The 55,565-nt window shown below is 60.8% G+C and carries 55 protein-coding genes and 2 pseudogenes (2 of these 57 running past the window's edge); 22 read left to right on the top strand and 35 right to left on the bottom strand.

Annotation, left to right across the window (positions count from 1 at the left end; genetic code table 11):
- Positions 1–401: the 5' portion of a tRNA-(ms[2]io[6]A)-hydroxylase gene (gene miaE / locus GIB19_RS19925; RefSeq protein WP_027596580.1), read on the bottom strand. It extends 217 nt beyond the left edge of the window; the window shows 401 of its 618 coding nt (coding positions 1–401); it begins with the start codon at positions 399–401; its stop codon lies off the left edge, out of view.
- A gap of 154 nt (positions 402–555) precedes the next feature.
- Between miaE and GIB19_RS19920 the strand changes: the two genes are divergently transcribed.
- Positions 556–1,419, top strand: coding sequence for a universal stress protein (locus GIB19_RS19920; protein WP_274887769.1), 864 nt, complete (start codon positions 556–558; stop codon positions 1,417–1,419).
- 130 nt (positions 1,420–1,549) lie between these two features.
- Here the strand turns inward: GIB19_RS19920 and GIB19_RS19915 are convergent, their stop codons facing one another.
- The 11 genes from GIB19_RS19915 to fepB form a co-directional block, all read right to left on the bottom strand.
- Positions 1,550–1,753, bottom strand: coding sequence for a formate dehydrogenase subunit delta (locus GIB19_RS19915; protein ID WP_085274167.1), 204 nt, complete (start codon positions 1,751–1,753; stop codon positions 1,550–1,552).
- Positions 1,750–4,629, bottom strand: coding sequence for a formate dehydrogenase subunit alpha (fdhF, locus tag GIB19_RS19910; RefSeq protein ID WP_265969122.1), 2,880 nt, complete (start codon positions 4,627–4,629; stop codon positions 1,750–1,752). The genes GIB19_RS19915 and fdhF overlap by 4 nt, the downstream gene beginning before the upstream one ends.
- A complete protein-coding gene (locus tag GIB19_RS19905; protein WP_274887766.1) occupies positions 4,626–6,185 on the bottom strand; it encodes a formate dehydrogenase beta subunit in 1,560 nt (519 codons plus the stop codon). Before GIB19_RS19905 ends, fdhF begins: the two co-directional genes overlap by 4 nt.
- Positions 6,179–6,661 (bottom strand): formate dehydrogenase subunit gamma, encoded by a 483-nt coding sequence (locus GIB19_RS19900; protein ID WP_027596585.1) that lies wholly within the window; start codon positions 6,659–6,661, stop codon positions 6,179–6,181. Before GIB19_RS19900 ends, GIB19_RS19905 begins: the two co-directional genes overlap by 7 nt.
- 264 nt (positions 6,662–6,925) lie before the next feature.
- Positions 6,926–8,083, bottom strand: a complete 1,158-nt coding sequence (locus GIB19_RS19895) for a glutathionylspermidine synthase family protein (protein WP_274887765.1) — start codon at positions 8,081–8,083, stop codon at positions 6,926–6,928.
- A 2-nt stretch (positions 8,084–8,085) separates the two neighbouring features.
- Complete coding sequence (locus GIB19_RS19890) at positions 8,086–8,814, bottom strand: DUF1190 domain-containing protein (protein ID WP_274887764.1); 729 nt, start codon at positions 8,812–8,814, stop codon at positions 8,086–8,088.
- Positions 8,815–8,830: 16 nt separating this feature from the next.
- Positions 8,831–9,256: a DUF350 domain-containing protein gene (locus GIB19_RS19885; protein WP_027596588.1), complete on the bottom strand. Its 426-nt coding sequence runs from the start codon at positions 9,254–9,256 to the stop codon at positions 8,831–8,833.
- Positions 9,257–9,268: 12 nt separating this feature from the next.
- Positions 9,269–9,868 (bottom strand): DUF2491 family protein, encoded by a 600-nt coding sequence (locus GIB19_RS19880; protein WP_274887763.1) that lies wholly within the window; start codon positions 9,866–9,868, stop codon positions 9,269–9,271.
- A 120-nt stretch (positions 9,869–9,988) separates the two neighbouring features.
- The gene (locus GIB19_RS19875) at positions 9,989–11,035 is read right to left on the bottom strand and encodes a FecCD family ABC transporter permease (protein ID WP_274887762.1); all 1,047 of its coding nucleotides are present in this window, start codon (positions 11,033–11,035) and stop codon (positions 9,989–9,991) included.
- On the bottom strand, positions 11,023–12,015 hold the full coding sequence (locus GIB19_RS19870; RefSeq protein WP_274887778.1) for a FecCD family ABC transporter permease: 993 nt from the start codon (positions 12,013–12,015) through the stop codon (positions 11,023–11,025). The genes GIB19_RS19875 and GIB19_RS19870 overlap by 13 nt, the downstream gene beginning before the upstream one ends.
- A 53-nt stretch (positions 12,016–12,068) precedes the next feature.
- Positions 12,069–12,962: a Fe2+-enterobactin ABC transporter substrate-binding protein gene (gene fepB, locus GIB19_RS19865; protein ID WP_099430947.1), complete on the bottom strand. Its 894-nt coding sequence runs from the start codon at positions 12,960–12,962 to the stop codon at positions 12,069–12,071.
- A 111-nt stretch (positions 12,963–13,073) separates the two neighbouring features.
- Between fepB and GIB19_RS19860 the strand changes: the two genes are divergently transcribed.
- Positions 13,074–13,865, top strand: a complete 792-nt coding sequence (locus GIB19_RS19860; RefSeq protein ID WP_274887761.1) for an ABC transporter ATP-binding protein — start codon at positions 13,074–13,076, stop codon at positions 13,863–13,865.
- Here GIB19_RS19860 and GIB19_RS19855 read toward each other — a convergent pair.
- Positions 13,862–14,680, bottom strand: a complete 819-nt coding sequence (locus GIB19_RS19855; protein WP_099430000.1) for an IclR family transcriptional regulator — start codon at positions 14,678–14,680, stop codon at positions 13,862–13,864. The two genes, GIB19_RS19860 and GIB19_RS19855, sit on opposite strands and share 4 nt — an antisense overlap.
- Positions 14,681–14,900: 220 nt before the next feature.
- On the opposite strand from GIB19_RS19855, the gene GIB19_RS19850 reads away from it, so the two are divergent.
- Together GIB19_RS19850 and GIB19_RS19845 are read left to right on the top strand one after the other, a co-directional pair.
- Positions 14,901–16,985, top strand: coding sequence for a TonB-dependent receptor (locus GIB19_RS19850; RefSeq protein WP_274887760.1), 2,085 nt, complete (start codon positions 14,901–14,903; stop codon positions 16,983–16,985).
- A 66-nt stretch (positions 16,986–17,051) separates the two neighbouring features.
- Positions 17,052–18,359 (top strand): NtaA/DmoA family FMN-dependent monooxygenase, encoded by a 1,308-nt coding sequence (locus GIB19_RS19845; RefSeq protein ID WP_274887759.1) that lies wholly within the window; start codon positions 17,052–17,054, stop codon positions 18,357–18,359.
- Positions 18,360–18,536: 177 nt separating this feature from the next.
- Here the strand turns inward: GIB19_RS19845 and sfnG are convergent, their stop codons facing one another.
- A complete protein-coding gene (sfnG, locus tag GIB19_RS19840; RefSeq protein WP_274887758.1) occupies positions 18,537–19,631 on the bottom strand; it encodes a dimethylsulfone monooxygenase SfnG in 1,095 nt (364 codons plus the stop codon).
- Between the two features lie 457 nt (positions 19,632–20,088).
- Between sfnG and GIB19_RS19835 the strand changes: the two genes are divergently transcribed.
- Positions 20,089–22,014, top strand: a complete 1,926-nt coding sequence (locus tag GIB19_RS19835) for an AMP-binding protein (RefSeq protein WP_274887757.1) — start codon at positions 20,089–20,091, stop codon at positions 22,012–22,014.
- A 78-nt stretch (positions 22,015–22,092) separates the two neighbouring features.
- Here the strand turns inward: GIB19_RS19835 and GIB19_RS19830 are convergent, their stop codons facing one another.
- Genes GIB19_RS19830 through fabG form a run of 3 tightly spaced genes read right to left on the bottom strand, consistent with a single transcriptional unit; the run spans position 22,093 to position 25,779 of the window.
- Positions 22,093–23,403 (bottom strand): aspartate aminotransferase family protein, encoded by a 1,311-nt coding sequence (locus tag GIB19_RS19830; protein ID WP_274887756.1) that lies wholly within the window; start codon positions 23,401–23,403, stop codon positions 22,093–22,095.
- An 11-nt stretch (positions 23,404–23,414) separates the two neighbouring features.
- Positions 23,415–24,965, bottom strand: a complete 1,551-nt coding sequence (locus GIB19_RS19825; protein WP_099430005.1) for an APC family permease — start codon at positions 24,963–24,965, stop codon at positions 23,415–23,417.
- 40 nt (positions 24,966–25,005) lie between these two features.
- The gene (gene fabG, locus GIB19_RS19820; protein ID WP_099430006.1) at positions 25,006–25,779 is read right to left on the bottom strand and encodes a 3-oxoacyl-ACP reductase FabG; all 774 of its coding nucleotides are present in this window, start codon (positions 25,777–25,779) and stop codon (positions 25,006–25,008) included.
- A gap of 229 nt (positions 25,780–26,008) precedes the next feature.
- On the opposite strand from fabG, the gene GIB19_RS19815 reads away from it, so the two are divergent.
- On the top strand, positions 26,009–27,019 hold the full coding sequence (locus GIB19_RS19815) for a phosphotransferase enzyme family protein (protein ID WP_274887755.1): 1,011 nt from the start codon (positions 26,009–26,011) through the stop codon (positions 27,017–27,019).
- 195 nt (positions 27,020–27,214) lie between these two features.
- Positions 27,215–28,297 (top strand): AraC-like transcriptional regulator QhpR, encoded by a 1,083-nt coding sequence (gene qhpR, locus GIB19_RS19810; protein ID WP_099430008.1) that lies wholly within the window; start codon positions 27,215–27,217, stop codon positions 28,295–28,297.
- Positions 28,298–28,569: 272 nt separating this feature from the next.
- Here the strand turns inward: qhpR and GIB19_RS19805 are convergent, their stop codons facing one another.
- Together GIB19_RS19805 and GIB19_RS19800 are read right to left on the bottom strand one after the other, a co-directional pair.
- A complete protein-coding gene (locus GIB19_RS19805; RefSeq protein ID WP_027596591.1) occupies positions 28,570–28,857 on the bottom strand; it encodes a DUF3077 domain-containing protein in 288 nt (95 codons plus the stop codon).
- Between the two features lie 115 nt (positions 28,858–28,972).
- Entirely contained in the window at positions 28,973–29,230 is a 258-nt protein-coding gene (locus tag GIB19_RS19800) for a hypothetical protein (protein WP_265970315.1), read from the bottom strand.
- 417 nt (positions 29,231–29,647) lie between these two features.
- Here GIB19_RS19800 and GIB19_RS19795 point away from each other — a divergent pair, with 417 nt between their 5' ends.
- The 7 genes from GIB19_RS19795 (at position 29,648) to GIB19_RS19765 (ending at position 35,772) form a co-directional block, all read left to right on the top strand.
- Complete coding sequence (locus tag GIB19_RS19795; protein WP_274887753.1) at positions 29,648–29,995, top strand: metalloregulator ArsR/SmtB family transcription factor; 348 nt, start codon at positions 29,648–29,650, stop codon at positions 29,993–29,995.
- 28 nt (positions 29,996–30,023) lie between these two features.
- Positions 30,024–30,494, top strand: coding sequence for an arsenate reductase ArsC (locus tag GIB19_RS19790; RefSeq protein ID WP_274887752.1), 471 nt, complete (start codon positions 30,024–30,026; stop codon positions 30,492–30,494).
- A 9-nt stretch (positions 30,495–30,503) separates the two neighbouring features.
- Positions 30,504–31,205 carry an arsenical resistance protein ArsH gene (gene arsH, locus GIB19_RS19785; RefSeq protein ID WP_027596595.1) on the top strand — a complete coding sequence of 234 codons (702 nt, stop codon included), beginning with the start codon at positions 30,504–30,506 and terminating at the stop codon, positions 31,203–31,205.
- A gap of 213 nt (positions 31,206–31,418) precedes the next feature.
- Positions 31,419–31,895 carry an acetyltransferase gene (locus GIB19_RS19780; protein ID WP_274887750.1) on the top strand — a complete coding sequence of 159 codons (477 nt, stop codon included), beginning with the start codon at positions 31,419–31,421 and terminating at the stop codon, positions 31,893–31,895.
- Between the two features lie 523 nt (positions 31,896–32,418).
- Positions 32,419–32,652 carry a hypothetical protein gene (locus tag GIB19_RS19775; protein ID WP_027596596.1) on the top strand — a complete coding sequence of 78 codons (234 nt, stop codon included), beginning with the start codon at positions 32,419–32,421 and terminating at the stop codon, positions 32,650–32,652.
- A 313-nt stretch (positions 32,653–32,965) separates the two neighbouring features.
- A complete protein-coding gene (locus GIB19_RS19770; RefSeq protein ID WP_274887749.1) occupies positions 32,966–33,481 on the top strand; it encodes a hypothetical protein in 516 nt (171 codons plus the stop codon).
- A 1,235-nt stretch (positions 33,482–34,716) separates the two neighbouring features.
- Positions 34,717–35,772, top strand: a complete 1,056-nt coding sequence (locus GIB19_RS19765) for a restriction endonuclease (RefSeq protein ID WP_274887748.1) — start codon at positions 34,717–34,719, stop codon at positions 35,770–35,772.
- 166 nt (positions 35,773–35,938) lie between these two features.
- Here the strand turns inward: GIB19_RS19765 and GIB19_RS19760 are convergent, their stop codons facing one another.
- The 9 genes from GIB19_RS19760 to GIB19_RS19720 all read right to left on the bottom strand — a co-directional run bounded on the left by GIB19_RS19760 (position 35,939) and on the right by GIB19_RS19720 (position 43,145).
- Positions 35,939–36,499, bottom strand: coding sequence for a Cap15 family cyclic dinucleotide receptor domain-containing protein (locus GIB19_RS19760; RefSeq protein ID WP_446731399.1), 561 nt, complete (start codon positions 36,497–36,499; stop codon positions 35,939–35,941).
- A 101-nt stretch (positions 36,500–36,600) separates the two neighbouring features.
- Positions 36,601–37,476, bottom strand: coding sequence for a nucleotidyltransferase domain-containing protein (locus GIB19_RS19755; protein WP_274887746.1), 876 nt, complete (start codon positions 37,474–37,476; stop codon positions 36,601–36,603).
- A 473-nt stretch (positions 37,477–37,949) separates the two neighbouring features.
- Positions 37,950–38,801 carry a DUF4435 domain-containing protein gene (locus GIB19_RS19750; protein WP_274887745.1) on the bottom strand — a complete coding sequence of 284 codons (852 nt, stop codon included), beginning with the start codon at positions 38,799–38,801 and terminating at the stop codon, positions 37,950–37,952.
- The gene (locus GIB19_RS19745; RefSeq protein WP_274887744.1) at positions 38,788–40,116 is read right to left on the bottom strand and encodes an AAA family ATPase; all 1,329 of its coding nucleotides are present in this window, start codon (positions 40,114–40,116) and stop codon (positions 38,788–38,790) included. Before GIB19_RS19745 ends, GIB19_RS19750 begins: the two co-directional genes overlap by 14 nt.
- A gap of 224 nt (positions 40,117–40,340) precedes the next feature.
- Positions 40,341–40,571 (bottom strand): hypothetical protein, encoded by a 231-nt coding sequence (locus tag GIB19_RS19740; RefSeq protein ID WP_274887742.1) that lies wholly within the window; start codon positions 40,569–40,571, stop codon positions 40,341–40,343.
- Positions 40,540–40,728 carry a hypothetical protein gene (locus GIB19_RS19735; protein ID WP_274887741.1) on the bottom strand — a complete coding sequence of 63 codons (189 nt, stop codon included), beginning with the start codon at positions 40,726–40,728 and terminating at the stop codon, positions 40,540–40,542. Before GIB19_RS19735 ends, GIB19_RS19740 begins: the two co-directional genes overlap by 32 nt.
- Positions 40,729–40,833: 105 nt before the next feature.
- Positions 40,834–41,628, bottom strand: coding sequence for a DNA adenine methylase (locus tag GIB19_RS19730; protein WP_274887739.1), 795 nt, complete (start codon positions 41,626–41,628; stop codon positions 40,834–40,836).
- Positions 41,549–42,064, bottom strand: coding sequence for a hypothetical protein (locus tag GIB19_RS19725; protein WP_274887737.1), 516 nt, complete (start codon positions 42,062–42,064; stop codon positions 41,549–41,551). The genes GIB19_RS19730 and GIB19_RS19725 overlap by 80 nt, the downstream gene beginning before the upstream one ends.
- 37 nt (positions 42,065–42,101) lie before the next feature.
- Positions 42,102–43,145 carry a phage late control D family protein gene (locus tag GIB19_RS19720; RefSeq protein WP_274887736.1) on the bottom strand — a complete coding sequence of 348 codons (1,044 nt, stop codon included), beginning with the start codon at positions 43,143–43,145 and terminating at the stop codon, positions 42,102–42,104.
- A gap of 307 nt (positions 43,146–43,452) precedes the next feature.
- Here GIB19_RS19720 and GIB19_RS19715 point away from each other — a divergent pair.
- Positions 43,453–43,750, top strand: a pseudogene (locus tag GIB19_RS19715) (pyocin activator PrtN family protein).
- A gap of 57 nt (positions 43,751–43,807) precedes the next feature.
- Here GIB19_RS19715 and GIB19_RS19710 read toward each other — a convergent pair.
- Positions 43,808–44,530, bottom strand: coding sequence for a hypothetical protein (locus GIB19_RS19710; protein WP_274887735.1), 723 nt, complete (start codon positions 44,528–44,530; stop codon positions 43,808–43,810).
- Positions 44,531–44,539: 9 nt separating this feature from the next.
- Positions 44,540–45,654 (bottom strand): annotated as a pseudogene (locus GIB19_RS19705) (tyrosine-type recombinase/integrase).
- Positions 45,655–45,755: 101 nt separating this feature from the next.
- On the opposite strand from GIB19_RS19705, the gene dusA reads away from it, so the two are divergent.
- The 4 genes from dusA to GIB19_RS19685 all read left to right on the top strand — a co-directional run bounded on the left by dusA (position 45,756) and on the right by GIB19_RS19685 (position 50,252).
- Entirely contained in the window at positions 45,756–46,766 is a 1,011-nt protein-coding gene (gene dusA / locus GIB19_RS19700; protein WP_274887734.1) for a tRNA dihydrouridine(20/20a) synthase DusA, read from the top strand.
- Between the two features lie 25 nt (positions 46,767–46,791).
- The gene (locus GIB19_RS19695) at positions 46,792–47,052 is read left to right on the top strand and encodes a hypothetical protein (protein WP_085274224.1); all 261 of its coding nucleotides are present in this window, start codon (positions 46,792–46,794) and stop codon (positions 47,050–47,052) included.
- A gap of 228 nt (positions 47,053–47,280) precedes the next feature.
- Positions 47,281–48,207: a transaldolase gene (gene tal / locus GIB19_RS19690; RefSeq protein ID WP_027596599.1), complete on the top strand. Its 927-nt coding sequence runs from the start codon at positions 47,281–47,283 to the stop codon at positions 48,205–48,207.
- Between the two features lie 179 nt (positions 48,208–48,386).
- The gene (locus tag GIB19_RS19685; protein WP_274887733.1) at positions 48,387–50,252 is read left to right on the top strand and encodes an alkaline phosphatase D family protein; all 1,866 of its coding nucleotides are present in this window, start codon (positions 48,387–48,389) and stop codon (positions 50,250–50,252) included.
- 128 nt (positions 50,253–50,380) lie between these two features.
- On the opposite strand, the gene rssC is transcribed toward GIB19_RS19685, so the two are convergent.
- Together rssC and rssB are read right to left on the bottom strand one after the other, a co-directional pair.
- Complete coding sequence (gene rssC, locus GIB19_RS19680; RefSeq protein WP_027596601.1) at positions 50,381–50,863, bottom strand: anti-sigma factor antagonist RssC; 483 nt, start codon at positions 50,861–50,863, stop codon at positions 50,381–50,383.
- On the bottom strand, positions 50,860–52,044 hold the full coding sequence (gene rssB / locus GIB19_RS19675; RefSeq protein ID WP_027596602.1) for a two-component system response regulator RssB: 1,185 nt from the start codon (positions 52,042–52,044) through the stop codon (positions 50,860–50,862). The genes rssC and rssB overlap by 4 nt, the downstream gene beginning before the upstream one ends.
- Before the next feature lie 270 nt (positions 52,045–52,314).
- Between rssB and GIB19_RS19670 the strand changes: the two genes are divergently transcribed.
- Positions 52,315–52,614 carry a PilZ domain-containing protein gene (locus GIB19_RS19670; protein WP_099430026.1) on the top strand — a complete coding sequence of 100 codons (300 nt, stop codon included), beginning with the start codon at positions 52,315–52,317 and terminating at the stop codon, positions 52,612–52,614.
- Positions 52,615–52,657: 43 nt separating this feature from the next.
- Here the strand turns inward: GIB19_RS19670 and GIB19_RS19665 are convergent, their stop codons facing one another.
- Positions 52,658–53,365 carry an MlaA family lipoprotein gene (locus GIB19_RS19665; RefSeq protein ID WP_027596604.1) on the bottom strand — a complete coding sequence of 236 codons (708 nt, stop codon included), beginning with the start codon at positions 53,363–53,365 and terminating at the stop codon, positions 52,658–52,660.
- Between the two features lie 191 nt (positions 53,366–53,556).
- On the opposite strand from GIB19_RS19665, the gene GIB19_RS19660 reads away from it, so the two are divergent.
- Both GIB19_RS19660 and GIB19_RS19655 read left to right on the top strand, forming a co-directional pair.
- Positions 53,557–54,120 (top strand): phosphonoacetaldehyde phosphonohydrolase-related protein, encoded by a 564-nt coding sequence (locus tag GIB19_RS19660; protein ID WP_265970347.1) that lies wholly within the window; start codon positions 53,557–53,559, stop codon positions 54,118–54,120.
- Positions 54,121–54,242: 122 nt separating this feature from the next.
- The gene (locus GIB19_RS19655; protein ID WP_274887731.1) at positions 54,243–54,506 is read left to right on the top strand and encodes a DUF4404 family protein; all 264 of its coding nucleotides are present in this window, start codon (positions 54,243–54,245) and stop codon (positions 54,504–54,506) included.
- Positions 54,507–54,643: 137 nt separating this feature from the next.
- Here the strand turns inward: GIB19_RS19655 and queF are convergent, their stop codons facing one another.
- Together queF and GIB19_RS19645 are read right to left on the bottom strand one after the other, a co-directional pair.
- Positions 54,644–55,474, bottom strand: a complete 831-nt coding sequence (gene queF, locus GIB19_RS19650; RefSeq protein ID WP_274887730.1) for an NADPH-dependent 7-cyano-7-deazaguanine reductase QueF — start codon at positions 55,472–55,474, stop codon at positions 54,644–54,646.
- A 67-nt stretch (positions 55,475–55,541) separates the two neighbouring features.
- On the bottom strand, positions 55,542–55,565 hold the 3' portion of the coding sequence (locus GIB19_RS19645; RefSeq protein ID WP_027596607.1) for a cupredoxin domain-containing protein. The gene runs 483 nt beyond the window's last position; the window shows 24 of its 507 coding nt (coding positions 484–507); the start codon falls outside the window, past its right edge; its stop codon occupies positions 55,542–55,544.

The raw sequence follows: 55,565 nt of genomic DNA, 5'->3' as shown, positions 1-55,565 counted from the left end.
GGCACCAGCGCGGCAAAGCGCTCGCAACTGCGTGCTTCGATAAAGGCCCCCACCACCAAGGTATCCACCAGCTTGACCGGCTCGTGGGCACGTACCAAGCGGCGCAAGCCGGAGGCATAACGCCCGGCCGACACTGGCCGCAAGGGCACGCCCCGGCGCTTCATCAGGCGCAGCACCTGCTCGTGGTGCACCAGCTCTTCACGGGCCAGGCGCGACATCATGTTGATCAGGTCCAGGTGCGTGTTGTACTTGGCGATCAGGCTCAGGGCAGTGCTGGCGGCCTTGAACTCGCAGTTCTTGTGGTCGATCAGCAGGGTTTCCTGGTCGGCAAGCGCCGCTTCGATCCAGGCATCTGGGGTCGGGCAGCCAAGAAAGGCGTCGATTTCGGGGATCAAGGACATAAGCGTGCAACCAGACAGAACAGGCAGGGCCGGCGATTATACCGGCGGCAACCGGCAGCGCCAGTGACTATGCTTGATGTACATCAAGCGGCGACGGGTGAGACGCCGACTATAGTCAGGCACTGGTCGCCATCTTTGAACGGAGCTCACGCCCATGCAAGCCGTCCGCAGCATCCTCGTCGTCCTCGACCCCGCGCATGCCCACAGCCGGGCCTTGACCCGTGCCAAGCTGATCGCAGGCGTGACCGGCGCGCGCCTGCACCTGTTGATGTGCGACAAAAAGCAGGATCACAGTGCGTTGCTCAGCCTGCTGAGCAGCCAGTTGCACGATGACGGTTACGACAACGTCACCCATGAGGCAGCCTGGCGTGACAACCTGCACGACACCATCATCTATGTGCAGCAAGCCGAGGGCTGCGAGCTGGTCATCAAGGAGCATCGGCCGGACAACCCGCTGAAAAAGGCCCTGCTGACCCCCACCGACTGGAAACTGCTGCGCCTGTGCCCCAGCGCGGTGCTGATGGTGAAAAGCGAACGGCCGTGGACCGGGGGGGTGATTCTGGCGGCGGTGGATGTCGGCAACCAGGATGAAGACCACCGCCTGTTGCACGCGAATATCATCGACCATGGCTATGCGATTGCCGGCCTGGCCAAAGGCGATTTGCACGTCATCAGCGCACACCCCTCCCCCATGCTGTCCGCCTCGGACCCCACCTACCAGCTCAGCGAGACCATCGCCGAACGCTACCGGGAAGCCTGCCGCGCGTTTCAGACCGAGTACGACATCAGCGATGAACGCCTGCATGTCGCCGAAGGCCCGGCGGATGTGCTGATTCCCTACACCGAGAAACAATACAATGCCGTGGTGACGGTGATCGGCACGGTGGCCCGCACGGGTATTTCCGGGGCATTGATCGGGAATACCTCCGAGGTGGTGCTCGATTCGCTCGAAGGGGATGTGCTGGTGCTCAAGAGCGAACAAGCAATTGCCCACCTGACAGAGCTGGCCCGCGGTTGAAGCAAGCGTGGCCCTTGTAGGAGCAGCCTTGTGCTGCGAAGAGGCCGGTGAAAGCTCAGAGAATCTATGCTGCTATCACCGGCCTCTTCGCAGCACAAGGCTGCTCCTACAAAGACAAAGGGCGGCGCGTTTACACCAGTGCCTCGCGCACTTTCGGGTCCAACCCCTCCCCTGCATTGGCCTCGCTCCACGCCAGCAACTGCCGGCGCATCGCCGGCGTCCAGAAGCTCTGGATGTGCTGCCTTACCCCTTGCACCGCCAGCTGCCGGTTCGGTTCGCTGTCAAAATAATGGGCAATCTGGTTGGCCATCTTGACCAGGTTGTCACTGCTCATCGGCGCACCTCGGCTTTCTCTTGCTGCTCGGCAGTACGGCGCTCTTTGAGCAGGCGGCGCTGTTCGTCGCTGAAGTCCTGGTAACGCTTCTGCCATTCAGACGGGTGGAACACTTTCACCACCTCCACCGCCGTGACTTTGTATTCAGGGCAGTTGGTGGCCCAGTCGGAGTTGTCGGTGGTAATCACGTTGGCCCCCGACTCAGGGAAGTGGAACGTGGTGTACACCACCCCCGGCGCCACCCGCGCACTGACCTTGGCGCGCAGCACCGTCTGCCCGGCGCGGCTGCCGATACCGACCCAATCGCCATCGCGGATGCCACGGCTTTCGGCGTCGGTGGGGTGCAGTTCAAGGCGGTCGGCGTCATGCCAGGCGACGTTGCCAGTGCGGCGGGTCTGGGCGCCGACGTTGTACTGGCTGAGGATACGCCCGGTGGTCAGCAACAGTGGGTAGCGGCTGTTGACCTTCTCGTCGGTGGGCACGTAGCCGGTGAGCATGAAGCGCCCTTTGCCCCGCACGAACTGGTCGATATGCATGGTCGGCGTGCCATCGGGCGCGGCATCGTTGCACGGCCACTGCAGGCTGCCATGGCGGTCGAGCTCGGCGTAGCTGACGCGGTGGAAGGTCGGCGTCAGGCGCGCGATCTCGTCCATGATCTCGGCCGGGTGGCGGTACTGCATCGGGTAGCCCAAGGCGTTGGCCAGGGCCACGGTCGCTTCCCAGTCAGCTTTGCCGGCCAGGGGCTCCATGACCTTGCGCACCCGCGAGATACGGCGTTCGGCGTTGGTAAAGGTGCCGTCCTTTTCAAGGAACGAACTGCCCGGCAGGAACACGTGGGCGAACTTGGCCGTTTCGTTGAGGAAGATGTCCTGCACCACCACGCATTCCATGGCCAGTAAGGCGGCCGTGACGTGCTGGGTGTTGGGGTCGCTCTGGGCGATGTCCTCACCCTGGCAATACAGCGCCTTGAAGCTGCCATCCAGGGCCGCCTCGAACATGTTGGGGATGCGCAGGCCTGGGTCTGGCTGCAAGGTCACCCCCCAGGCCCGCTCGAACTCGGCACGCACACCTTCATTGGAAATATGCCGGTAGCCAGGCAGTTCATGCGGGAACGAGCCCATGTCGCACGAGCCCTGCACGTTGTTCTGCCCGCGTAGCGGGTTCACCCCTACCCCTTCGCGGCCGATGTTGCCGGTGGCCATGGCCAGGTTGGCGATGCCCATCACGGCGGTGCTGCCCTGGCTGTGCTCGGTCACCCCCAGGCCATAGTAGATGGCCGCGTTGCCACCGGTGGCGTACAGCCGCGCGGCGGCGCGGATCTGCTCGGCAGGCACGCCACAGACCGGGCCGAGTACTTCTGGCGCGTTCTCTGGCAGGCTGACGAAGTCGCGCCAGCGGGCGAAGTCCTCGGTCTCGCAGCGGGCGTCGATAAAGCGCTGGGCCAGCAAGCCTTCGTTGACAATCACATGGGCCAGGGCGTTGAGCATGGCCACGTTGGTGCCCGGGCGCAGTTGCAGGTGCAGCTCGGCGCGGGCGTGGGGCGAGTCGACCAGGTCGATACGCCGTGGGTCGATGACGATCAGCCGCGCGCCCTGGCGCAGGCGGCGTTTGAGCTGGGAGCCAAACACCGGGTGGGCATCGGTGGGGTTGGCGCCGATCACCAGCACCACGTCGGCCTGCATCACCGAATCGAAGCTCTGCGTACCCGCCGATTCACCGAGGGTCTGCTTGAGGCCATAGCCCGTGGGCGAATGGCACACCCGCGCGCAGGTGTCGACGTTGTTGTTGCCAAACGCCGTACGCACCAACTTCTGTACCAGGTAGGCTTCTTCGTTGGTGCAGCGGCTGGAGGTGATGCCGCCGATGGAATCACGCCCGTACTTGAGCTGAATGCGGCGGAACTCGCTGGCGGCGTAGGTTACCGCCTCGTCCCAGCTGACTTCTTGCCACGGGTCTTCGAGGCGCTTGCGGATCATTGGCGTGGTGATGCGGTCCGGGTGGGTGGCATACCCCCAGGCGAAGCGGCCTTTGACGCAAGCGTGGCCATGGTTGGCGCCGCCGTTCTTGTCCGGGACCATGCGCACCAGCTGGTCGCCCTTCATCTCGGCACGGAACGAACAACCGACACCGCAATAGGCGCAGGTGGTAATCACCGCACGCTCAGGCTGGCCGAGCTGCACCAGGCTTTTTTCGGTCAAGGTCGCGGTCGGGCAGGCCTGTACGCAGGCGCCGCACGACACGCACTCCGAGGCCAGGAAGTTGTCCCCGCCAGCGGCCGCCACCCGCGAGTCGAAGCCGCGGCCAGTGATGGTCAGGGCGAAGGTGCCCTGGATGTCTTCGCAGGCGCGCACGCAGCGGCTGCAGACGATGCACTTGCTCGGCTCATAGTCGAAATACGGGTTGGAAACGTCCTTTTTCTCGGCCAGGTGATTGGCGCCGTCATAGCCGTAGCGGACCTCGCGCAGGCCGACCTGGCCGGCGACGGTCTGCAGTTCGCAGTTGCCGTTGGCCGAGCAGGTCAGGCAGTCGAGCGGGTGATCGGAGATGTACAGCTCCATCACATTGCGCCGCAACCCCGCCAGGCGCGGGGTTTCGGTGCGCACCACCATGCCTTCGCTGACCGGGGTGGTGCACGACGCCGGGTAACCGCGCATGCCTTCGATTTCCACCATGCACATGCGGCACGAGCCGAACGCCTCGAGGCTGTCGGTGGCGCACAGTTTGGGAATGCTGGTGCCAAGCATGGCAGCGGCGCGCATGACCGAAGTCCCGGCAGGCACGCTGATGGCACGGCCATCGATGTTCAGGCTGACCTGCACCTGGCTGTCGCGTGCTGGGGTGCCAAGGTCGGTCTCGGGGTCGAAGAAATTGATCACTGAGCGGCCTCCGTGTGGGTCAGCCCGAAATCGGCGGGGAAGTACTTGAGCGCGCTGGCCACCGGGTAAGCGGTCATCCCGCCCATGGCGCACAGCGAACCGTACTGCATCGTGTCGCACAGGTCGCGCAGCAGCAGGGCCTGGTCGTGGCGTTCGGTGAAATCGGTGGTGGCGATCAGCCGGTCCACCACCTCCATGCCACGGGTCGAGCCGATGCGGCACGGGGTGCACTTGCCGCACGATTCTTCGACGCAGAACTGCAGGGCGAAGCGGGCCATGCTGGCCATGTTCAGGGTGTCGTCCGCCACCACCACACCGCCGTGGCCGAGCATCGCGCCCATGGCAGCGAAGGCTTCATAGTCCAGCGGCGTGTCGAAGTGGCTGGGCGGCACCCAGGCCCCGAGCGGGCCGCCGACCTGCGCGGCCTTCAATGGCCGGCCGCTGGCGGTACCGCCCCCGTAGCCTTCCACCAGCTCGCGCAGGGTCAGGCCAAACGCGCGCTCCACCAGGCCACCGTGGCGGATATTGCCCGCCAGCTGGAACGGCATGGTGCCCAACGAACGGCCCATGCCGAAATCGCGGTAAAACGCCGCGCCCTTGGCCAAAATGATTGGCACCGACGCCAGGGTGAGCACGTTGTGCACCAGCGTCGGCAAGCCGAACAGGCCCTGCAGGGCCGGCAGTGGCGGCTTGGCCCGGACGATCCCGCGCTTGCCTTCGAGCGATTCCAGCAACGCGGTCTCTTCGCCGCAGATATAAGCGCCAGCACCGACCCGGACTTCCAGGTCGAAGGCCTGGCCGCTGCCGGCCACGTCGGTGCCCAGGTAACCGGCGTCGCGGGCTATGGCAAAGGCCTGGTCGAGCACGCGAATGGCATCCGGGTATTCCGAGCGCACGTAGATGTAGCCTTTGTCGGCACCCACGGCGAGGCCAGCGATGATCATGCCTTCGATCAGCAGGAACGGGTCGCCTTCCATCAGCATGCGGTCGGCGAAGGTACCGGAGTCGCCTTCGTCGGCGTTGCAAACCACATACTTTTGCCCGGCCCCGGCATCGCGCACAGTGCGCCACTTGATACCCGCCGGGAACGCGGCGCCACCCCGGCCACGCAGGCCAGAATCAAGCACAGCAGCGACCACCTCGGCACCGTCCAGTGCCACGGCGCGCTCCAGCCCGGCAAAACCGCCGTGGGCGCGGTAGTCGTCCAGCGACAGTGGCCGGGTCACGCCGGCACGGGCGAACAGCAGGCGTTGCTGGGATTTCAGATAAGCGATGTCTTCAACCGGCCCCAAGGCCAGGCCATGCGCCTGGGGCTGGCCGGCCAAGGCATCGAGTAGCGCCGGCACATCGTCCGCGGTCACCGGGCCGAAACCCTGGCGCCCTTGGGCGCTGTCGCATTCGACCAGCGGCTCCAGCCAGTACAGCCCACGCGAACTGGTGCGCTGGATATCGACCGCCAACTGCCGGCGCTCGGCCTCGCGTTGCAGGGCCTCGGCAACCTGGTCGGCACCCACGGCACGGGCCACCGAATCGCAGGGGATGTACACCTTCAGCATGTTTCGCCCTCCAGGCAACCGTTCACCAGGGCACGCAGGCGCTCAGGCGTGAGCCGCGCGTGCAGTTGGCCGTCCAGTTCCAGCGCGGGCGAGCAGGCGCAGGCGCCCAGGCAATACACCGGGCGCAGGCTGATAGCGCCGTCGGCGCTGGTGCCATGGTCGTCCAGTGCCAGTTGGTCGCGCAGTTGCGCGGCCAGGGCCTCGGCGCCACGGCTCTGGCACGACTCGGCCCGGCATAGGCGCAGGGTATGGCGTGCCGGCGCGGTGGTGCGGAAATCGTGGTAGAAGCTGATCACCCCGCGCACTTCGGCCAGGCTGAGGTTCAGGGCATGGGCAATTTCAGGGACGGCGGCATCCGGCACGAAGCCGATGTCTTGCTGAATGGCGTGAAGGATCGGCAACAGGGCGCCGGGTGTGTCCTTTTCACGGGCCAGGATGCTGTGGATCAAAGGCAGGTGGAGCAGTTCATCAGGCATACAGCGGACCTCGGCATCACGGACCCTGCCTGTGTTGTTGTAGGGGCAGGTGTCCGGCGTGTTCTGCTGCGGCGTGCCGGCCACGTCACGGTTGCGGGGTGTCGGCAGCCTCCTTGCCCACGGCCGTGCGTCTGCGCGCACTGGTCCAGGAGCATCCTGCAAGCATGGCACTTGTGGCGCCGGAGGGTTGCATGCGAACGACCAGGCGCATCCTGAAACCGACGTGAGGTTCAGGCTGTTTCAGTTGCCCCGCTTTGCAGTCCGTCAGCCCAGCACGACATGCGGCACAAACCGCGAACTGTCTTTGGTAATCAGCGAATCATCCTCACGAATCCCCATCCCTGCCGCCTTGTCGCCGACCACCCACGAACCGATCAGCGTGTAGCTGTCGCCAAACCTGGGCAGCGGCGCAAACCCTTGCAGGATGTACGGTGCGTCGTCATAAGGGCCGTCCTCGAATACCCGCTGCCCCGCGCCGGTGCGGATATCGACATTGGCCCCTTCCCGCGAGAAATACGGCTTGCGCACCCACCCTCTAGGCACTGGCCGCGAAGGGTTGTCGTCGACGAAGGCGGGCAACAGGTTGGGGTGCCCTGGGTGCCACTCCCACAGCAACGGCAAGATGCCCTTGTTGGAGATCAGCGCCTTCCAGGGCGGCTCGACGAACTGCGTGTCGCACCCAGGGATAGCCCTGCCGAAGTCTTCGTGGAAGATATGCTCCCAGGCATGCAGCTTGAACAGCCGCGGGATCGGCCGCCCCTCCAGGTCGACGAAACGCCCCTCGCCATTCAGGCCGATGTCCTCCAGGTCGATGTGCCGGGTATGAATACCCGCGTGGGCGGCCATCTTGCGCAGAAAATCCGTGGTGCCACGGTCTTCCACCGAGCCCGAGATGGTCGAGAAGTAGAACGTGCCCTGCCCCGGCTGCGCGGCAAACGCCTGCACCAGGTCTTCGGCCAGGGTATTGAACTGGCTGGCCTGCGCGGGCAGAACGCCGCACTGGATCTGTTCTTCCAGCCAGATCAGCTGAAACGCCGCGGCTTCGTACAACGAAGTCGGCGTGTCGTAGTTGGCCTCGATCAGTTTCGCCGGGCCATGGCCGTCATAGCTGAAATCGAAACGCCCATAGAGGTGCGGCTGCCGCGCCAGCCACGATTGCCGCACCAGGTCGAAGAATGCCGGTGGAATCGCCAGGCGTGCCATCAGCGCCTCGCTGTCGACGATGCGCCCGACAGCCTCCAGGCACATCGCGTGCAGCGCCTCGGTCGGTGCCTGCAGGTCCCGCTCGACCTGGGCCTGGCTGAACTGGTAGTAACCCCGTTCATCCCAGTAACGCTCGCCGTCGAGGGTGTGGAAGGCAAAGCCTTCTTGCTGGGCTGTCTTGCGCCAGCCTGGGCGCTCTGCGAGTTCGACCTTGCGCATGCTCACCCCCCGAAGAAGCTACCGGACTTGCCGCCCCAGCCGCTTCGAGCCGTCGCCTGGCTTCCAAACCCACCCCGCGAGATGGATGCAGACACCGCCGAGCGCGACGCGCTGCGGCCTGAGGCGCCATAGCTACCGCCGCCGCCGGAGCCACCGCCGCTGCTGCTCTGCTCGTCTTTGTTGCTGCGCTGAATGCCCCCGGCCGTACCGTAGCGTTGCCCAAGCAGGCCATTGCGCTGCCCGGCACCCTCGCGATACGCATACAGCGGCTGCGCGCGGTAACGGCGGTCGGCGCTGCTAGCCATCTGCCCCAGTAGCATGCCAGCCACTACGGCGGTAGCGACATGGCCATAACCGCCGCCCTGGGCGTGCGCCGCATCGACCTGGGCCTGGGTCACCTCGCCGGTGGTCTCCAACGCGAACCCACTCATGCGCGGCATGTACCGGCCACCGACGCTGATCTGGCAGCCATCAGGGGAAAATTCTGCTTCGCAGGCGGGCTTGGACACATAGGTCGGCGTGGTGCGCCGGTACTCGGCCAGCGCCTGCTTGTAGGCATCGTTGCACGCCTTCTCCGGCACCTTGTCGCTGACACAGGCTTCGACACTGTCGTAGTTCATCTGCTGGCTGACGGTGTAGGTCTCCTCTTGCGGGCTGCACGCGGTCAGGGCCAAGGGCAGCGAGCTGGCCAGCACCAGCTTGACGGAGCTGCGTCTCATTGGGGGTTTCATGGGGGCTCCTTGGGCGTCAGGCCGACGGGGTCATGCAGGCCGAATTGAGGAAGCCGACGCTGATCGCCACGCTGGCAGCGTAGATGGCAGCGGCCAGCTCACCCGCGGCGATACGCCTGGACAAGTCGCGCAGCACCAGGCTGGTAATGCCAAAGGCAATCAATTGAACCACAGCGGCGATCACGACCCAGGCCACGAAGTCCAGGATGCCAACGCTGTAGGCAATGATATTGCTGGCCGGCAGCGAGAAGCCGATCAGCGAGCCGCCCAAGGCAATGGCCGCGGCCGGGTTGTTCTCACGAATGAGCGCGAACTCGCGGTGCGGGGTAAGGCGGGTGTAGATGAACTGGAACAGCCAGAACAGCAACAGTGCCACGCTGATATAGAGGATGAAGCCGGTCACTGCAGAGGCATTGAGCGACAGGCGTAGCGCGTCGAGCATGGTGAGTCCTTGTCAGGTTACGTGAAAGTCCGTGGGGAGCAGGGTGATGCCGAGCGAGGTGGTGAGGGTGGCCTTGCCCGCCTCGTCTTCCTCCGCCGACAACAGCAGAAATTCGCGGCGCTCAGGCAGGCCGGTGTCGCGGGCGTAGAGCATTGACAGGTGCTGGATGCCATAACGGGCGTCGGGGCTGACCACCCGTTCGTACAACGGCACCAGCCTGGCCTGGCCCGGCTCACGGCCCCACTGGCGGGAATACAGACAGCCGTCGTGTTCGTAGATCGGCAGGCCGACCTTGGACTGGCTACCGACAAGGCGCTGAAGGTGCGCCTCATCGTGGAGGGCTACGGCGCTGTGATAACCGAACAGCACGCTATCGCCCACCTTGTCGCCGTTCATCAGCACTTGCAGCCAGTAGTCTTCGTTGTCCAGGTAATACCGCAGCAGGTGCACCGAATCGCCGAGGTCGACCTCGCCGGTGGCCCAGACCGTTTCCGGGCCGGGAATCTGCAACGCTGAATAACCCTCGAGCAGGGGCTTGAGTGATGCGTCGGGTATGAACCGGCGGCCGTTGAGCAGGCCGAAGGGCGGGTTGGTACTGGGCGAAAGCGGCATCGAACCTATCCTGAAGCGGGGCAATCCTTGCGAGGGGCGATACCTTAACGGGTTTGGCCGATTGAGCCAATTCAAGCACTGTTTGCATTGATGTCCTGCCAGGCCTCAGGCCTGACGCGCCTACATTGACCGCTTACGCTGGGCAGTAATTAACCACAGCAAGTACCCGCCCCCCAACACCCCGGTCACCAGCCCGACCGGCAACTGCGCCGTGGCGGCCAGGCGCTGGCTCAGCCAGTCGGCGACCAACAGCAAGGCTGCCCCCATCAAGGCGGCGCACACCAGCGGCGCGCTGGCCGTACGCGTCAGCCGCCGCGCCAATTGCGGCCCCGCCAGGGCAATGAACGCAATCGGCCCGGCAGCGGCAGTGGCAATGGCCGTCAGCCCCACGGCGGCGAGTACCAGCACCAGCCGCGACCGCCCAACCGCCACCCCCAGCTGACTGGCCGAGTTATCGCCCATCTCCAGCAGTGCCAGTTCGCGGCCGTGCAGCAGCGCTATCGGCAGAATCAGCGCAAGGCCCAGCGCGGCAGGGACGACATGCGCCCAAGTCCGGGTGTTGAGCGAACCGGCCAGCCACAACTGGGCAAACAGTGCCTGATCAAGGTCCCCCGTGACCAACAACAGTTGGTTAAGACCTGACAGCGTGGCGCCCATGCCAATGCCCACCAGCACCAACCGGTAACCCTCGCTGCCCTGCCCCCGGCGCGCCAGGAGTAAAACCAGCAGTGCCGTGAGCATGCCCGCCGCCACCGCCGCCAACGCCGTGGCCAACGGGCCCGCGTCGAACACAATGATCTGCACGATGGCACCGCTCGCCGCACCGGTGGTAAAGCCGATGACGTCGGGCGAGCCCAGGGCATTGCGGGCAATCGACTGGAAGATCGCCCCGGCCATGCCCAGCGCCGCACCCACCAGCAGGCCGGTGAGCACCCGTGGCAGGCGCACCCGTTTGACGATGCGCTGGGTCATGTCACTGTCCCCCTGCCCCAGCAAGCTGCCCAGTACTTGCCCGGCACCAATCGGCAGGCTGCCGGTGCCCAGCAGCACAATCGCCAAGCCCAGCACCAACAGCAACAACGCACTGCCGACCAGCACCGCCCGTGGGCTGAAACGCACGCTGAACGGGCCACACCTGAGCACGCGTGGAGTAGTCAGAGATGGCATAGTCGAAACCTGCTTATCAGCACGATGAACGCCGGCCCACCCAGCAACAGCGCCAGGGTCCCGGCAGCCAGTTCTGCCGGCGCGGCAAGCACCCGCCCCAGCAGGTCGGCGCCCAGCAAAAGCAACGCGGCAATCAGCGCCGCATAGGGCAGCATGCGTCGGTAGTCCGGGCCAACCAGCAAGCGCGCAAGGTGCGGGGCGACCAGGCCGACGAACCCGATGGGCCCGGCGATCGCCGTCGCGCTGCCGGCCAGCAGCATCAGCGCGACACAGGCCAGCGCCCAGGTCAGGCGCACGTTCACCCCCAGCGCCCGGCCCAGGTCCCGCCCCAGTGCCAGGGCGTTGAGCTGCGGCATGAGCGCCGCCGCCAGGCCCAGCCCCAGGGCAATGGCCAGGGTTGGCAGCAGCAATGTGGCCGTGCTGCTGCCGGCCAGCGAGCCGGCGGCCCAGTGGCGGAAGTGGTCATAGACTTGCGGCGGGGTGTTGAGCACGACGATACCGGTCAACGACGCCAGCAGCATCGTCAGGCCGGCCCCGGCCAGCACCAACCGCACGGGGTTGCTGTCGTTGGCACCAGCCTGGCCCAGCAAGAACACCGCGACACCGGCAACGCCAGCCCCCAGGAAGGCCAGCAGGATGTACTGGCCGACCTGCGTCAGGCCAAAAAACGCGACACCCAGGATGACCGCCAATGCAGCGCCAGCATTGACGCCCAGCAGCCCAGGCTCGGCCAGCGGGTTACGCGTCAGCGCCTGCATCAGGGTGCCCGCCGCCCCTAGCGCCAGCCCGGCCAGCAGCGCCACCAGGGTGCGCGGCACCCGCAACTCACGCACGATCAGGTGCTGATCATTCTGCAGGTCGGGCTGGTACAGGGCGTCGAACACGACATTCATGGCGATAGGGTGCGAACCGATCAGCAAGCTGGCCAACGCTGCCACAAGCAACACCAGCACACCCAGCAACAGGCCCTGGCGCGGCATGCCACGCACCCAGCCAGCAGCCCGTACGGGCTGGGTCGACAGGTTATGCATGATCAGCGGAAGTAGCCGGCGACGGTATCGAGCATTTGCCGCCCCGAGTAATAGTCGATGCGAAACGAACTGGGCCCCAGCGGGTAAATCCGCTGATGCTGTACCGCGGGCAGGTTGGCCAGCACCGGGTCGCTGCGAAACGCCTGGGCATCGCTGTCATCGGCACTCAGCAGGAATACGTCGGCATCGCCAATCGCGGCGGCGAGGTTCTCGCGGGAAATGAACTGGAACTCGGTGGCCCGGATCACCTGTCCGGCCATCGCCTCGGGCAGCTCACGGACCTGGAAACCGAGCGCTGTGAGCAGCCGCGCCTGCGGGCTGATGGCACGCCCGATGGAGTAACTACCACCGATGTTGTAGCCCACCAGCATCACCGGCCGCGGTGAAGGCTGCAGGCGCGCGGCGGTTTCACGGGTGTAGTCGTCAAAACGCTGGATCACCTCCTGCGCTTGCCGTTGCAGCCCGGTTTGCGCGCCCAGTTCGGTGGCCAGCGCCTGCCAGGACTGGTTGGAATAGTTCACGACCAGCGTAGGGATGCCCTGGGCGCGGAGCTCGGCCAGGTGCGGCGCGGCACTGTCGGCCCCGGTGGCAGACACCACCAGCAGGTCGGGCGCACTGGCCACCACGGCTTCGATGTCGAACTGCAGGTTGCGGTACAGCACCTGCACATCCCGCTGGTCCGCCACCGTCGCCCATTGCGAGAAGTAGCCTTTGCCATCGGTCAGGCGGCTGGGCGTGGCTGCAGCGCTGGCCACCAGCGGCGCATTCATCGCCAGAAGGATGCCGGTAACGCTCGGCGTGGTGGACACGATGCGCGTGGGCGCGGCCGCCACCCAAGGGCCAAACAGCATCAGGGCAACTGCGGTCAGTGCTGCGCAAACACGTAAAGGCTTCATCGACTGGCTTCGCTCGAAGGGAATCAAGGTGCGCATGATAATACTTCTCATGCAGTTAATTCCATCATGTAGAATCCATTCCGCAAATTCCAGCCTTGCCAAGGACCTTCGATGAGCTCTCGCCTGCATGCCCGTGCATTGACCCTGCGCCGCGACACCCGAACGCTGTCGCAAGACCTGTCCCTGGAAATCGAGGATGGCGCTTTTACCGTCATCGTCGGCCCCAACGCATGCGGTAAATCGACTCTGCTGGCAGCATTGGCGCGGTTGCTGGCCCCCAGCTGCGGCCAGGTGCTGCTCGATGGCCAGGACATCCAGCAACGCCCTGCCAAAGACGTCGCCCGGCGCCTGGCCTTGCTGCCCCAAAGCGCCACGGCGCCAGACGGCATCAGTGTCGCCGAGCTGGTTGCGCGCGGCCGCTACCCGCACCAGAGCCTGTGGCGGCAATGGTCGAAGGCCGATGAGCACGCCGTGCAGCAGGCCATGCGTGCCACCGGTATCGAAGCGCTTGCCGAGCGCCCGCTGCAGGCATTGTCGGGCGGCCAGCGCCAGCGCGTGTGGATTGCCATGGTGCTGGCCCAGGACACGCCGATTTTGCTGCTCGACGAGCCCACCACCTACCTGGACATCGCGCACCAGTTCGAGCTGCTGGAGTTGCTGCGCGAACTGAACCAGCAGGGCCGCACCATCGTGGCCGTGTTGCACGACCTCAACCAGGCCTGCCGCTACGCGAGCCACCTGGTGGCCATGCGCGACGGCGCGATCGTGGCACAGGGTGCGCCAAGCGAAATCTTCACTGAAGCGCTGGTGCAGCGCGTGTTCGGGCTTTCGGCGCTGATCATCGAAGACCCGGTCAGCGGCACCCCGCTGCTGGTGCCACGCGGACGCAGCGAGCCCGCTTAGTCCGGCAGCACCGGCGCCGGTGCGCCGAGCATGCGGCCCCCGGTGGCCTGGTTGACCAGCCCGGCCTCATGGAACAGCGCCTGGCGGTCTTCAGGCGCACGCAACTGCCCCAGGTCAGTGACCGTGGTCATCACGCAGACAATTTCCTGCTGCGCGTCGAACACCGGCGCGGCCTGCCCGGTCACGCTCGACAGCAAGTGGCTGGTCAGCTCAGCCCAGCAATGCTGACGAATCTGCTCCAGCACCTTCGCACTGGGTGGGGTGCCGCGAAAATGCGCCGGCTGCAACTTGCGCGCGGCATCGATCGTAGCCTTGGGCAGAAACGCCTGGAACACCAGCCCGCACGCGGTGTTGTCGATGGGCAAGATGTCGCCCAACGCCAAGGGGTTGATCGAGAAATAGGCACTGCGGTACCAGCGCACCAGGGTCGGCCCGCGGTCGGTCCAGATCGCCACGCCACCGCTGGCGGCATGCCGTTGCGCCAGGGCCTTCATGTGCTGGGCGCCGATGTCCACTGCATCCACCCGTTTCAGGGCGCCAATGCCGATGCTCAGGGCTGCCGGGCCAAGGTCATACAGCGCGCTGGCCGGGTCCTGCCTGGCCAGCCCTTCTTTGACCAGGCTCTGCAGATAGCGATGCGCTGTGGAACCACCGGTACCAGTACGGCGGGCGACCTCGCCCAGGCTCAATTCACTCTCGGCATTGGCCAGCACATTCAGGAACCGCGCAGCAATCGACACCGACTGAATGGTACCGGAACGCTTCTCGCCGGGGCTCTCCGGCTCCGCATCGGCAGGGGACTGCAAAGTGTTCAACGGGGCTATCTCCTCATTTCTGATTATCTGGCCAAGCGGCAGCGCCACGCCCGGCACGCGCGGCGGCCCATCATACCGCCAGCGGCCCTCGCAGGGTGCGAATGCACGTGCAGGGCGACCACACCATACCACTTCGAGGAATAGATTCTTTATTGCGGAACGAGATGGCACCGTGATACCTTCCATCGCAAACGAGGATCGTTCTCATTTGGAGGTTGTCTTGAAGTACCCCGCGCAACGCTCGATCAGCCAAGGATTTGGTGTGCTGACCCTGTCCACCCTGCTTGCCGCCCCACCCGTCCTGGCCGAACAGACGCCAGCCGCCGCCAACTCGCAGCTGGTGCTGGCACCGGTGCTGGTGAGCGGCGAGAAGGTCGAACGCGACCTCAAGAACACTGCCTCGTCGGTGTCGGTGAAGAACGCCAGCGAGATCGACACCCTCAAAACCGGCAACGCCTCGGTGCACGAAGTGCTCAACGATGTGCCCAACGTGATCTACACCGACTCGGTCGGCGCGCCGATCATCCGCGGCCAGGACAGCCAGGGCCCGAACAACGGCGCCAACGTGTTCTGGGGCGGCACGGTACCGCGGGCCACGATCAACCTCGACGGGCACTACCTGAACTACAACGAGATGTACTTCGGCGCACCGTCGGTGTGGGACGTCGACACCATCGAGGTCTACCGCGGGCCGCAGACCACCAGCCAGGGCGCCAACGCCATTGCCGGGGCAATCGTGGTCAAGACCAAAGACCCGACCTTCACACCGGAGGCGGCCTACCAGGCAGAACTGGGTAGCTACCACGCCCGGCGCAGCTCGCTGGCGGTCTCCGGGCCGCTGACCGACAACCTGGCCGGCCGCCTGGCCCTGGATTACGCCGCCCGTGACACGTTCATCGACTACACCAACCCGTCCTTTGCCAGCCACGGCACCGACCAGGACTTCCGCTCGCTGAACCTGCGCGGCAAGTTGCTATGGCTGCCCGAAGCGGTGCCCGGCCTGGGCCTGAAATACACCTTCGCCCACGGCGACTCCAACCGCCCCACCCAGGAAGCCGCCTCGTACCCGTTTCACAAGCTGAACCACACCGGCGCCACCATGCCCAGCTGGCACCAGCAAACCAACACGCATATCGTCGATGTCGATTACGAACTGGGCAACGGCATGAAGCTGTTCAACCAGACCCAGTACTCGCTGTCCAACGTGCACCGCGTGCTGGGCGTGGCCAACAGCGGCGATGCCGATGTCCGCCAGAAGAACTTCTCCAACGAAACGCGCGTCACCTTCGGCGAGCAGCAAGACACCCTCAGCGGCATGGCCGGCCTGTACCTGGCTCGCACTGACTCCGATGAAATCCTGTACTACGGCGGCATCTCCGACTTCGACGACACCAAGCGCAACCTCGGCGTATTCGGTGAAGTCAGCTATCGCCTGAACGACCGCTGGACCCTGACCACGGCCTTGCGCTTCCAGCAAGACCAGGTCCAGCGCGAGGGCACCTCGCCTTTCGCCACCGATGGCCTGGACTACGACAAGACCTTCAACGCCTTCCTGCCCAAGGTATCGCTGGCCTACGCCCTGACCCCGGAATGGACCGTGGGCGGCATGGTCAGCCGCGGCTACAACCCCGGCGGTGTGTCGCTGAACATGAGCAGCAAGCGCTTCGAGCAATTCGACGACGAGCGCATGTGGAACTACGAACTGTTCGCCCGCGCCAGCCTGCTGAACGACCGCCTGCACGTGAACGGCAACCTGTTCTACATGGACATGCAGGATGCGCAGTACAACATCCCCGTGGTGCTGGCCTCGGGCCTGACTCAGTCCTACACCATCAACGCCGAAAAGGCCCACGCCTATGGGGTCGAGCTGTCGGCAGACTACCGCGTGCTCGACAACCTGACCCTCAAGGCCAGCGCCGGCGCCCTGCAGACCCGCATCGACGACATCGACGCCAACAGCAGTTATGCGCATAACGAGTTTGCCCGTTCGCCCGGCTACACCGTCAGCTTCGGCCCGAGCTGGGACATCACCGACCGCCTCAACCTCAACGCCCAAGTACGCCACGTGGATGGCTACTACTCGGATATCGCCAACACCAAAAGCTATGCCATCGACGGTTACACCGTGGCCGATGCACGCATGAGCTACCGCTTCAACGACCAGCTCCAGGTGTACACCTACGTCAAGAACGTCTTCGACGAGCGCAGCGCGACCTACATGCAGACCAACCGGGGCATTGGCGGGATCGAAGCCAGCATGACCGAGCCGCGCACGCTTGGCGTGGGCGTCAAAGGCGCGTTCTAAGCCACCCCTGCTGGCCGATAAGCACCGGCCAGCGCTTATTTGCCAGCCACTGGAGAACCGACCCTGATGACTCATCAACAAGGCCTGCACATCGGCATGTCGCTCGCCCCGACCTGGCTAAGCGGCGAAGGCTGGCGGCGCCCAGACAGCCGCGTCGAAAGCCTGTTTGGCAGCGACTTCGCCCTGGACATCGCACGCCGCTCAGAAGCCGCGCACCTGGACTTCGTGTTCCGCCCCGACGTCAGTTGCGTGGTCGCCGACGCGCTGCAAAGCGGCTCGGGCTTCACCAGCCTCGACCCCACCGTGCTGCTGGCCGCGCTCACCCGCGAGACTACGCACATCGGCCTGGTGTCGACCGTTTCGACCACGTTCTTCCCGCCGTACCTGGTGGCTCGCCAGCTGCAGTCTCTGAACTGGCTGAGCAACGGCCGCGTGGGCTGGAACATCGTCACCGCGTTGCAAGGGCATGAAAATTTCGGCCTGCGTGCCATGCCCAGCGCCGAAGAGCGCTACGCCCGCGCCGCCGAATTTACCGACGTGGTGCAGCGGTTGTGGCGCAGCTTCCCCAACCAGGCGCTGCGAATCGACCGTGACAACGGTGTCTATGCCGACCCGGCACAAGTCCAGCCAATAGACCACCAGGGCGACTTCCTCCAGGTGCAAGGCCCGCTCAACCTGCCGGAACAGGGCAGCCGCATTCCACTGATCCAGGCGGGCGCCTCGGACAGTGGCCGCGACTTCGCTGCCCGGGTCGCCGACATCGTCTTCGCCCCCACGCCCGACCAGGCCGCCGCCGCCGAGCTGCGCCGTGACCTTTCACGACGGGCCGAACGCCATGGTCGCAACCCCGCAGACATCCGCCTGCTGCCGGGCCTCAGCCTGTTCTTGGCGCCCACGCGCGAGCAAGCGCGCGAACTGTTCATGGACACCCATGCGCGGGTCGACAAGGCACGCAAATATGCTGCCATCGAAAAGATGATCGGCATCGACCTGACGAACTGGCCAAGCGACCGACGCATTCACGCTGCCGACCTGGCACCGCTGCAACTGCTGCCCGGTGCCAGCCGCACGCATGTGAGCTTGTTGCGGCGCTTGATCGAGCGCGAATCGTTGCTGCCTAGCGAGCTGTTGATGCGCCCAGAAGTGCTCTCGGCGGCGCACTGGCAGGTGATCGGCACGGTCGACGACGCGGTGGAAGAAATTGCCGACTGGGCCGAGGCGGGTGTAATGGATGGTTTTATTGCGGCGCCGGGGGGCTCGTTCGGCTCGGTGTATTGCTTCCTCGATGAGGTGGTGCCGCGTCTGGTGGAGCGCGGGCTGTTCCGCGGGCAATACCAAGGCGCTACCTTTGCCGAGCACCTGCAACGCTACTAGCCACTACCTCGCCCCCTGTAGCGGCCTTGCCGGGGCGCCGGACCGGTCGAAAAGGGCTGCACCACGATAATCGCCGGGGCTGTGTGGGAGCGGGCTTGCCCCGCGAACACCGGCGCAGCCGGTGCCATGCACCGCGTATTCTCATTCGCGGGGCAAGCCCGCTCCCACACAGCAGCCTCACGCCACCGCTTTTTCCACCCGGCGCCCGACCTCCAGCTCACGCACCAGCGGCAACACATGCTCACCAAAGTACGCCACCTCCTCTTGGAAATGCAGGAAACCTGAGAGGATCAAATCCACCCCCACCGCCTTCAGCGCAACAATGCGCTCGGCAATCTGCAGCGGTGTGCCGATCAGGTTGGTCTTGAACCCATCGTTGTACTGCACCAGGTCCTCGAAGCTGGACGTGGCCCAGTTGCCCTCGCCTTCCGGGCTGGCCGCCCCGGCGTTCTTGACCTCATGCCCAAACGCCTTAACCGCCTCGGGGTTGGCCTTGTCGATGATCTCCTGCAACACCGCCCGCGCCTCTTCCTCGGTGTCGCGGGCAATGATGAAGGCATTCACCCCCACCTTGATCGAATGGCCGTTGGCGGCTGCCTTGGCACGCAGATCGTCGACCTGGGCCTTGATCCCCTCCACGGTATTGCCATTGGTGAAGTACCAGTCCGACACCCGCGCCGCCATGTCCCGCGCTGCACGCGAACTGCCACCCTGGAAGATTTCCGGGTGCGGCTGCTGCAAGGGCTTGGGTTTGAGGGTGTAGTCCCGGAAGCGATAGAAATCGCCGTTGAAGGTGAAATTGTCCTGGGTCCAGATGCCCTTCAGCGCACGGATGAACTCCTCTGAACGGCGGTAGCGCTCGTCATGGTCCAGCCACGGTTCGCCGATGGCGTGGAACTCGCCCTTGAACCAGCCCGACACCAGGTTGATGGCGATCCGGCCCTGGGTGAACTGGTCGATGGTTGCCAGTTGCTTGGCCGCCAGCGCCGGGTTCCATGGGCCTGGAAGGATGGCCGCGATGACCTTGAGCTTCTCGGTGGCGGCCAGCAGCGCATGGCTGATGGTGACCGACTCGTGCTGGTTGTCGGCACCATAACCGGCAGTGAAACGGATTTGCGACAGGGCGTAGTCAAAGCCCGCCTTTTCGGCGATCTGCGCCAGTTTGCGGTTGTAGTCGATGTCCCAGCTGGTGCGTTGCTCGATGGTGCTCACCACCAGGCCACCGCTGACGTTGGGGACCCAGTAGGCGAACTTGATTGGGGCTTGGCTCATGGGGAGGCTCCTTGGCTGTCCTCGAAGGGTTGAAGCAGACAACGCAGCAACCGTGCCAAACGAAAATAGCGTTGAGCCTCAATGGGATAGCCAACAGCGCAGACAGGGCGCGGTGCCCTCTGCGCAGCAGACTGTCGAAACACTGTTGCGGGGGCAACAGCCAGCGTTCGGCGGTCAAGTAATTGTGCCCGATGGTCAAGCGACGGCAGCCAGCGACTGGGAGGATTGAAGCAGGCCCGAGGGTTTATGAGTTCCGGTCTGGGCCAAAGGGGCCGCTGCGCGACCCATCGCCGGCAAGCCAGCTCCCTCAGGCAAGTACAAACCTCAAGCATGCGCCGTACCTGTGGGAGCTGGCTTGCCGGCGATGGGCTGCAAGGCAGCCCCCTTTACAGCCCATGAGGCTTGGCTGGATGGCCCGAGGGTCGCAAAAACAATAACAGTAACAAGGAGAACACCCATGACTACCTACCTGCAGGCTTACACCCGCGCGGCCGAGGACCCGGAAGGGTTCTGGCGCGAACAGGCTAGCGAACTGGACTGGTCGCGCTTCCCATGCCAGATCTTCACCGACACCCCCGGCGCAGGCGGCCGCTGGTTTGCCGACGGCCAGCTCAATACCTGCCACCTGGCGGTCGATCGGCACGTTGCCAACGGAGCCGGTGAGCGCTGCGCGATCCTCTACGATTCACCGGCCAGCGGTGTGCAAGAGCGCATCAGCTATCGCCAGTTGCAGGACCGCGTGGCCCGCTGCGCCGGCATGCTGCGGGCGCTGGGGGTGGCGCGCGGCGACCGGGTGATCATCTACATGCCGATGATCCCTCAGGCGGTGGTCGGCATGCTGGCCTGCGCCAGGCTCGGCGCGGTGCATTCGGTGGTGTTTGGTGGCTTCTCTGCGGCCGAACTGGCCGTGCGCATCAACGACGCGTGCCCCAAGGTGCTGCTCAGCGCCAGCTGCGGCATCGAGTACGAACGGGTGGTGCCCTACAAGCCATTGCTGGACCAAGCCCTGCAACTGGCCGCCAAGCACACACCACACGTGGTGATCGAACAACGCGAACAAGCTCGCGCCCTGCTGCGCGGCCCTCGCGAGCATGATTGGCAGGCGCTGCTCGCCCAGGCCGAAGCGGTGCCAGCGGTACCGGTCGATGCCACCGACCCGCTGTACATCTTGTACACCTCCGGCACCACCGGCAGGCCCAAAGGCGTGGTGCGCGACCATGGCGGCCATGCCGTGGCACTTAACTACAGCATGCAAGCGCTGTACGACGCGCAGCCCGGCGAAGTGTTTTGGGCGGCCTCGGACATCGGCTGGGTCGTTGGGCATTCCTACATCGTCTATGCCCCGCTCATCCGCGGTTGCACCACCTTGCTTTACGAGGGCAAGCCGGTGCGAACACCCGATGCCGGCGCCTTCTGGCGCGTGATCGCCGAACACCGGGTGAATGTGTTCTTCACCGCGCCCACCGCGTTCCGCGCCATCAAGCGCGAGGACCCACAGGTGCGCCTGGCCGCCGGCCGCGACCTGTCCTGCCTGAAGGCGGTGTATGTGGCCGGCGAACGCCTCGACCCACCGACCTACGAATGGCTGCAGGGCTTTCTACCCTGCCCGGTGGTCGACCACTGGTGGCAGACCGAAACGGGCTGGGCAATTGCCGGCAACCCCCGTGGGCTAGACGACCTGCCGATGAAACCAGGCTCGGCGAGCCTGCCGATGCCCGGCTACCGCCTGGCAATACTCGACGACGAAGGCCAGCCGTTGCCCAGCAACCAGCCCGGCAACATTGCCCTGCGCCTGCCATTGCCACCCGGCACGCTGACCACGTTGTGGGGGGACGCGCAGCGCTTTGCCGACAGCTACCTGAACGTGTTCCCCGGCTATTACTGCAGTGGCGATGGCGGCTACCTGGACGAAGACGGCTACCTGTTCGTGATGGGCCGCGTGGACGATGTGATCAATGTCGCCGGGCACCGCCTGTCCAGCGGCAGCCTCGAAGAAGCCCTGGGCGACCACCCGGCCGTCGCCGAGTGCGCCGTGGTGGCGTTGGCAGAGGAGCTCAAGGGCGAGGTGCCGGTCGGGTTCGTGGTGCTCAAGCAAGGGCTGCAGCCAGACCCTGCGCAACTTGAAGGCGAGCTGGTGGCGCGGGTGCGCGAGGCGGTCGGTGCCATCGCCTCACTGCGCCGGGTGTTCATCCTCAAGCGCCTGCCCAAGACCCGTTCCGGCAAGATCCTGCGCAAAACCCTGCGCAGCCTGGCTTCGAGCCCCGACGTCGCGACACCCCCGACTATCGAAGACCCGTTGGTACTCGATGAAGTGCGCGCGGTATTCGAGCAGGCCGGTTGCTATGACCAGGTGCAAGGGCGCAAGGCGGCAACCGGGCACTGAGCAAGCGGGCCTGCAAACAGAAAACCCCGCCAGGGCAAGCCCTGGCGGGGTGGCAGGAACACTACCTTTGCTAGCCCATCACAGCTGGCGCAACACGCGCTGCAGGGCACCGAGAAACTGCTCGACGTTCTCCGCAGAGAAGCACAGCTGCGGCCGGATCTTCAGTGCATTGTTCTGTGCCCCCGACACACCAATCAGCATGCCTTCATCACGCAGCAAGTTGGTGATGCGCCGGGCCGTCGGGCCATCGGCACTGCCCTCCCCGTCCACCACATCGGCACCGATGAACAACCCTGCCCCCCGCACCTGCCCCAGGCAGGCATGCTCACGGGCAAGCCCTTCAAGGCCCTCCTTGAGCTGAGCGCCCACGCGCCGGGCATTCTCCTGCAAACCCTCGTCCTCGATGACCTGCAGCACCGCAAGCCCCGCTGCCGCCGACACCGGGTTGCCGCCAAAGGTGTTGAAGTAGCTGGCGTTGCGGCCAAACCGTTCGAGTATTTGTGGGCGTACCGTCAGCCCCGCCAGGGGGTGGCCATTGCCCATTGGCTTGCCCAACGTCACCAGGTCGGGCACCAGGCCATGGCGCTCGAAGCCCCACATGTGCGTGCCGGTGCGGCCGAACCCTGGCTGCACCTCGTCAGCGATGAACAGCCCACCAGCAGCGCGCACCGCCTCCACCGCCTCGCAGAGGAAGCCCGGCGGGTCGGCGAACACACCATCGCTGGTGAACAGGGTATCGACCAGCAACGCTGCCGGGCGAATACCATGGCGATGCATGTCGGCCAGCGCGGCACGTACCTGGGCGGCGAACACCTGGCCCACCCGCTGCGGGTCTTCTGGCACATGCAGGGGGGCATCGACCACACGGATATCGCGGCCCAACGGCACATAGTCACCCACCGAAGGCGACAGCTCGGCGATGGCCGACGTCATCCCGTGATAGGCATAACGGGTCACGATCACCCCGGTGCCACCGGTGTAGTCGCGGGCAATGCGCAGCGCCAGGTCATTGGCTTCACTGCCGGTGCAGGTGAACATCACGTTGCCCAGTGCTGCCGGCATGGTCGCCAGCAGCTTCTCGGCATAATCGAGCACCCCCTCGTGCAGGTAGCGGGTATGGGTGTTGAGCTCGCCCGCCTGCCGGGCCAGGGCCTCGACCACACGCGGGTGGCTGTGGCCGACCGAAGCGACGTTGTTGTACAGGTCGAGGTAGGCCCGGCCTGCGCGGTCGTAGAGCCAGGTGCCGGCACCCCGCACCAGGTGCAGCGGGTTGTCGTAAAACAACTGATAGGCCGGGCCAAGCAGGCGCTGGCGGCGCTCGATCAGGCTGCGCTCGGCAGCGTCCAGGGCCTCAGCCTGTTCAGGCTGGAAGGCATTCACTTTCAACATGGTCGGTCTCCTCAGGTGTCCTGGCGCGCGTCGTCCATGACGATGCTGCCGATGATGTGGTACTTGCGGCGGTCGAAGTAGCGGAAGTACAGGGCAATGGAGCCCCCCAGCGCGAAGCTGGCCGCGACGATCCAAGGGATCAGCCGGAACAGCAGCGACTCGGCCGCGCTGCCTGCGGCAAAACTGAGGTTGGCGAACAGCAGGTAGACCACGTAGAGCATGCCGATGCCGCCCAGCAGGGGCGCGAGGAAGGTCTTGAACCAGTGCGCCTGGGCACGGCGTTGAGTGCCCACATGGAAGTAGCAGACCACGGCAAAGGCGCACAGCGCCTGGACGATGAGAATCCCCATGGTGCCGAGAATGGCCAGCAGCGCGTAGAGGTCGGCATAGGGGTCTTTACCGGTGAACAGAAACGCCAGGACGATCACCGTAGCGATCAGGCTTTGCACGGTCGAGGCTATGTGCGGTGAACCATGGCGCTCATGGGTGCGGCCCACGGTACGGCCTAGGAACACGAACAGGTTTTCCCGGCCCAGGGCATAGATGTAGCGCGCCGCGCAGTTGTGGAAGGCCATGCCGCAGGCGAACGAGCCGGTCACCACCAGCAGCTTGAACAGGCTCACCGCCCACTCACCCAAGTAGGTGCGGGTCGGCCCGTAGAACACTTCGGCGGCAGTGGCTGGGTCTTGCGCCAGGCGAATGGCCTCGGCAGGCCCGGAGCCAGCGATGGCCATCCACGACACGAACACATAGAACACCCCGATGCCGATGACCGCGATCAGCGTCGCCAGCGGGATGATCTTTTTCGGGTTGCGCGACTCCTCGCCGTACATCGCCGAGGACTCGAAACCGACCCACGACCAGAACGCGAAGAACAGGCCTATGCCCGCATTCGCGCCGATCACGCCCTCGGCGGGTTTGAACGCGTTCAGCGGGTTGATCGACTCCGCGGCCATGCCCTGCGGGCCACCGCCATGCAGCAGCACGGCAAAGGCCATCAGCCCCAGCATCAGGATCTCCAGCACCAGGCATAGCCCAAGCACCTTGGCGGTCAGGGAAATGTCAAAGTAGCTGAGCACGCCATTGGCCAGCAGCATGGCCAGGGCGAACACGATCCAAGGCACGTGCACGCCGAAGACGCTGGCCAGCAGGTCTTCGCAGAAGAAGGCGAAAATGCCCACCAGCGCCGCTTCAAACACGATGTAGGTGAGCGTGACCGCAATCCCCGAGGCCATTCCCACCACCCGCCCCAGCCCATGGGAGATAAACCCATAGAACGCGCCGGTGGCCGTGATGTACTTGGCCATTTGCGCATAGCCGATGGCAAACAGCGCCAGGATGATCGTCGCCACCAGGTAGCCTGCGGGGGCGTACTGGCCATTGCCGCTGCCGATGGCGATTGGCACGTTGCCCAGCATTGCCGTGATCGGCGCCGCCGTCGCCACCGTCATGAACAGCACACCCATCAGGCCCACCGCGTTCTTGCGCAGGCGCTGCACCTGGTGGGGCTGCGCCTGGCCATCGCGCGTGAGTTTCAGTTCACCACTGTAGATCTCGCTCATCAGGATGCACTCCGTTCTTATAGGGTTATGGTGCAAGGCGTCAGGCAAGTGCCTGCAGGGACTCTGGCAGGATCTGCCCGCCGTCGACGATCAGGCTCTGCCCGGTGATGTAGCCGGCCTCTTTCGAGGCGAAAAACAGCGCGGCGTTGGCGATGTCCTCGACGTGGCCGAGGCATTTGAGTGGAATGGACGCAGCCATGCTGGCCTGGTACGCCTCGCCCATGCCCTGCAAGCCCTCGGTGAGGATGTTGCCGGGCAGCACGGCATTGATCGTGATGCCATCGCGCGCCAGCTCGATGGCCGCCGTACGCATGAAGCCCAATTGCGCCGCCTTGCTCGCGCCGTAGTGCGCCCAACCGGGGAAGCCAGTGACTGGCCCGGTGATCGAAGAGGTGAGAATCACCCGGCCATAGGCCGCCCGGCGCAGGTGCGGCAGCGCCGCCTGCACGCACAGGAAGGTGCCTTTGGCGTTGGTATCAAGCACCAGGTCCCAATCGGCGTCGGTCATCTGTTCCAGCGGCGCCGAGGGGAACACACCCGCGTTCGCGCACAACACATCAAGCCCGCCCTGGGCCTGCACCACCTGCTCGATCAACTGCCGCACCGGCTCGCGCTGCGCCACATCGGCGACCAGCCCGATCACTGCCAGGCCTTGGTCGCGCAGGCGGCTGGCCACGGCCTCGACCTTGTCCCGCTGCCGCCCACTGATGGCCACCTTGGCGCCCTGGCGGGCAAAGCCGACGGCGATGCCCAAGCCAATGCCGCTGGTGCCGCCGGTGACCAATACGCTCTTGCCTTGTAGTGAAGTCAGCATGTTCAAGCCCTCGATCCAATGACCTAGCCGGTGATGTGGACCGATGGTGGGCTGACCGGCAGCGGCCGACTTGACCGCAGGGCACAAGTTGCGGGTCGCAAGATCAAATTCTCGATCAGGCCTGGGCGCCTTGTGGCGAGCGGTCAAGATTTCGCGGTTTGCGGTCAAGCCAGTGGCGCGGGGCTCGACTCATGCTGGCAGCCAGACCCCTGCCAACGGAGCGTGCCTGATGACCACCGATATCTCCTCCCACACCAGCCCTGCCGTGCTCGACCACTTTGCCCAACGTGCGCTGTCGGCCTATGCCGAGGCCTACCAGGGCCAGATCGGGTTACTGGTGCATTCGGAGAACGCCACCTATCAGGTTCAGGGGCAACGGCAACGTTTTGTCATGCGGGTGCACCGCGCCGGCTACCACCAGCAGGCCGACATCGCCAGCGAGCTGGCCTGGCTCGCGGCGTTGCAAAGCGCTGGCCTGGAAGTACCTGTGCCGATTACGGGGCTGGATGGGGAGGCCATTCAGGTTGTCGAGCTGCCCGGCCACGGCCGCCGGTTTGTGGTGCTGTTCCACTGGATCGACGGGGGCGAGCCCGACCAGCAACAACTCAATGCTTCTTTTCGCCGGCTGGGCGCCATCAACGCCCACCTGCACCGGCATGCCCGCACCTGGCAACGACCGGGCAACTTCCAGCGGCTGACCTGGAACCACCAAACCATGCTGGGTGACCAGGGCCACTGGGGCAGTTGGCGTGCGGCGCCCTACCTGGATGCACGCGGTAGCGCATTGATCAGCGAAGCCGTGGGCGTGATTGGCGAACGGCTGCACGGGTATGGCGAGGACCCATCGCGCTTTGGCCTGATCCACGCCGACCTGCGTCTGACCAACCTGCTGGTGCAGGGGGACCGCACGCGCATCATCGACTTCGACGACTGCGGCATGGGCTGGTACCTGCATGACCTGGCGGCAGCCCTGAGCTTTTTCGAACACCACCCCGACCTGCCGCACTGGATAGACAACTGGCTGGAGGGCTACAGCACGGTGGCCAGCCTTGACGACTGCGACATCGCCCTGCTGCCAACGCTAATCATGCAACGGCGCCTGCAGCTGCTGGCCTGGACCGGCACCCACCGCGGCACCCCACAGGTCGAGTGCCTGGGCCCGGTGTGGGTCGAACAAACGGTCGAGCTGTGCCAGCGCTACTTGCAGGAGCGCCCGGTGGGCGCACTCGCGCGGGCATGAACGAAACAGTTTTGTAACCAAAGGCTACGCACCCTGTTGGTGCGTCGCCCACGCCTGGCGTGCTCCAGCCCAGCCCGCAAAGAGGTACCCTTGAGCGGCTGAACGGTGTGATTACAGCGTTTCGCGCGGCGTGGAATGAAAATTGCTCCCACCGTTACCCAGCAGCACTCGGTAAACGATCGAGGAGGATTCTACGTGCACGTTGTCCATCCAGGTCCGCTCCACCCCACCGGCGCCCAGCCCGGCAACGCGATCGGCATTCTCGCCTCGGCGGCAACCGGCCTGGTCAGCTTCATCGGCCAGCAAGGCGGCGACGCCGAGCGCATTCTCGGGCGCGCCGGCATCGACTCCGAACGCCTGGAGCACCCGACCCTGAGCCTGGACCTGAACCAGTATTGCCAGGTGTTCGAAGAAGCCGCCCGGCAAACCGGCAACGACAACTTCGGCCTGCGCTTCGGCCAGCAGTTCAAGCCCGACGCCCTGGGTTTGCTCGGCTACGTGGGCATGTGCTCGGCCACCCTGGGCGATGCCTTGCGCAATGTGGTCGACACCTTCCCGGTGCACCAGCAGAGCAGCCTGTTGCGGCTGGAGGCGATGGGTGAGTTCTACCGCCTCGACTACCAGGTGCAGTACGGCGCCATTGTGCGCAGACGCCAGGATGCCGAACTGTCGCTGGGCATGTTCTTCAACCTCATGCGCCACGCGCTGGGCCAGAACTGGGCGCCGGAAAAGGTGCTGTTCGAGCACCCGCAACCCGAGGCCTGGCACGAGCACTGCAAAGTGTTCGACGCCCCGGTGCTGTTTGGCCAGCCACGCAATTCGCTGGTGTTCCGCCGCAGCGTGCTCGACCGGCCTATGCCCGGCCGCGACCCACGGCTGCTGGCCATCGTCATCGAAAGCATGCGCATGCTCGGCGGCCAGGCCGGCACGACCAACCGACCCGGCATTGTCGATGACGTCAAGACGCAGGTCAGGGCCCTGCTCGGCGACGGCTACCCGAGCCTGGAGCAGGTCGCCGAGCAGTTGCGCCTGCCCAGCTGGACAGTGCAACGCCGCCTGCAGGAGCAAGGCTTGAGTTTTTCAACCCTGATCGACACCGTGCGCCAGGAGCTGGCGACCTACTACCTGCAACAGTCCGCGCTGCCGATCTCCGAGCTGGCCTTGCTGCTTGGGTATTCGGAGATCAGCGCGTTTTCGCGTGCGTTCCGCCGCTGGTTCGATGTCAGCCCCAAGCAGTGGCGCCAGGCGCATAAGGGGCAGACGGTGACGGCGCAGTAGAAGCTGGCGGGGGGCGGCTGGCTAGACTGCCAAGCGAGCCAGACGCTGCAAAGCCAGGGTAGCCTCCGGCGGGATGGCGACCACGGTGTCGCAGTGGGTGCATACGCCTACCAAAAGGTCCTCGGCCACGCCTCGGCCATCGCTGAACGGTACATCACGGCGAGCATAGTGCGTGGGCACTACCGCCCGACAATCCTCGCAAAGTGCCCTGCCGCTATCACCTTCGGAAAAGACCTTCATTGTTTACACCCTCACTGTTGAGCGCTGACGCATCAGCGGTGCTTGCGCATGCCCATGTGCGCATCGTCCATCAGCGCCTTGGCCATTTCGCAAAGAAAGTGCGAGGCCCACACCAGCACAGGTTCGTCGTCCATCACCCCGATGAACGAGGCTCGTCTTGAGCAGTCCATCAGCACCGACGCCTGCTCGATGGCATGGTCACAGCAGTTGCCGGGCTCTACGCGAAACAGGCGCTTGCCCTGTATCACGCCGTCCAGGCACGACGCTGAACCTATGGTCAAACCCAGCGTGCCGGTGCGTTCTGGTAATACCTTGTCCATTGCATATCTCCCTGCGCTGTCGCGCTGAAAACAACGTTCGCAAGCGCGTCGACGCCCGCTGTAGGAGCGGGCTTGCCCGCGAAGGGCTGCAAAGCAGCCCCGGCATCGGTGAACGTCAATGCAGCGTCTGCATGTGCGGCGTGGCCGTGAGTTGCACCTGCGCAACCGCCGATTCCAGCAATGTGCGCACCGCTTCCATTTCGTGCATGACGGCCAGGGTCATGATTGAGGCAGGCGACTTGGGGAGCGTGGAGACGGCGTGGTGGGCGACGGCCAAGGCGCAGAGTACGTACTCCGAGGCTTGGATCAGGGTGTCTTCGAGGTGATGGGGTGTATCGGGGGAGCACGGTGGGTCGGGGACGATCTTGAGCATGACAACCTCCAGACAAAAGCTAAGTCGGACCGGCGCCAAATCACTTGCAGATGAATAGGTGGCGGCTACGTGCGGGCCTGCAAGACCGGACTTGGAGGTCAATTGCCCGGCTGGCCCGAAGGCCACCCGCACGCAGCCACCATTGAACAAAGCCAACAGCAAACTGAGACCAATCCAAGCTACGGGCTTGCAGACCCGGTCGTTGAATATGCAACGACCCAGCGAGACTAGGGGGCTCAGCTTTCCATCGCAATGACGCAATGGCCTGCAAAGAGTTATTCAGAAACGCCCTACAAGGAAGAGCCAAAATCTGATCATTTCCGGTAGCTCTATATCAATTTCGTGCCGCATTTTCCCGCTTGCGCTAAACATATGGAAATCCGTATATTCGGTTATCCATATGTAAAGAGCACCTCCATGATCACCCCACCCGAGGTCTTCAAGAACCTGGCCGACGAGACCCGCGCTCGCGCCACCCTGCTCATCGCCAGCCTGGGCGAACTCTGCGTTTGCGAGCTGATGTGCGCGCTCGACGACAGCCAGCCGAAAATCAGCCGCCATCTCGCCCAACTGCGAAGCAGCGGCCTGCTGCTGGATCGCCGCCAAGGCCAATGGGTGTATTACCGCCTCAACCCAAACCTGCCCACGTGGGTGCACGACATGCTGCAGGTAACGTTGCAGGCCAATGCCACCTGGCTGCAGGCGAACACAGTACGCCTGCAGCACATGGCCGACCGCCCCGTCCGCGCAGCCGTCTGCTGCTGAAGCCGCCACCCCGCGAGAGAGCCTTCCAATGCAAGTCCTGTTCATGTGCACCGCCAACAGCTGCCGCAGCATCCTCAGCGAAGCGCTGTTCAATCACCTGGCACCGCCAGGCTTCGCAGCCGTCAGTGCCGGCAGTTTTCCCAAAGGCCAGGTGCTGCCGCGCAGCCTCACCACCCTGCAGCAGGCCGGCATTTCCACAGAAGGCCTGCGCAGCAAAGGTAACGATGCCTTCACCGCCAACCCGCCGGACATCGTCATCACCGTCTGCGACAAAGCCGCCGGTGAACCCTGCCCCGTGTACTTCGGCCCGGCCCTAAAAGCCCACTGGGGCCTGGAAGACCCTTCCGAGGTCGAGGGTGACGAGGCTGCGATTGACGCCGCATTCAACGCCACGCTGGCCATCATCGAGCGACGCTGCAACGCCCTCTTCGCCCTCCCCTTCAATACCCTCGGCCACGACGAGCTCCAGCGCGAGCTGGACCGCATCGGCACGCTTTAAGGAGGCCCCATGTCCGAGCAACTGCCCAACCTCGACCTGTCCCTGTTCGACGCAGCCCCGGCCGCGCCCCGTGCCAGCGAGCACAAACCGCGCATCCTGCTGTTGTACGGGTCGACCCGCGAACGCTCCTTCAGCCGCTTGCTGACTGAAGAGGCTGCCCGCCTTCTGCAGCATTTCGGTGCCGAGACGCGCATCTTCGATCCCTCCGGCCTGCCGTTGCCTGACGACGTGCCGGTAGAGCACCCCAAAGTGCAAGAACTGCGTGACCTGGTGCTGTGGTCCGAAGGCCAGGTCTGGTGCTCGCCCGAACGCCACGGCGCCCTGTCGGCCGTGTTCAAGGCGCAGATCGACTGGGTCCCCCTGGCCCTCGGCGCCGTACGCCCCACCCAAGGCAAGACCCTGGCCGTGATGCAAGTGTGCGGGGGTTCGCAGTCGTTCAACGTGGTCAACCAACTGCGCGTGCTGGGCCGTTGGATGCGCATGTTCACCATCCCCAACCAGTCCTCGGTGCCCAAGGCGTACCTGGAATTCGACGATGCCGGCCGCATGAAACCATCGCCCTACTACGACCGGGTGGTCGACGTGATGGAAGAGCTGGTGAAGTTCACCCTGTTGCTGCGCGACCGCACCGAGTTTTTGGTGGACCGCTATTCCGAGCGCAAAGAAAGCGCCGAGCAGCTTACGGCGCGGGTCAACCAACGTTCGATCTGAGTGATTACCGGGGACGGCGCGGCTTTGAAGCCGTCCCCGGCCCTTGACGCAACCTGCGGGTATCAGTACGTTTTCAGCCCCTTCCTTTTCGGCCCCCTCTGCAGTGCACCGCCCAGGCGTTAGTTCGCGAAGCGGGCATTCAAGATGCCGACACTTATACGGTCGCCTAATGGCGTGCCGCTACTCCGTTATCAAGTGAACAAGGTTGATTACATGATCATTCGTCAGGCCAACGCCGCAGACCATCCACTGCTACTCGACATCTGGCTGCGCGCCGTTCGCGCCACTCACCATTTTTTGCAGGCATCCGACATAGACGCGCTGCTGCCGCAGTTGCGCGATGTTTACCTCCCCGCTGTCGAGTTGTGGGTCGCGGTGGATGCTGAAGATTGCCCGTTAGGCTTCATCGGGCTGAATCAGGAGCATGTGGAAATGCTCTTTATCGACCCCGACCTGCGTGGGCGCGGCATTGGGCGCGCGCTGCTGGATTACGCACGCGGTTCGCGGCACACGCTGCGTGTGGATGTGAACGAGCAGAACCCCGAGGCTGTAGGGTTTTATCTGCATTATGGGTTTGTGCAGACGGGGCGCTCTGAGGTGGATGGTGAGGGGCGGCCGTTTCCGTTGTTGCATATGAGTTTGCCGAGTGGAAGGGCCGAGCTTGATGGGCAGTTGAGCTCGCGGAGCTAAGGCATCCGCCCCATGCCGTTTACTGGGCATCCCTAGCGCTCCAAAAGTATGATAGCCGTACTCCTTGACAGGCCTTCACTGTATGGGTAGGCCTTTATGAGTACGGCTATCATGCGTACTGCACAACATGACGGCCAGCCGAATCTACCTACTGACAAACACTTGAATTACCCTGCTGCAAATGTACATAGGCAACACCTATGAGAAACAGCATCATGCCTACAACCACTGAGACTTTATACGTTGCAAAACTGCAAAACCTGATCGTAAAACAACCAAGTCTGCAAAAGAACTCATTCGCAAGACACCAACCATTTCCGACCTTGATATGATCTCTTTCATTCTCGCCTCCACGTTCGCAAAAGTTGAAGTGAAGATGAATACTTACGATTGAGCTTTCCGAGACAGCCTTTGCGAGGGTTCACGCGCTGAGCGAGGAAAGCGAAGCATCTCCTACGACCCATGAAATCTAGACAAACTATTCAGAAGTAGAAATGACAATCCAAAACTCATCTACGCGCAAATGAACCTGAATGAAGCTCTGGAGGAGGTAAAGCTACATGCCACGGGCATTTTCGACGATACTGAAAATCTGGCTGCATTCATGACCATAGACTTTGCATCACTGAACAATGCGTGCCTGCAGTACTTATCGAAGAAGAACCAGCCCCCACATCTTGCGGGTGCCCAGGTGATCATGACCGCGGTGGGTGAGGCAAATCCAGGGACAGGGTTGGGCACTGACATTATGCTCTAATTTTTTGAAAAGGCTGTGACTGTGCCCGCATACATTCGGGTTAACCACGCTTGATGATGCGGGTGCAGATGGTTGCAAATCGATGTATATTTAGTTCATGGGCGTGATTGCTGCAAGTTTCAGTGACTGCTAACCCCGATTGAACGAAATTAGGCTAAGCTGAGCGATCTCCCAAAGGCTGGTAGCTGGTTGCTCAAACCCTACATAGTCGAACACAGCAACCCGCCAGAGCAGGTCCTTAAAAATGGTTAATTCGGTACAACTCGAGCTCATAGACGCGATAAATACTGCACGATCACCAATTGGAGCATTCATGCTTGGAATAGCAGGATATGCAGACCCTAACTCTCAACTAGCCAAACGAGCACACAACATAGTCATCCCTACTAAAGCCAGCCCATCACTACACACTGACAGAATCGGAAGAATCAATAGCCCCCTGGCTTACCATCTACCGCTAAAACCATCTATGGAGCACATAAAGAAAAACCCTAACAAAAATATTGAATTCTTGACCCTACCTATTAAGGCTGCAATCCTTCATGTAGGTGACGCCTTTTCTCGCTTTGGATATTTAAACAAAGCGCCTGAGCTTGAGTTCCTTAGGCACATTAGGAACGCCATCGCCCACGGGAACCGCTTCAATATAAAAACAGAACTAAAAAAAGCAGCTCAGTTCGACTCATATACGATTACTAAGTCCCTGAACGGCACAAAACTTTTGGCCGACGGAACTGAAGATGGTTTTTTGTACGCAGGGGATGCGTTAGCGCTCTTTGACTATCTGGAAGCTCGCCTTTCGGAAAATTACTATTTACTTCCAGACTAAAAACCGGAAATGAAATCAAGTAGATATGGTGTATTGGGGGCTCTACAGCCCATCGCAGGCATCAGCTACTAAGGGTCAGCGCAGGCCTTGAGATTTAAGTAGATCATCTGTTTGAGCAGATCCGAGGCATTACGTGAGGAGCCGTTAGATAACCGAAGCTTGCTGCATGGCTCGCGGCTGTCACATGACGTGATTTGAATGAGCGCTTATCGCTATATTCGACCAACGCCATCAGATCTATCAGAGCAAGATTGCTGCGATATGCGCGCTCAGGGTTGAGAGGGGTGTTGCCTGTATTGGGGCTGCTTCACAGCCCGTCGCAGGCAAGCCAGCTCCTACAGGTGCGGCGTAGGCTTTGAGATTTACGTTGCCGACACTGGTGCTGGGTGCCAGCGATGGTCCTTAGCGTCGAGAGGAATAGGGGCTTCGATGGCCGAACCTGGCTGGGAGGTAGCGCGATATCGAGTATCGCTATGATGCAGTGTGATCACGTCGGGCCAGTCTCGGTGAGGCGGTCTAAATGAGTGCCCATGGCTCACCGCGGTTGAGGTATGGAGGCCTCATGTCGCGCCAATAGCATCCGAAGAACCTGTTTCCGGACGAACCGCGATTTCTCTTGGTAAACTAGCTACCTTCCCTCCTCAAGCGAACATGGCCTGTGTAACAGGCTTAACAATCCGCCAGTGTGTGCACTGCTCGTTGCCACGGGAATTTGCTACACGTCGCCGCCCGGTTGCTAAATCGCAGCCACCGCTTGCTGAAATCGCCCTGAAAACCCCGAATCCGGTACGAAACACGTTGAACGAAATGACTGCAAAATCAGGCTCTAACCCAGTAGCGACAAGGCCTGAGCCGTCGCGCCGGTTCTCCGTAGCACCCATGATGGATTGGACATGCACTCCCTGTACGCCTTGATTTGCCTGATCTATAGAAGACGGCATTCGGCCATGTACCATTTTTGTACCACTTTGCCTCTTGCTCTCACACGTCAGGTCGCCCCCTTTCGATCAATAGCTGGCGCTTAAAACTTTTGACAGCCCGGTGGACAGTTCATCCTGGATGATGCTGCACTAGCTAAAAGCCAACGTATTCGTAGGAGAGGTAAATTGGTGATGATGGACAACCCAATGATTCTAGAGGACGCCGTTCATCAGCTGATAGCTCAGATCACTACCATTACAACAGAGTGGGCTACGCGCCATGGAATTTGGTATGACGCTTGCCTAGTCGACCCCATGTCTCACTACGACGATGAACCTTTCATTGGCGGTCCGTTGCTGCTGCTGTGCGCGGAGGGAGAGATAAACACCGTTCTCGAGTGGGACCACAAAGAGGCGCAGGAGCTTCGTCAGGAGCTTGAAGAGGTCGGTGTTTACTTAGAGTTTGAAGAATCCTGCACTTCGGGGTTCTACTTCACCGATGACGAATGTGAGCTGGTTCAGGCGGCCTATCGGGTAGCACGCTGGAAATGGATATGTCGACTTGTGGAGGCTGATACGGCGGACGTCAGTGGCGACCTATATGCTCATTTCGCGGCTAATGCCCAAGATTTTCATCGTCTTGGTCATCGCGAGTTTGAGACATTAATCAGCAGTATCTTTTCCGCGCGTGGATGGAAGACAGAACTAGGCCCCGGCTCCGGGGATAAAGGAGTAGACCTGCGTATCTGGCAACGAGATCCGATTGGAGACCTGCTTACGCTGGTGCAAGTGAAACGTTACGCCCCAAATAACCCCATTGGGTTGGAAGCGGTTGCAGCGCTCTCGGCCCACGTCGACCGACATCAGGCTAGTCGAGGCTTATTCATAACCTCCTCACGCTATCTGCCAGGGGTTCGTGACTTTGCTCAAAAGGCTGGTTCAAGACTCGTCCTTGCAGACAGCACCAACCTGACTCAGTGGTGCGAAGAGTCTGCCCAAGAAATGTTAATGGCCCGTAATCGAGCCGCAGCAGAGCAAGAGCTAGTGCCTTTGCTTCAAAGTATTCGGAATCGAGGAGTTGATCCTCGCTTGGTAGTCGGTGATCGGAAGTACCCGTGTTTTTGTGTTGTATTGCGTGAATCGCGGACCTCCGCACTGCTCGCACGAATACCGAGCATTCGCACTGCTGGCGATGTTCAAGCGGGACAGGTGATGCCGGTTTGGGATATCGGCGCTGACACTTCAGAACACCGTGAAGCGGTGTTCCGTGCTACACGGAGTGAACAAAATGGCAGGGTAAGCTACTGGGGACAGCGGACACTGTTCTCTACTTGGAATGGACTACCTGTAGGCTTTTCTCATTGGGATTGATATAAAGTGATGAGTGGCTTTAACCTGCCCCACCACTGACACCCAAACTTTACCAAGCGCTGTAGACCGATCTCTGCCCTTATCGACATGCAGAGCCCAGCCCCCCTTCGGGAGGGCGACCAACGACCAAAAGCTGGCGCATGGACAGAGAAAAACTATCCCATAGTTAACGTCGATTTTCATCTTCTGTCACGGGATGCTCACCCAACTCCTCTGGAAGCTCATCCAATAGCTCACTCGAGTGAAACTGAAGAGCAATTTCACCTTTTGTTAATCTTTCAGTCCAGTATTTACCCACTAACTTTTGCTTTGGCTTTTCAACAACCTGGAATACTGCCGCTCCATCATGAGGAACACTTCTCTTACTCAAACTTATTCTAGGCTTACTACTATATATATACGCTAGATTTTTGATCTGTCGATCAGGATCAATAAGAAACCCCTCAGAATACGAAGAGCTTTCCATTTCACTCGTACGCATCATGCAGCTAATGTGGAAGAAGGACTGCTTTACAGTCAGCAATACTGGTATAGGCGGTGATTTTGCCCCCGACTCTGGGTTTTCCCAATCTGAATATATAAAGCCCACCCAACTTCCATTCAAATCCGGAAATGGAACAAGCCATCCTCTGAAAATTTTAAACTTCCACCCCCACTTAACAAATACTGCTACCACCAAAAGATCAACGCTCACGACCTTAGGAATCAGGCCAAAAAAATCTTGCATCTTTGATAAGTCTAGCTTGCTAAAATAGGCTATCGCAAACCAAGCTACCGCGGAGGTTCCTACCAGTAGGTACAGCGAGCTTTTAAGAGTAACATTTCGCATTATTTGAACTCAAGGTAGTTCCAGGCTGCTTGCGAGAAATCTCGGCCATCTGCACGAGTCCATTTTTGTCCTGGGTGGAATAAAAAAAAGCATTCATTCACCTCTACCCAGCGCCCGGACTCCGGCTCGTCCCCCTGAAGGCTACTCCAGATATAAACAAGCATGGCTCTTAGGCACTCTGTCCATGTTGCATGAGCAAACGCAGCGTCAGGGCAATTATAGGCAAGGCACTCCATAAAGAAGGATGGCAACTCTCGAAAACTCCCATTTTTTGCCATCGCATTTTCGATTCGCTTTAAAAGCCGCGCTCCTTTTTTATAGGCACTCCCAGTACGCTTATTCTTAGCTATGCCATTCGACAATTGCTGGGCCGGGTAGTTAACAATGCTACTACCATCCGTTTTGAATATTTTAGTTCCATCTCTCACTTCATTGATCATGTGGTATCTAAAGCTAAAACATGGAACCACATCAGCATCAACGCGCGCTGAGTTAGAGTTTATCTGTATTGCGGTAGACCCCGTGGAGTCCACTTGACCTGGAAACTTAGCTTTCATAGCAGCAAGGAGCTCGGCTCTAAGCTTTGCAGGGGTCCAAATTCCCTCATAAGGCTTGCCAGGCGTATGAATTCCTTTTTCAGCCTCATCCCAATATAAGAGATCCGTACATTCCACAGCTATATCGACATCACTATCAGATCGCACATTTGTATTGTTGGCGTAAGATCCTTTCGCATAAACCTTAAGCGAGCAGTTGCTGAATGGCTCGTGTGAATTGATTGCTTGGCGAATCATTCGTTCCGCTCTATCCTGCTTTTCCTGCTCGGTGCCACTCGACGGACCAGTCCATCCTACCAATATATCTTCCAGGCTCATTGCTTATCGTCCCTTGAAAAGGCAAACAATATATAGATCGCATGTAAAGCATAATTATTATGCCGAATGTGTCGCAAACGCTTTTGTCCATACGCAAATTCTTTAGGGTCAATAGAGTCGCGGATCAAGGACCCTACTCCATGAAGGGCACACTCCCCTGAGCCATTACTTCAAGCATACGTTTCTTTTGCTGGCCTACCATCTCCCTACTATAGCCGGTTCGGCGGCGAAGTCGGGCAGGGATTTGAACCCGCCCAACCTTCTCAATAGGCCGTTATGGGCCAGCAAAACCGGCTATTCTGCCGTCAGCGAATGGCCTACTCAGACACAACACGCCCTAGAATTTGCCCTGAGTCTGCCCTAAGAATTTTCAGACCTAAAGCATTGTCTTGGATGACAAAGCCTGAATCACAGCTGACACGCTTGAGCTTTTGCTTCTAAACCAAGTATCGATCAGAGCGGCGCTGGAACCCTCACAAATTTTGATATTTATATGGAGTGTCAATTCCACGGGATACATGCCAGGAGTTGACTTCGGTATAAATTTTTGACCTGGCGAAATCCGCATCACTTAATGACTGCCTCAATACGGGTTCAATTATGGCTGCCCCTACTGGTCGACCATCGCCAAATACGGATTTCAGTCCGCCACACAAGATATCAATTGCATCATGCCCTCGCACATAATACCAGTCATTGACGAGTGGAAGTTTCTGCATTTCCCCGATTAAAGTTTCGACCGTTTCACACACTCCCAATTGAACCGCTCGTGCCAAAGCCGATTCTTGGTCGTAACTCCAGTCATCCCGAAAGAACGCTATGGGCTTAAATTTTTTCAAGCAGACCCGCTTATTAAGATAGTTTACAGCTCTAATTTTCCCAAAGAACAGAGCACGCTGTATCACAGCATCAATGATCGATGTCCCATTCGCCACAAAACTCTCAACCAATGCAGGTCGTGCGTACTCAGCTAATACGCACGCGATACTGTTAGTTCTCAGCATTAGTCCTTCAAGGTCTCGAGGCTCAGTTGAAATAACGTTTTCTGGAGGCTGGTAATCAACAAGCCAATCATAGTCATTATCGACGATGCCAAGGATATTAGCCTGGGAAAATTTTTGCTCCGAGTTGAAAATATTCATGGCCCGGATGAGCTTATATTTCCCAGTAGCATCTATTAAGCACAACCCGCTCTTGAGTCGAGGTCTAAAAAACTTAATATCTGTCACACCCTCAAGTAGCCAAAATGTACTTTCTGGATCAACAGATAAAGTCATCAATACTTCGGCTACGATATCTCCGGGCTCTCTTTCAGTAATCATCATGATCACCAATTTCGTCAAGCGATTCCATAAGCTCGTAAAAATCGCCAACAATAAATGGAGAGTGCGTTGCAATCAATGCATCAAAACCAATCAAATCTCGGATCCGCTTGAGATCCTGGATGAAACTTTTTTGCCACTTAACATGAAGGGAAATCTCAGGCTCATCTATGAGTAATAGTGAGTTTGGAGTGGTCTTAAATAGCAATTCATACATCATAACTATTTCGTGCTGCTCGCCTGAAGATAAGGACGAGAGCGGAATACTACCACCCGCCTCACTGACAATGGATAGTCCGCGTTCCTTGTTTATCATAAGCCGTTTGTGCGCTAGCTTCACTCTGAGCAGGTCGGAGAGCATAAAGCACTTCTGTGCAAGTGCGCTAAAAACACTCAGTTTTGATTCGCTATCTTGGACAAACAAGCTCATCGTTTCGATTTTACCAGCGGAGAGAGACTTAACGTCAGACGGGAAAGACGGCCCCTCAATAGTAGCAAGCAAACCAAGTGCACTTAACCAGTTTTGGTACGCTTCGAGATTCTTCAACCGCTCGCTTACTAAATCGGCACTCAGAAACTCGTGATCTCCTGCTATGAGCCTATGCGGAAAAGACTGATCAAGTGTCTGGGATCGCTTGGCGTATTCAGCGCTTACAGTCTCGATTTGTCCGATCATATCCGCAGCACACAAGTCCACGGTCAATTTTGAATTCTCTCCACTTCGCACAGCCAGCCGATAGGTATCAACAAGCTTTACATTCAATTCTCTACGAACCTTCTCAAAGAATGCTGATCTTGTTTTTGCTTTTCGTTTACGGCTTTTAGCAGGAAGAAATTTATGAGAGAGATCCCACACGTCTACCGGCTCGCCACTGTTCTCGTCAAACCACAATCCAGGCCTAATCTCTCTAAGCCACGGCCTAGATGCTGCCATCGCTTTGGCAACTGATAGCAACTCAGGATCAATAGATGAGATCGTATCTATGTGAAAGCCATCGGGATTGAAAAAGGAAATCTCTAGCGGAGCATTGAGGAGGGATTGATCGTTTTTTTCCGAATATTCACTATTTGAATTTCGAGAAATAGAAACTTTAACATCGCTGGCAAGCGCGATATGCATAGTTCTAAATGGGATGTTTGCCAATGCATCAATATCCCATTCCAAAAGATATTTCAGGCATTTAAGGACTGCGGTTTTACCAACCCCATTTGCACCATGGATGATGGTAATTCCGCCATCCCTAAGTGAAACTCTATGATTGTAGATACCATAAAGCCTTGAAATGAAAATTTCTTTGATTTTTACAGATTCGCCCATGACTACTCCCTTAGCAAGAAAGTAATCATGACACAGCTACTGGCCATGGGCTATTGTCTACACCCGCCTCTCGTCGTCTCTTCTCACCGACCAAGTTCGTTCCCTTGATCTATTGGCAGGGCTTACGGTTGCTGATCGTCAGGGTCGATAGGGGTCAGCCATGCCAGAGGCCCCACTCAGTCTGCGAGAGCGATCAGCGAATTTGATGGGACAGGTAGCCAGCCTCAGAACTCGACGCTAAGCCCCTCTAAACCGACGTCCTCGGCAAACTTCACCAGGGTATCCAGCTTCGCCCAGGTCTTCACCTGGTCGCGCTTGGAGCGCACAGGGATCAGCCGCGCCGTGGGGCCACCGACGCGAATGCTCAGCGTCTGCTGGCTGCGGTCGTCTTCCCAGCGGCCGGCCACCGCGTCCAGGGCGGGCTTACCAAGTTGGCTTGGGCTTGACCGGCTCACCGTCCTGAGTCCAGCCAAGGGTATATAGCGGCCATGGCGAGCCATCTTCGGTGGTGCCAGGCGTCATGCCGAGGTAAACCCAACCCATTTGCAGGTAGGCGTTTACTTCTTCCTGGTGACGCGCATGTTTGATCTGTTTGACGCTGCTCTCTGCCACGGGTAGTGCTCCTTGCTTGAGTGATAGCACAGTGTAATCAAATCCTGAGAAGAGTCGAGTCGCCCTCGATGGGAGAGTGAATCGGCTCAGAACTGACCTGTTCATTTAGAACAAACCGCCAAGCGAGGAAGGCTGCCAGTTCATGATTACCAATTCGCCGGTCACCTCGGCTTTGCACTGCCGCTGATTGGTGGTGCTGTAGCGGATGTCCAGCCACTCAAAGTGGAATCCGTCGAATACTCGTCGGATATCCGGGTGGTCATTGATGCTGACCATCACCCTGCCCTTGCAGCGGCGCATGAAGTCAGCCATGCGCTCGTACTCCGCGAACGGGAAATCCAGGCCATAACCAGCGGTCTGCCAATACGGTGGATCCATGTAGAAGAAGGTGTGCGCCCGGTCGTAGCGCTCGGCACAGTCGAGCCAGGACAGATTCTCGACGTAGATACCGGCAAGGCGCTGCCACGCGGCCGACAGGTTCTCCTCGATGCGCAACAAGTTGATGGCCGGTCCGGTGGTCGCAGTACCGAACGTCTGCCCAGTGACCTTGCCACCGAACGCATGCTGCTGCAGGTAGAAGAACCGAGCTGCACGCTGAATATCGGTCAGAGTTTCAGGGCGCGTCATCTTCTGCCATTCAAAAATCTGCCTAGAGCTGAGTGCCCATTTGAACTGGCGCACGAACTCCTCCAGGTGATTCTGCACAACACGGTAGAGGGTGACCAGGTCACCGTTGAGATCGTTCAACACCTCCACCGGGGCGGGCTGAGGACGCATGAAGAACAGCGCGGCACCGCCGGCGAAGACTTCGACGTAGCATTCATGTGGGGGAAAGAGAGGGATTAAGCGGTCGGCCAGGCGGCGTTTGCCACCCATCCAGGGGATAATTGGAGAGGTCATAGGTATGCAAGTCTTTACTGTATGGATAAACAGGTTTTAGGCTCACCGCGCTTTGTGCACAAGGCAGAGGCCACGGCTGGACTTGCAGGAAGGGTCTGCGGGTTCGGCGGGCCGGGCTGGATGTTGACGCATCCTCCTGGCTCGCCTCTTTACGGCCACAGTACCGCTGACCATCGCCGTCAGCCGCCGGGGTGTTGCCGAGGCGCTCCGCCAGACGCCCGGTGTCGTACCTGGCCAGATAAGCATCGTTACCGAGCTCGCGCACATACTGCAGCTGCCCAGACTCATGGCCGACTTGTGCGAGGAACGCAGCCATACGCCGAGGGGTGATGATCGAGTACTTGCCCATTGTTGCGTTGAGGCCGGGAACAAAAACGCCGGCTTTTCGGCCGGCGTTGGGGAAGATCTGTTGCAGCTGTTGAACTGAGATAGCCATTGGTCTCTCCAGTGATGGCCGTATGCGGCCATAGGGGTTAGAGCTGCTCAACCTTGAGCGGCTTGTCGTCTTTCTTTTTCTTGCCCGAGGCCTTGGCCTTGCCCTTCTTGCCGCCGTTGCACTCCACGGTCGTGGTCCATCCACTGGCCGTGAACACTTGCTCCACGCTTTCCACCAGGTACTCGCCATCGAGCCCGACCTTGAACCCCTGGGCATTCACCGAGCACTCCGCGAACAGGTCGTGCCGGCCCGCCATCTCCAGGCGCACGCCGGCGGTGCTGCGGTTGAACGCGGCCAGCCGCGCCTTGGCAGCCTGCCGGGCAGCAGTCTCGTTGGGGTAGATATGGCGGTCGGTGTGAACGGGGGGCAGGCCATCCGGCGATTCGTCGTTGTCGAGCTGAACCACCTTCAAAGCGCCGGTCTTCTGATCCTGGTGCTGGGTTTTCACTGCTTTCTGCGTGCTGCGGTCGCTCAGCCGGAACTGATAGCGGGACACGTCCGTCTTGTTGACGGTGATGACCTGCAGTGACTTGCCCGAAGTGCTCTTCCCACCCTGCCGGGGCATCACCAGCAGCTTGCCTTGGGCAACCTTGGCAGTGCTGTCGTACTGCCGCGCCAGGCGCGTGACGAAGTTGAAGTCCGACTCGTTGCGCTGATCGATCCGCTCGACCTTCATCGTGACCGGGCAAACCACCTCCCAGCCGTTGCGCTTGGCAATTTCAGAGACGATCTCAGACAGCGGCACATTCTCCCAACTGCCGCTACGGATGGTCTTACCGCTGCCACGCATGTCGCTGGCCTTGCCGCGAATGGTCAGCTGATCAGGCGGACCGGATAACTGAACCTCGTCCACGGTGTAGGCGCCCATGCGTTTGAGTGGCTCGCCCTCGTAACCCAGCATGACCTCCACCACCCCTCCCCGCGCTGGCAGCGCCACTGCCTGGTCGCGGTCGTCAATACGCAGCTCAAATTCGTCCGACTCCATGCCAGGCTTGTCCGAGATCCGCAGCGGCAGAAGGCGGTCATTGATCAGCGCGGTAATGTCCTTGCGATCCGCGATGATTCGATACGTTGGTTTCATGCAGACTCCAGATACAAGAAACCCCGCACTGGGCGGGGCTTCGCTTGAGTAACACCGGGTCAGTCGAACAGCTGCAGTAGCTCAACAGCCGGCGCTGACAGATCGGGCAGCAATATGAACAGGCCGGCGCGGTATCCGCTGTGACCAACCCACCGACCACCCGGGCGCCACAGGGCATGCAACCAATGCTTAGCTCCACCATGTCTTTTATCTGCAACATCTGTCGCAACGCTCGCTTGAAAATAAGGCGCCTGTACAGTGGCTACACACTTGGGCTAGAGGCAGCCTGGAAAGCCCGAGAAAATGTATGCGGGCACTAGGAGGAAAACTCATAAATACCAAGTTCATACTGATGGCGCAGCACAACGGACTAGCAATAATTCCTATCGAAAAAATATGCTCCGATTACTTTACCCATCTAACTTCAGAAATTCTTCTTCGGAAGGTGCTCGCAGGACAGATAAAACCCCGCCACGCGACTAGAGCACAGTCAAAAAAGCGCCAGAAGAATACACATTACCGATTTCGCACTATATCTAGACACTCAAAGAGAAAGCACCAAGAAAAAATGCCTGCAAATTAACAAACCTCTGAAAGCCAACTAATGACAGCGAGCGGGCGACCAGCACCATGGTCGCCCGCCTTCCACATTGCATTGGAGGTCACAACATGGAGCCCGTTTTAATTAGATACTTAGGCTCGATTTTGTCTTGGTAAACCTGATGCAGGGTTTCTAACACCAGACGTCCAAACGGTGTAACCTCATAGGTAACATCAATGTAAGATTCAACCTTACTTGGATCTAACATTACCGTCTGGCGCGTAGCCGTCTTGATCGATCTCTTGCATACCCTGAAGTTGACCAGGATGTCACCCAGTGCATGCTCAAAGCTGTGAGGATTTTGGTAGCCGTGCATGAAGAGGAATAGATCCAAGTTATCTATCCTCTCAAAAACGCGAGCTATCTCCCTGAAATTTTGTTCACGAATCTCTCTTCGAACCAAACGCTTGAATACACCAGCAAGCATAATCGCCTTCTGTTCATTCTCTAAGCGATCCATCAATTCAATAAGGTCGGTCACAAATTCTTCCGCCTCACCGGCGCTTTCAAACTCATCATCAAATTTTTTCAAATCATCGTCAGTCAATTCTGAAATATTCGAATGAAAAACCTCTACACGCTTCAAAAACCTACTGCGTTTATATTTATTTCGAAACTCCCACGCGCCTACAAACGATCGCACTACCGGGACGCTTTTCAAAAGCTCCGAATCCGTTAACATATCAACAGCTGCCTCAGCATAATCAATACCCGGCATTGATTCAAAAAAACTTCGGACCGCCCCTTTCGACTTACTAACCTTTTTATCTTTTGAGTCGTTCATTTCCATCTCCTAACCTACCCTGACACCAAAGACCACACTTGAGCTTATGATTTTGCTCAGCCAGCTCCAGCCTTTATACCTGTCTCCGCACCCACGCAAATGGGTGTACCCTCGCAACGAGTTCCAATCGCGGTGCCCAGATACGATTGGGACCCTTGGGATGTCCCAGTCCATCTCAAACAACCGGCTCACCCCTCATTACGCAAATCATGGAAGTATAAATCCTCGATACCGGTAATCTTGCACGCTTTGGACCAGGCCGTTCCAATTGAGTCAGTGTTATACGGGAACATCTCCGGGCACTCACGTGGCATGCTCTGCACAATAATCCAAGCCTCATCGGAAGTAACACCACACATCATTGCCAAGCTTCTGGCCAGGATTTTTCATATCCCGCACTTTGACAGCCTGCTGATGCTCGTCCAGATCCTCCAACCGAATGCGGGTAATCTCGTCCATCCGCCGCGTTGAATAAATAGCGATCGCCACTACCTTCGGCATATGGATCACGCTGTGTCGGCGCTGCAGCATCTTGAAGAAATGGTCCAGCACCTTCTCCAGCTCATCCAACGTAGGCCGCCGATCTCTTTCCCGGCTGCGCATGTTGTAACCGAACTTTTTCAAGACGAGCCGTGCATCAGGCATCGCCTGCGGATCAATCTCATACCCCCTGCCACCCTGGCCAACGACAGCACCGAATCTAGGTGCGCCAGGTCATTGCCGGCCGTCTGTGGTTTGATCCCTCCCCCTTCTGGACTTATGCGCCAGAGGGCATAGTCCACCAGCACCTGCTGACTGATGTCGGAGTCGACCTTTCCCCAGATAGCTTTCTTGATGGCGTTAAGCGTACGTCGCTTCATCTCGCCCAACGGCCGGGCTTTCTCTGCCTCCACCAGATAACGGTCGATCATCTGCTTGACCGTGTGCCCTACCCGGGCGGCGCGCTCAATAGCACCTGGTTCAGCTAACTCGGTTTCCCGTCGCTTCGCCCAGACCACCGCCGCCTGTTTGCGGGCGAACGTTTGGCTCTCTTGGTAGACTGTCACCTTGTCGCGATTAGTGCGGATCTGAACGAGGTAGCTAGTGCTGCCATCGGCCTTTTTACGCGTTCTGATCGTTACCATCTGAGATTGGTACACGTCGTCTGTCGATTGGTACATTGCACCGAGCGCTTGACAAAAACGCCCCAAAAACCCCGAATCCGGTACGAAACACGTTGAACGAAATGACCGCAAAATCAGGCTCTAAGCCAGAAACCACGCGCCCTGAGCCGTCACGCCGCTTCAGCGTTGCACCGATGATGGACTGGACAGACCGCCACTGCCGCTTCTTCCTGCGCCTGCTCTCCAAGCACACCCTGCTCTACACCGAAATGGTCACCACCGGCGCCCTACTCCACAACGACGCCCACCGTTTCCTGCGCCACGACGTGTCCGAGCACCCGCTGGCCCTGCAACTGGGCGGCAGCGTGCCGGCCGACCTGGCCGCCTGCGCGCGCCTGGCCGAGGAGGCGGGCTACGACGAGGTCAACCTTAACGTCGGCTGCCCGAGCGACCGGGTGCAGAACAACATGATCGGTGCGTGCCTGATGGCCCACCCGGCGCTGGTGGCGGATTGCGTCAAGGCAATGCGCGATGCGGTGTCGACGCCGGTGACGGTGAAGCACCGTATCGGCATCAATGGCCGTGACAGCTATGCCGAACTGTGCGATTTCGTCGGCCAGGTGCGCGAAGCTGGGTGCCGGAGTTTTACCGTGCATGCGCGGATTGCGATTCTTGAAGGGCTGTCGCCCAAGGAGAACCGTGAGGTGCCACCTTTGCGCTACGACGTGGCGGCGCAGCTGAAAGCGGACTTCCCGGACCTTGAGATCGTGCTTAACGGCGGGATCAAGACGCTGGCGGAATGCCAGGCGCACCTTGAAACGTTCGATGGGGTGATGCTGGGGCGTGAGGCGTATCACAACCCTTACCTGCTGGCCGAGGTGGACCAGCAGTTGTTTGGCAGCGAGGCGCCGGTGGTCAGCCGCAGTGAGGCGCTGGCGTTGTTGCGGCCTTATATCGTGGCGCACATCGAAAGCGGTGGGGCCATGCATCACGTCACCCGGCATATTCTGGGGCTGGCCCAGGGCTTCAAGGGGGCGCGGCGATTCCGGCAGCTGTTGTCGGCGGATATTCACAAGGCGCCAGAGCCGTTGGTGGTGTTTGATCAGGCAGCGGAGTTGATGCAGGGTCATTGATGAATGAACCAGGGATGGATTGGCAATGAAGAAAAGGCGCACGCGTTCGCAGGGCAGCTTGGGCGTGGCAGTGGCGATCTTTGCCCCGGTGGGCATCATTCTGGCGGTCGCCTCGCAATACCCGACGATGATCGAGCGCAGGGTTGAGGCGAGAAAGGCGCAGGCGCGTGCGGCACAGCCGGCGCCTCGCCCTGCGGGGACCACGCTGGAAATCATCATGCCCGACGGCAAACGGCTCCAGGAAGGGCAATCGGGCACCTTGGGCGAAGCCCTGAAAAGCAGGTAGTCGGCAGCCTTGGGAACCTCGGGGCTGTGGGTGAATCGAATCATCACCTTGCGTAGAACTTCAGGGGCTTGCCTGCTGTGTTGGGCTGAGACCTTGGGGCTGTTGCGCAACCCCATTCGCGACGCATGGCCGCGCCCACACGCGGTTTGCCCGAGCGGCTTCGACGGGCCTTGAGCGGCCGCCGGGGCTCGGGTAATGTCGAGTCATTGCACAGGACAGAGCACGCCCATGACCTCCAAGCTGGAACAACTCAAGCAGTTCACCACCGTGGTCGCCGACACCGGGGACCTGGACGCCATCACCCGCCTGAAACCGGTCGATGCCACCACCAACCCGTCGCTGCTGCTCAAAGCCGCCGCCATCCCCGGCTATGCCGACCTGCTCAAGCAGGTAAAAGGTGATGCCAAGGGCGATGTGGACCTGGCCTGCGACAAGTTCGCGGTCGCGGTCGGTTCTGGGATCCTCAAAGTCATCCCTGGCCGTATCTCCACCGAAGTGGATGCGCGCTTGTCGTTCGATGAGCCGGCCCTGCTGGCCAAGGCCCGCCAGTTGATCGCGCTGTACGACGCCGCCGGGGTCAGTAAAGACCGCGTGCTGATCAAGCTGGCCTCGACCTGGGAAGGCATCCGCGCCGCCGAGAAGCTGGAGAAGGAAGGCATCCAGACCAACCTGACCCTGCTGTTCTCCTTCGCCCAGGCCCAAGCCTGCGCCGATGCCGGGGTGTTTCTGATCTCGCCGTTCGTGGGCCGTATCTACGACTGGTACAAGAAGAGCACTGGCAAGGAATACGTCGGTGCCGAGGACCCGGGTGTGCAGTCGGTCACGCGCATCTACGACTACTACAAGACCAATGGCTACAACACGGTGGTCATGGGTGCCAGCTTCCGCAACATCGGCCAAATCGAGCAACTGGCAGGCTGCGACCGCCTGACCATCAGCCCCGAACTGCTGCAGCAGTTGAGCGATGACCAAGGCGAACTGCCGCGCGTGCTCAAGCCGGGCAACACGGGCGAAGCTAAGCAAGTATTGAGCGAGAGCCAGTTCCGCTGGGCGATGAACGAAGATGCCATGGGCACCGAGAAGCTGGCCGAGGGTATTCGCCAGTTCGCGCGGGATCAGGAGAAGCTGGAGAAGTTGATGGCTGAAAAGGCCTGATACATTTTGGGTTTGCCTGACGGGCGGGAAATGTTCAGCATTTTCCGCCCGTTTTTGGTTTGGCGCTAAGCTGCGCCAGGCTTCCGAGGTATTTTGAATTCGATGGCCTATTCGCGGGCAAGCCCGCTCCCACCGGTACCGTGCTGCGTGAATGGGCTGTCTAGCCACCAGAGCTGTTGATGACCTCTTCCCTACCCCTTGTTCTCGCCGGCCCGGTACTGCGCCGCCTGGAGCCACAGCGCCTGGCCATTTGGCTTGTCGCAACGCAACCCTTGCAACCTGAATTTGCCCTTGATGGCGTAGAACACTCGGCCAAGGTCACTTGCCAGGTGATCCCGATAGGCCAGCACGCGTTTATTCATTTGCTGGATATCCACGTTGCCCAGCCGCTCCCTTGCAACCAGACGCTGGGCTACGACCTGCGCATCAATGGCCAGGGCATCGCAGACTGGGCACCCCACATGCTCTACCCCGGCGAAACGCGCCCACACTTCGTGTTGCGTGATCGCCTCGATCATTTGCTGCACGGTTCTTGCCGCAAGCCGCACCACCCCGCCGCCGACGGCCTGCTCTGCGCCGACCGTTTGCTGCAACAGTGCCAACACCCCGAACAACGCCCCGCGGTGCTGCTGATGACCGGCGACCAGGTGTATGCCGATGATGTCGCCGGGCCCATGCTGCGCGCGATCCACGTCCTGATCGAACGCCTGGGGCTGTTCGACGAACAGCTGGACGGTGCAGTCGTCGACGACAGCGCGGCGCTCTATCGCCACCCGGCCAGTTACTACCATCGCGCCGACCTGCTGCCCGCGCAGGAACGTAACGACAGCCTGCGCGAGCGCTTTTTCGGGGGTAAACGCAAGCCGATCTTCTCGTCCAGCAACGCCGACAACCACTTGGTAACCTTCGCCGAGGTCATGGCCATGTACCTGCTGGTGTGGTCACCCGAACCCTGGCGGCTGGTCAACCTGGACATGCCCACAGGCCTCACCGATGAACGCCAGGCGCGTTATCGGCAGGAGGTGCCACTGATCGAGGCCTTCGCCGACAACCTCGGCCAGGTGGCGCGGGTGATGGCACACCTGCCGTGCCTGATGATCTTCGACGACCACGACATCACCGACGACTGGAACCTCTCGGCCCAGTGGGAAGAAACCGCCTATGGCCACCCGTTCTCGCGGCGGATCATCGGCAATGCGCTGCTGGGCTACCTGCTGTGCCAGGCCTGGGGCAACGACCCGGATGGCTGCGGGCCATTGGTCGAACGCTGCCAGGCGCTGACGGGTGCGCCACTGGCCAGCCAGGCACAGGATGAACTGATCGGCGAGCTGCTGCGCTTCCAAGGCTGGCAGTTCAGCCTGCCCAGCAACCCACCCTTGCTGGTACTCGACACCCGCACCCGGCGTTGGCGCAGCGAAACCAGCTTGGCCAAGCCTTCGGGCCTGCTCGACTGGGAGGCGCTGAGCGAATTGCAGCAGGCACTGCTCGATCATCCTTCGGCGATTATCGTGTCGCCGGCACCGATCTTCGGGGTAAAGCTGATAGAAACCGTGCAAAAGGTATTCAGCTGGATGGGCTACCCGTTGCTGGTGGATGCCGAGAACTGGATGGCCCATCGGGGCGCGGCCCAGGTGATTCTGAATATCTTCCGCCACTCGCGCACGCCCGGGCATTACGTGGTGCTCTCAGGGGATGTGCATTATTCGTTCGTCTATGAAGTGCTGATTCGACACCGCCAACGCAGCCCGCACTTGTGGCAGATCACCAGCAGCGGGATCAAGAACGAATTCCCCAGGCGCTTGCTGGATGTGCTCGACCGGCTTAACCGCTGGTTGTATTCACCGCGCTCGCCGCTGAACTGGTTTACCAAGCGGCGGGAGATGGAAGTGGTGCCGCGTACGCCCAGCGGTAGCAAGGCGGGTGAGCGGTTGTGGAATGGTGCGGGGTTGGGGCAGGTGTTTTTTGATGAGCAGGGGCGGCCGGCACGGGTGTATCAGCTGGATGCCGGTGGGCGGGATGTGACGGAGTTTGTTGGGCCGGAATGAAGGATTGCCTGTGCCGGCCTCTTCGCGGGTAAACCCGCTCCCACAGGGTTACCGAAGTTCCTGATGCAGCGCTAACCCTGTGGGAGCGGGTTTACCCGCGAAGAGGCCGGTACAGGTTTAAAGCGTACTCAAGACCGCTCCAGCGCATTCACCAGGTCATGAAACGCTTCGCGGTTGGAGTCATTGAGCCCCATGAGGATCTTGTGGGCCTCCAGCACCTTGGAGCGCACCACTTCTTCGTTCTGGTCCTGCGACGGCAAGTCGGTCAGGCACTCTGGGCACGGTATTGGGCGATCGACGATGTTGAACACCTGATCGAAGCCCATGGACTGCAACAACCGGGAAATGTCCGGGTTGGTGGTGACCACAGTCGGCAGCAGCCCCACTTTCTGGCGCGACAGGATCGACAACTTGGCCAGCAGGCCCAAGGTGGTGCTGTCGATGCTCTCGGTTTCAGTCAAATCGATGACGATGGCCGAGAAGTTCAGCGCGGTGAAAATCTTCTCGATCGTCGCATCCAGCGCCGAACACAGGGTCAGGCGCACTTCACCGACGAACTTCAGTACAAAGGTACCGCTTTGCTCGGCGAACTGAATTCTACCGGTACTCATTGAAGGTTCCTGCTCAACACCAATAGGGCGATATCATCCGGCATCTCCCCAAGCGTAGCCAATCCAAATCGTTGCCGCAGCCCATCCAGGCTGCCACCCGCTGCCTTGACGATTTCTGGCAAGGCGGCTTCTTTATCTTTGAGCGTGTCACCTGGCAAAAGGTCCAGAATGCCATCGGACATCAAGCTGAGGCTGAACACCGGCGGCAGCTCCACCACCAGGTCCTGGTAACTGGCCTCGTCGAACAACCCCACCGGCAGGCCGCGGCCTTCCAGGTAGCGGGTATTGCCCGGGGTGTACAGCACCGGCAGCGGCAGGTGGCCGCCAACGGCATAGGTCAACAGCCCGGTGTCTTCATCGATCACGCCGCCCACCATGGTCACATGCTTGCCCAACTTGCAGTTGATCAGCCCGCGGTTGATGTGGCTGAGCACTTGCGAGGGCTTGAACTCACGCATCTTGCTCCCGCGCTTGAATTCGAACAACAGGCGCGTGGTCATGAACTTCAGCAACACCGTGACGAACGCCGACGAGGCGCCGTGCCCGGAGACGTCGGCGAGGTAGAAGGCAATGCGCCGATCATCCACACGGAAGTAGTCGGCAAAATCACCCGACAGGTACAGCGACGGGATGATCTGGTGCTCGAAGGCAAACTCACCGGCCACCCAGGGGCTTTCCGGGAGCATGTTCATCTGCACCTGCCGGCCGGCGGTCTGGTCTTCCTGCAACAGGTGCAGGCTGGCCTCCAGCTCGCGGTTGGCGGCTTCGAGCTTGTCGCGGTAGCGCTGGTTTTCCAGCACCAGGCGCGAACGGTCGAGGGCTCGGCGCACCGAGTGCTCGAGCACGGCAAGGTCTTCCAGCGGCTTGATCAGGTAGTCGGCGGCGCCCAGGCGCAAGGCCTCGACCGCATCGCTCATCACGCCGGCACCCGACACCACGATCACCGGCAGCTGCGGCGCGCGCTCGCTGATCTGGCGGATCAGTTCGAGCCCGCCCATCTGCGGCATGCGCAGATCGCAGATCACGAGGTCGGGCTGGTGTTCTTCGAAGACCTGAAGCCCCTGCTGGCCATTACCGGCCTGGAGGACGCTGAAACCACTGTCTTCAAGATAGGCGGCGAGGCTCGCACGGACCACGTCGTCGTCATCGATGATCAGCAGCGTTGCACTGGTTTTCTGCATGTGGGCGAACGGCGCCGATTTAGGTTGGTGCAGCGGTGTCGGCAAGGCTGACGGCCAGCTACGGGAATACTCTGTGGTAACACTCTACTTGAGTTGTAGGACAAGAAGACCCGCCCGGCAACTGTCAGAGGTACCCTGTAAGGCGCAGACGGTACTCCCATCCGCCAGGCGTTTCAAGCGTGCAAGGGTCGACCTCGCTGCTCTTTACAGGGCAAATCACCGAGAGTTATAAGAAAGGCGACCCGCGCAACCTAAAGGGAAGGATGCAGCATGCCTCAGACACCCTCCAGCCACAGCGAAAAACGCGATTTCATCCGCATGCGCATCGACACCGACATCAGCCTGTTGCACCAAGGCCAGGTGATTGCAGCGGTGTGCCTGGACCTGTCCAGCGGGGGCATGCAAGTGCAGGCGCCGCAGCGTTTTCAGGTAGGAGATACGCTTGAGGTGAGGATCGATTCCGATCACAAGGCGCTGAAAGGCCTGCATGCCAGCACCGAGGTGGTGTGGATCGCCGACCAGCCCGACGGGCAGCAGAAATTCGGCCTGCGCATCCTGGCGATGCATTGACGCTGGGGCTGCTTGGCAGCCCCGTGGCTTAAATCAGAAACAATCAGAAATCATCTTCGACTTCGCCGTCCTTTACCTTGAACTCGCGGTTCTGCAGGTAGGCGTTGCGAATGAAGATGTACTTGTCACCCTGCATCAGCTTCTCAGCCGACAACAGGCTGGCACGGGTATCGACGACGTCAACCGCGAGGCTCGTGTTACGCGTCGGTACGTGGTTGATGTAGCGGTAGGGTTCGGTGTAGCTGTCCGGGTACTTGGCTAGGCCGTCACGCACGGTGCTTGGGCCCAGCAACGGGATAACCACGTAAGGGCCACTGCCCACGCCCCAGTAACCCAAGGTCTGGCCGAAATCTTCGTCGTTGCGCTGCAGGCCCATCTTGGTGCCGACGTCGAAGAAGCCACCCAGGCCAAAGGTGGTGTTGACGATCAGCCGCGCCGTGTCCACGCCCGCCGCATGCGGTTTGAGCTGCAGAATGTCGTTGGCCAGGTTGGTGACATCGCCCAGGTTGCGGAAGATGTTATGGATGCCATCTTCGAGGAACTGCGGCGTCACTGCCTGGTAGCCCTTGGCCAATGGCTTGAGGGCATAGGTGTCGACCGTATCGTTGAACCTGAAGATCGGGCGGTTGACCGCCTCCCAAGGGTCTTCCTCGGTGGCCGCTTGGGTGGCCGCCACGGGCGCCAGCAACAAGCTGGCGCAGACACAGGCCTGGGTGACTCGTTCGATCACACCGGCACCGATCCTACGCATAGATGTCTCTCCATCGAATTTCTTGGCCGCAGCCGCACCGGGCGTGCTGCTGATAAGGCGCAAGTATAAGGGCTTGCGGGCTGATCACCAGCATTACACATTTTTGCTCAAGATTTTGTGAACGTATGTTGCCTCGTCATCGGCTGGTAACAATAGCGGCCTAGCCTGCGGACTATTTCAGGGAAGTTGCCATGCACGATGCGTCCGCCTTCACTGCTGTGCTGTTTGGCCTGCGTGGCTGCCTGGTCCAGGGTGCTAACGGCAACCCCCTGCCCGCGCCCGGCGCCCTGGCAACGCTCACCAGCCTGCGCCAGCGCCAGGTGCCCTGCATCTGGCTGGACGACCTGACTGCCACACAGGGCAAACGCCTGGCCACTGTGCTGCCCGACTGGCTGCCGGGGCACGCGGTCAACGGCGTGCGCTGGCCCGCGCCAAACGCCTGCTGGCAGGCGCTGATGGCACTGGAAAGCGCGCGCCTGGATGGCTGCGTACTGGTTAGCGGTGACCCTGCGCTGCTGCAATCGGGCCTAAACGCCGGCTTGTGGACCGTGGGCCTGGCGGCCTGCAGCCCGCACTGCGACCTCAGCTCCCGGCATTGGCAAGCCATGAGCCAACAGGAACAAGACCTGGCCCGTGGCAAGGCCACCCTCGCGCTGTTCAGCCTGGGCGTACACTCGGTGATCGATCACCTCGAAGCCCTGGACACCTGCCTGCAGGACATCGCCCAGCGTCGGCGCAAGGGCGAAAAACCCTGATACAGCACCTTTGACGCGGATCATGCAAAGCGGCTGCGAGTGGATTACATTGAAAGCAGGCCAGAACCTTTGCCGCTTCGCTGAGGTCCATGGCTTGCCAAGCCATTGATGGAGAAAAGCCAATGCCTGCCCGCGAATTGCAAGAGCGACTGAACAGCTTGCGCGAGCAACTGGACCGTAACGTGCCGCTTTCGGAAGAGGAGCTGGCAGCGCTGCATGAGGAAGCCAGACAAATTGAAGCGCAGCTGAAGCTTGAGGAAGCCACACCTGACAACAATCTGGTAGACGGGGTCAATCTGGCGATCGATCGTTTTGAGCTCGACCACCCAGATTTAGCCGCTACCCTGCGCAATATTTTCAACTCATTGCACAGCATGGGTATCTGAATAGCTGGGGGCGCTTCGCACCCCTTTCGCGGGCAAGCCCGCTCCTACAGGACAGCGCGGTCTAAGGACTGCGCTAAAGCCTGTGGGAGCGGGCTTGCCCGCGAATGGGGCGCGAAGCGCCCCCAATGGCGATAATTTTACTGCCGAACCAACCGCCCATTCACTGGGCTGATCGCCCCCATGCTGCGGTACGGGTTGATATCCAGCCCACCCCGGCGCACATACCGTGCATACACCGTCAAATGCTCCGGCTGCAGCAGGTTCTTCAAGTCCAGGTAAATCCGCTCCACGCACTGCTCATGGAAGTCGGCATGCTGCCGGAAGCTGATCAGGTAAGTCAGCAGGCTGGCAGGGTCCAGCGCCCTGCCCTTGTACTCGACCACCACGCTGCCCCAATCCGGCTGGCCGGTAACCGGGCAGTTGGACTTGAGCAAATGGCTGTGCAGGGTCTCTTCAACCACACGCTGCGCATCGCAACGCAGCAACTCCGGCTGCGGCTGCTCATAGTTGCTGGTGGCCACATCCAGCGCATCGATGCACTGCCCCGGCAATGCCACAACGCCCTGAGCCTCCACCTCGGCCAACGTGCGAACCTTGACGCCGACCGGCTTGCCAGCCGCCGCAGACAAGTCCTTCTCCAGGCAGGCCTGCAGCTCGCCAATCGAGGCAAAAACCGTTTGGTTCAGCGAGTTCAGGTACAACTTGAACGACTTGGACTCGATGATATTCGGCGAGTCTGCAGGAATGGCGAACTCGCCGATCGCCACCACCGGCTTGCCCGACGGCAGCAGCCACGACAGCTCGAAGCAGTTCCAATAATCCACGCCCTGCCACGGCAGGGTCTGGGCAGTAACGCCCAGCTCGGCCCACTTGGCGGTACGCGGGATCGGGAACAGCAGCTCAGGGGAGTAGGTAGCGATGTATTCGCTGGACTTGCCCAGCGGGGAGTGTTCGGCGGCGGGATGCATGGAAACTGACCTGAAGGTTCGAAATGCCCCTAGTCTACCGTTTTTGCGCCCCGCCTTGGGCCTGATGTCACTCGATGGTCAATGGCCCGAC

Source organism: Pseudomonas sp. ITEM 17296 (genome assembly GCF_028895205.1).
In the GTDB taxonomy this organism is placed as follows: domain Bacteria; phylum Pseudomonadota; class Gammaproteobacteria; order Pseudomonadales; family Pseudomonadaceae; genus Aquipseudomonas; species Aquipseudomonas kermanshahensis.
This window is presented reverse-complemented; position numbering and strand designations above follow the sequence as displayed.

What these genes read in the sequence shown, in the direction of transcription:
- GIB19_RS19920 (WP_274887769.1), top strand. Translation starts at nt 556, where the DNA reads ATGCAAGCCGTCCGCAGCATCCTCGTCGTCCTCGACCCCGCGCATGCC.
- GIB19_RS19915 (WP_085274167.1), bottom strand. Translation starts at nt 1,753, where the DNA reads ATGAGCAGTGACAACCTGGTCAAGATGGCCAACCAGATTGCCCATTAT.
- GIB19_RS19905 (WP_274887766.1), bottom strand. Translation starts at nt 6,185, where the DNA reads ATGCTGAAGGTGTACATCCCCTGCGATTCGGTGGCCCGTGCCGTGGGT.
- GIB19_RS19900 (WP_027596585.1), bottom strand. Translation starts at nt 6,661, where the DNA reads ATGCCTGATGAACTGCTCCACCTGCCTTTGATCCACAGCATCCTGGCC.
- GIB19_RS19895 (WP_274887765.1), bottom strand. Translation starts at nt 8,083, where the DNA reads ATGCGCAAGGTCGAACTCGCAGAGCGCCCAGGCTGGCGCAAGACAGCC.
- GIB19_RS19890 (WP_274887764.1), bottom strand. Translation starts at nt 8,814, where the DNA reads ATGAAACCCCCAATGAGACGCAGCTCCGTCAAGCTGGTGCTGGCCAGC.
- GIB19_RS19885 (WP_027596588.1), bottom strand. Translation starts at nt 9,256, where the DNA reads ATGCTCGACGCGCTACGCCTGTCGCTCAATGCCTCTGCAGTGACCGGC.
- GIB19_RS19880 (WP_274887763.1), bottom strand. Translation starts at nt 9,868, where the DNA reads ATGCCGCTTTCGCCCAGTACCAACCCGCCCTTCGGCCTGCTCAACGGC.
- GIB19_RS19875 (WP_274887762.1), bottom strand. Translation starts at nt 11,035, where the DNA reads ATGCCATCTCTGACTACTCCACGCGTGCTCAGGTGTGGCCCGTTCAGC.
- GIB19_RS19870 (WP_274887778.1), bottom strand. Translation starts at nt 12,015, where the DNA reads ATGCCGCGCCAGGGCCTGTTGCTGGGTGTGCTGGTGTTGCTTGTGGCA.
- fepB (WP_099430947.1), bottom strand. Translation starts at nt 12,962, where the DNA reads ATGAAGCCTTTACGTGTTTGCGCAGCACTGACCGCAGTTGCCCTGATG.
- GIB19_RS19860 (WP_274887761.1), top strand. Translation starts at nt 13,074, where the DNA reads ATGAGCTCTCGCCTGCATGCCCGTGCATTGACCCTGCGCCGCGACACC.
- GIB19_RS19845 (WP_274887759.1), top strand. Translation starts at nt 17,052, where the DNA reads ATGACTCATCAACAAGGCCTGCACATCGGCATGTCGCTCGCCCCGACC.
- sfnG (WP_274887758.1), bottom strand. Translation starts at nt 19,631, where the DNA reads ATGAGCCAAGCCCCAATCAAGTTCGCCTACTGGGTCCCCAACGTCAGC.
- GIB19_RS19835 (WP_274887757.1), top strand. Translation starts at nt 20,089, where the DNA reads ATGACTACCTACCTGCAGGCTTACACCCGCGCGGCCGAGGACCCGGAA.
- GIB19_RS19830 (WP_274887756.1), bottom strand. Translation starts at nt 23,403, where the DNA reads ATGTTGAAAGTGAATGCCTTCCAGCCTGAACAGGCTGAGGCCCTGGAC.
- GIB19_RS19825 (WP_099430005.1), bottom strand. Translation starts at nt 24,965, where the DNA reads ATGAGCGAGATCTACAGTGGTGAACTGAAACTCACGCGCGATGGCCAG.
- fabG (WP_099430006.1), bottom strand. Translation starts at nt 25,779, where the DNA reads ATGCTGACTTCACTACAAGGCAAGAGCGTATTGGTCACCGGCGGCACC.
- GIB19_RS19815 (WP_274887755.1), top strand. Translation starts at nt 26,009, where the DNA reads ATGACCACCGATATCTCCTCCCACACCAGCCCTGCCGTGCTCGACCAC.
- GIB19_RS19805 (WP_027596591.1), bottom strand. Translation starts at nt 28,857, where the DNA reads ATGGACAAGGTATTACCAGAACGCACCGGCACGCTGGGTTTGACCATA.
- GIB19_RS19800 (WP_265970315.1), bottom strand. Translation starts at nt 29,230, where the DNA reads ATGCTCAAGATCGTCCCCGACCCACCGTGCTCCCCCGATACACCCCAT.
- GIB19_RS19795 (WP_274887753.1), top strand. Translation starts at nt 29,648, where the DNA reads ATGATCACCCCACCCGAGGTCTTCAAGAACCTGGCCGACGAGACCCGC.
- GIB19_RS19790 (WP_274887752.1), top strand. Translation starts at nt 30,024, where the DNA reads ATGCAAGTCCTGTTCATGTGCACCGCCAACAGCTGCCGCAGCATCCTC.
- arsH (WP_027596595.1), top strand. Translation starts at nt 30,504, where the DNA reads ATGTCCGAGCAACTGCCCAACCTCGACCTGTCCCTGTTCGACGCAGCC.
- GIB19_RS19780 (WP_274887750.1), top strand. Translation starts at nt 31,419, where the DNA reads ATGATCATTCGTCAGGCCAACGCCGCAGACCATCCACTGCTACTCGAC.
- GIB19_RS19775 (WP_027596596.1), top strand. Translation starts at nt 32,419, where the DNA reads ATGAACCTGAATGAAGCTCTGGAGGAGGTAAAGCTACATGCCACGGGC.
- GIB19_RS19770 (WP_274887749.1), top strand. Translation starts at nt 32,966, where the DNA reads ATGCTTGGAATAGCAGGATATGCAGACCCTAACTCTCAACTAGCCAAA.
- GIB19_RS19765 (WP_274887748.1), top strand. Translation starts at nt 34,717, where the DNA reads ATGTCTCACTACGACGATGAACCTTTCATTGGCGGTCCGTTGCTGCTG.
- GIB19_RS19760 (WP_446731399.1), bottom strand. Translation starts at nt 36,499, where the DNA reads ATGCAAGATTTTTTTGGCCTGATTCCTAAGGTCGTGAGCGTTGATCTT.
- GIB19_RS19755 (WP_274887746.1), bottom strand. Translation starts at nt 37,476, where the DNA reads ATGAGCCTGGAAGATATATTGGTAGGATGGACTGGTCCGTCGAGTGGC.
- GIB19_RS19750 (WP_274887745.1), bottom strand. Translation starts at nt 38,801, where the DNA reads ATGATGATTACTGAAAGAGAGCCCGGAGATATCGTAGCCGAAGTATTG.
- GIB19_RS19745 (WP_274887744.1), bottom strand. Translation starts at nt 40,116, where the DNA reads ATGGGCGAATCTGTAAAAATCAAAGAAATTTTCATTTCAAGGCTTTAT.
- GIB19_RS19730 (WP_274887739.1), bottom strand. Translation starts at nt 41,628, where the DNA reads ATGACCTCTCCAATTATCCCCTGGATGGGTGGCAAACGCCGCCTGGCC.
- GIB19_RS19725 (WP_274887737.1), bottom strand. Translation starts at nt 42,064, where the DNA reads ATGGCTATCTCAGTTCAACAGCTGCAACAGATCTTCCCCAACGCCGGC.
- GIB19_RS19720 (WP_274887736.1), bottom strand. Translation starts at nt 43,145, where the DNA reads ATGAAACCAACGTATCGAATCATCGCGGATCGCAAGGACATTACCGCG.
- GIB19_RS19710 (WP_274887735.1), bottom strand. Translation starts at nt 44,530, where the DNA reads ATGAACGACTCAAAAGATAAAAAGGTTAGTAAGTCGAAAGGGGCGGTC.
- dusA (WP_274887734.1), top strand. Translation starts at nt 45,756, where the DNA reads ATGACCGCAAAATCAGGCTCTAAGCCAGAAACCACGCGCCCTGAGCCG.
- GIB19_RS19695 (WP_085274224.1), top strand. Translation starts at nt 46,792, where the DNA reads ATGAAGAAAAGGCGCACGCGTTCGCAGGGCAGCTTGGGCGTGGCAGTG.
- tal (WP_027596599.1), top strand. Translation starts at nt 47,281, where the DNA reads ATGACCTCCAAGCTGGAACAACTCAAGCAGTTCACCACCGTGGTCGCC.
- GIB19_RS19685 (WP_274887733.1), top strand. Translation starts at nt 48,387, where the DNA reads ATGACCTCTTCCCTACCCCTTGTTCTCGCCGGCCCGGTACTGCGCCGC.
- rssC (WP_027596601.1), bottom strand. Translation starts at nt 50,863, where the DNA reads ATGAGTACCGGTAGAATTCAGTTCGCCGAGCAAAGCGGTACCTTTGTA.
- rssB (WP_027596602.1), bottom strand. Translation starts at nt 52,044, where the DNA reads ATGCAGAAAACCAGTGCAACGCTGCTGATCATCGATGACGACGACGTG.
- GIB19_RS19670 (WP_099430026.1), top strand. Translation starts at nt 52,315, where the DNA reads ATGCCTCAGACACCCTCCAGCCACAGCGAAAAACGCGATTTCATCCGC.
- GIB19_RS19665 (WP_027596604.1), bottom strand. Translation starts at nt 53,365, where the DNA reads ATGCGTAGGATCGGTGCCGGTGTGATCGAACGAGTCACCCAGGCCTGT.
- GIB19_RS19660 (WP_265970347.1), top strand. Translation starts at nt 53,557, where the DNA reads ATGCACGATGCGTCCGCCTTCACTGCTGTGCTGTTTGGCCTGCGTGGC.
- GIB19_RS19655 (WP_274887731.1), top strand. Translation starts at nt 54,243, where the DNA reads ATGCCTGCCCGCGAATTGCAAGAGCGACTGAACAGCTTGCGCGAGCAA.
- queF (WP_274887730.1), bottom strand. Translation starts at nt 55,474, where the DNA reads ATGCATCCCGCCGCCGAACACTCCCCGCTGGGCAAGTCCAGCGAATAC.